General features: G+C 71.7%; 52 protein-coding genes, 2 tRNA genes, 1 other RNA gene and 1 riboswitch (2 of these 56 running past the window's edge). Of the genes, 24 read left to right on the forward strand and 31 right to left on the reverse strand.

Annotated elements, in window-relative coordinates; translation table 11 throughout:
• Positions 1–575 carry the 3' end of a glycoside hydrolase family 65 protein gene (locus BJ975_RS15395; protein ID WP_179427499.1) on the forward strand. It extends 1,930 nt beyond the left edge of the window, so the window shows 575 of its 2,505 coding nt (coding positions 1,931–2,505); the start codon falls outside the window, past its left edge; the stop codon is at positions 573–575.
• 3 nt (positions 576–578) lie between these two features.
• Here BJ975_RS15395 and BJ975_RS15400 read toward each other — a convergent pair whose 3' ends face one another.
• Positions 579–2,189, reverse strand: coding sequence for a YegS/Rv2252/BmrU family lipid kinase (locus tag BJ975_RS15400; protein WP_179427501.1), 1,611 nt, complete (start codon positions 2,187–2,189; stop codon positions 579–581).
• An 85-nt stretch (positions 2,190–2,274) separates the two neighbouring features.
• Between BJ975_RS15400 and serS the strand changes: the two genes are divergently transcribed.
• The 4 genes from serS (at position 2,275) to BJ975_RS15420 (ending at position 6,955) form a co-directional block, all read left to right on the forward strand.
• Entirely contained in the window at positions 2,275–3,558 is a 1,284-nt protein-coding gene (serS, locus tag BJ975_RS15405) for a serine--tRNA ligase (RefSeq protein WP_179427503.1), read from the forward strand.
• Positions 3,555–4,340: an HAD family hydrolase gene (locus BJ975_RS15410; RefSeq protein WP_179427505.1), complete on the forward strand. Its 786-nt coding sequence runs from the start codon at positions 3,555–3,557 to the stop codon at positions 4,338–4,340. The genes serS and BJ975_RS15410 overlap by 4 nt, the downstream gene beginning before the upstream one ends.
• A gap of 148 nt (positions 4,341–4,488) precedes the next feature.
• The gene (acs, locus tag BJ975_RS15415) at positions 4,489–6,465 is read left to right on the forward strand and encodes an acetate--CoA ligase (protein ID WP_179427507.1); all 1,977 of its coding nucleotides are present in this window, start codon (positions 4,489–4,491) and stop codon (positions 6,463–6,465) included.
• Between the two features lie 64 nt (positions 6,466–6,529).
• Complete coding sequence (locus BJ975_RS15420; protein WP_179427509.1) at positions 6,530–6,955, forward strand: phage holin family protein; 426 nt, start codon at positions 6,530–6,532, stop codon at positions 6,953–6,955.
• Here BJ975_RS15420 and BJ975_RS15425 read toward each other — a convergent pair.
• From BJ975_RS15425 to nth, 4 genes are all read right to left on the reverse strand, one after another.
• Positions 6,933–7,739: a hypothetical protein gene (locus BJ975_RS15425; protein ID WP_179427511.1), complete on the reverse strand. Its 807-nt coding sequence runs from the start codon at positions 7,737–7,739 to the stop codon at positions 6,933–6,935. The two genes, BJ975_RS15420 and BJ975_RS15425, sit on opposite strands and share 23 nt — an antisense overlap.
• Positions 7,739–8,905 carry a MarP family serine protease gene (locus BJ975_RS15430; protein ID WP_179427513.1) on the reverse strand — a complete coding sequence of 389 codons (1,167 nt, stop codon included), beginning with the start codon at positions 8,903–8,905 and terminating at the stop codon, positions 7,739–7,741. The genes BJ975_RS15425 and BJ975_RS15430 overlap by 1 nt, the downstream gene beginning before the upstream one ends.
• A gap of 2 nt (positions 8,906–8,907) precedes the next feature.
• A complete protein-coding gene (locus tag BJ975_RS15435) occupies positions 8,908–9,549 on the reverse strand; it encodes an NUDIX hydrolase (protein ID WP_179427515.1) in 642 nt (213 codons plus the stop codon).
• Positions 9,550–9,625: 76 nt separating this feature from the next.
• Positions 9,626–10,357: an endonuclease III gene (gene nth, locus BJ975_RS15440; RefSeq protein ID WP_179427517.1), complete on the reverse strand. Its 732-nt coding sequence runs from the start codon at positions 10,355–10,357 to the stop codon at positions 9,626–9,628.
• Positions 10,358–10,438: 81 nt separating this feature from the next.
• Here nth and BJ975_RS15445 point away from each other — a divergent pair, with 81 nt between their 5' ends.
• Together BJ975_RS15445 and BJ975_RS15450 are read left to right on the forward strand one after the other, a co-directional pair.
• Positions 10,439–11,116 (forward strand): Crp/Fnr family transcriptional regulator, encoded by a 678-nt coding sequence (locus BJ975_RS15445; protein ID WP_269304316.1) that lies wholly within the window; start codon positions 10,439–10,441, stop codon positions 11,114–11,116.
• A gap of 4 nt (positions 11,117–11,120) precedes the next feature.
• The gene (locus BJ975_RS15450) at positions 11,121–11,756 is read left to right on the forward strand and encodes a maleylpyruvate isomerase family mycothiol-dependent enzyme (protein WP_218845973.1); all 636 of its coding nucleotides are present in this window, start codon (positions 11,121–11,123) and stop codon (positions 11,754–11,756) included.
• Positions 11,757–11,778: 22 nt separating this feature from the next.
• Here the strand turns inward: BJ975_RS15450 and BJ975_RS15455 are convergent, their stop codons facing one another.
• From BJ975_RS15455 to BJ975_RS15470, 4 genes are all read right to left on the reverse strand, one after another.
• On the reverse strand, positions 11,779–12,546 hold the full coding sequence (locus BJ975_RS15455; protein ID WP_269304313.1) for an MBL fold metallo-hydrolase: 768 nt from the start codon (positions 12,544–12,546) through the stop codon (positions 11,779–11,781).
• A gap of 76 nt (positions 12,547–12,622) precedes the next feature.
• Entirely contained in the window at positions 12,623–13,435 is an 813-nt protein-coding gene (locus tag BJ975_RS15460) for an NUDIX hydrolase (protein WP_179427523.1), read from the reverse strand.
• A gap of 1 nt (position 13,436) precedes the next feature.
• The gene (locus BJ975_RS15465) at positions 13,437–13,895 is read right to left on the reverse strand and encodes a RidA family protein (RefSeq protein WP_179427525.1); all 459 of its coding nucleotides are present in this window, start codon (positions 13,893–13,895) and stop codon (positions 13,437–13,439) included.
• A 1-nt stretch (position 13,896) separates the two neighbouring features.
• Positions 13,897–14,052 (reverse strand): DUF4177 domain-containing protein, encoded by a 156-nt coding sequence (locus BJ975_RS15470; RefSeq protein WP_153302903.1) that lies wholly within the window; start codon positions 14,050–14,052, stop codon positions 13,897–13,899.
• Positions 14,053–14,129: 77 nt separating this feature from the next.
• Between BJ975_RS15470 and BJ975_RS15475 the strand changes: the two genes are divergently transcribed.
• Positions 14,130–15,110 (forward strand): ArsA-related P-loop ATPase, encoded by a 981-nt coding sequence (locus BJ975_RS15475; protein WP_179427527.1) that lies wholly within the window; start codon positions 14,130–14,132, stop codon positions 15,108–15,110.
• The gene (locus BJ975_RS15480; protein ID WP_179427529.1) at positions 15,107–16,306 is read left to right on the forward strand and encodes an ArsA family ATPase; all 1,200 of its coding nucleotides are present in this window, start codon (positions 15,107–15,109) and stop codon (positions 16,304–16,306) included. Before BJ975_RS15475 ends, BJ975_RS15480 begins: the two co-directional genes overlap by 4 nt.
• Before the next feature lie 7 nt (positions 16,307–16,313).
• Here the strand turns inward: BJ975_RS15480 and BJ975_RS15485 are convergent, their stop codons facing one another.
• On the reverse strand, positions 16,314–16,571 hold the full coding sequence (locus BJ975_RS15485) for a WhiB family transcriptional regulator (RefSeq protein WP_179427531.1): 258 nt from the start codon (positions 16,569–16,571) through the stop codon (positions 16,314–16,316).
• Positions 16,572–16,780: 209 nt separating this feature from the next.
• Between BJ975_RS15485 and BJ975_RS15490 the strand changes: the two genes are divergently transcribed.
• Complete coding sequence (locus tag BJ975_RS15490; protein WP_179427533.1) at positions 16,781–18,964, forward strand: transglycosylase domain-containing protein; 2,184 nt, start codon at positions 16,781–16,783, stop codon at positions 18,962–18,964.
• Positions 18,965–18,973: 9 nt separating this feature from the next.
• On the opposite strand, the gene BJ975_RS15495 is transcribed toward BJ975_RS15490, so the two are convergent.
• Genes BJ975_RS15495 through BJ975_RS15505 form a run of 3 tightly spaced genes read right to left on the reverse strand, consistent with a single transcriptional unit; the run spans position 18,974 to position 21,177 of the window.
• A complete protein-coding gene (locus tag BJ975_RS15495) occupies positions 18,974–19,435 on the reverse strand; it encodes a GatB/YqeY domain-containing protein (RefSeq protein ID WP_179427535.1) in 462 nt (153 codons plus the stop codon).
• A gap of 36 nt (positions 19,436–19,471) precedes the next feature.
• A complete protein-coding gene (locus BJ975_RS15500; protein WP_179427537.1) occupies positions 19,472–20,236 on the reverse strand; it encodes a hypothetical protein in 765 nt (254 codons plus the stop codon).
• On the reverse strand, positions 20,233–21,177 hold the full coding sequence (locus BJ975_RS15505) for an ABC transporter ATP-binding protein (RefSeq protein ID WP_218845975.1): 945 nt from the start codon (positions 21,175–21,177) through the stop codon (positions 20,233–20,235). Before BJ975_RS15505 ends, BJ975_RS15500 begins: the two co-directional genes overlap by 4 nt.
• A gap of 98 nt (positions 21,178–21,275) precedes the next feature.
• On the opposite strand from BJ975_RS15505, the gene BJ975_RS17190 reads away from it, so the two are divergent.
• The 5 genes from BJ975_RS17190 to BJ975_RS15530 all read left to right on the forward strand — a co-directional run bounded on the left by BJ975_RS17190 (position 21,276) and on the right by BJ975_RS15530 (position 26,332).
• Positions 21,276–22,400: a sensor histidine kinase gene (locus BJ975_RS17190; RefSeq protein WP_179427541.1), complete on the forward strand. Its 1,125-nt coding sequence runs from the start codon at positions 21,276–21,278 to the stop codon at positions 22,398–22,400.
• Positions 22,397–22,993 (forward strand): response regulator transcription factor, encoded by a 597-nt coding sequence (locus BJ975_RS17195; protein WP_179427544.1) that lies wholly within the window; start codon positions 22,397–22,399, stop codon positions 22,991–22,993. Before BJ975_RS17190 ends, BJ975_RS17195 begins: the two co-directional genes overlap by 4 nt.
• 32 nt (positions 22,994–23,025) lie before the next feature.
• Positions 23,026–23,928, forward strand: a complete 903-nt coding sequence (locus BJ975_RS15520; RefSeq protein ID WP_179427546.1) for a metallophosphoesterase — start codon at positions 23,026–23,028, stop codon at positions 23,926–23,928.
• 18 nt (positions 23,929–23,946) lie between these two features.
• Positions 23,947–24,020 (forward strand) — tRNA-Pro (locus BJ975_RS15525).
• A gap of 362 nt (positions 24,021–24,382) precedes the next feature.
• A complete protein-coding gene (locus tag BJ975_RS15530) occupies positions 24,383–26,332 on the forward strand; it encodes an acetoacetate--CoA ligase (RefSeq protein WP_179427548.1) in 1,950 nt (649 codons plus the stop codon).
• 77 nt (positions 26,333–26,409) lie between these two features.
• Here BJ975_RS15530 and BJ975_RS15535 read toward each other — a convergent pair whose 3' ends face one another.
• The 4 genes from BJ975_RS15535 to BJ975_RS15550 all read right to left on the reverse strand — a co-directional run bounded on the left by BJ975_RS15535 (position 26,410) and on the right by BJ975_RS15550 (position 29,946).
• Entirely contained in the window at positions 26,410–27,444 is a 1,035-nt protein-coding gene (locus BJ975_RS15535; protein WP_179427558.1) for an aspartate-semialdehyde dehydrogenase, read from the reverse strand.
• Between the two features lie 79 nt (positions 27,445–27,523).
• On the reverse strand, positions 27,524–28,813 hold the full coding sequence (locus tag BJ975_RS15540; RefSeq protein ID WP_179427560.1) for an aspartate kinase: 1,290 nt from the start codon (positions 28,811–28,813) through the stop codon (positions 27,524–27,526).
• Positions 28,814–28,962: 149 nt separating this feature from the next.
• Positions 28,963–29,559: a recombination mediator RecR gene (recR, locus tag BJ975_RS15545; protein WP_179427562.1), complete on the reverse strand. Its 597-nt coding sequence runs from the start codon at positions 29,557–29,559 to the stop codon at positions 28,963–28,965.
• 72 nt (positions 29,560–29,631) lie between these two features.
• Positions 29,632–29,946 carry a DMT family transporter gene (locus BJ975_RS15550; RefSeq protein ID WP_179427564.1) on the reverse strand — a complete coding sequence of 105 codons (315 nt, stop codon included), beginning with the start codon at positions 29,944–29,946 and terminating at the stop codon, positions 29,632–29,634.
• A gap of 10 nt (positions 29,947–29,956) precedes the next feature.
• Positions 29,957–30,024: riboswitch (guanidine-III (ykkC-III) riboswitch) on the reverse strand.
• A gap of 93 nt (positions 30,025–30,117) precedes the next feature.
• Here BJ975_RS15550 and adhP point away from each other — a divergent pair.
• Entirely contained in the window at positions 30,118–31,149 is a 1,032-nt protein-coding gene (gene adhP, locus BJ975_RS15555; RefSeq protein ID WP_223302979.1) for an alcohol dehydrogenase AdhP, read from the forward strand.
• Here the strand turns inward: adhP and BJ975_RS15560 are convergent.
• Genes BJ975_RS15560 through BJ975_RS15575 form a run of 4 tightly spaced genes read right to left on the reverse strand, consistent with a single transcriptional unit; the run spans position 31,136 to position 37,375 of the window.
• Complete coding sequence (locus tag BJ975_RS15560; RefSeq protein ID WP_179427566.1) at positions 31,136–33,757, reverse strand: aminodeoxychorismate synthase component I; 2,622 nt, start codon at positions 33,755–33,757, stop codon at positions 31,136–31,138. The two genes, adhP and BJ975_RS15560, sit on opposite strands and share 14 nt — an antisense overlap.
• 13 nt (positions 33,758–33,770) lie before the next feature.
• Positions 33,771–35,768 carry a DNA polymerase III subunit gamma and tau gene (locus BJ975_RS15565; protein WP_218846849.1) on the reverse strand — a complete coding sequence of 666 codons (1,998 nt, stop codon included), beginning with the start codon at positions 35,766–35,768 and terminating at the stop codon, positions 33,771–33,773.
• A gap of 21 nt (positions 35,769–35,789) precedes the next feature.
• Positions 35,790–36,401: an HAD family hydrolase gene (locus BJ975_RS15570; protein ID WP_317628245.1), complete on the reverse strand. Its 612-nt coding sequence runs from the start codon at positions 36,399–36,401 to the stop codon at positions 35,790–35,792.
• On the reverse strand, positions 36,398–37,375 hold the full coding sequence (locus tag BJ975_RS15575) for an alpha/beta hydrolase (RefSeq protein ID WP_179427570.1): 978 nt from the start codon (positions 37,373–37,375) through the stop codon (positions 36,398–36,400). Before BJ975_RS15575 ends, BJ975_RS15570 begins: the two co-directional genes overlap by 4 nt.
• Positions 37,376–37,475: 100 nt before the next feature.
• Here BJ975_RS15575 and BJ975_RS15580 point away from each other — a divergent pair, with 100 nt between their 5' ends.
• The 3 genes from BJ975_RS15580 to BJ975_RS15590 all read left to right on the forward strand — a co-directional run bounded on the left by BJ975_RS15580 (position 37,476) and on the right by BJ975_RS15590 (position 41,069).
• Positions 37,476–38,783 (forward strand): threonine/serine exporter family protein, encoded by a 1,308-nt coding sequence (locus BJ975_RS15580; RefSeq protein ID WP_179427572.1) that lies wholly within the window; start codon positions 37,476–37,478, stop codon positions 38,781–38,783.
• Positions 38,784–38,854: 71 nt separating this feature from the next.
• Positions 38,855–39,970, forward strand: coding sequence for an acyl-CoA dehydrogenase family protein (locus BJ975_RS15585; protein ID WP_179427574.1), 1,116 nt, complete (start codon positions 38,855–38,857; stop codon positions 39,968–39,970).
• 1 nt (position 39,971) lies between these two features.
• A complete protein-coding gene (locus BJ975_RS15590; protein WP_179427576.1) occupies positions 39,972–41,069 on the forward strand; it encodes an acyl-CoA dehydrogenase family protein in 1,098 nt (365 codons plus the stop codon).
• 105 nt (positions 41,070–41,174) lie between these two features.
• On the opposite strand, the gene BJ975_RS15595 is transcribed toward BJ975_RS15590, so the two are convergent.
• The 5 genes from BJ975_RS15595 to BJ975_RS15615 form a co-directional block, all read right to left on the reverse strand.
• On the reverse strand, positions 41,175–42,224 hold the full coding sequence (locus BJ975_RS15595) for a lipoate--protein ligase family protein (RefSeq protein WP_179427578.1): 1,050 nt from the start codon (positions 42,222–42,224) through the stop codon (positions 41,175–41,177).
• Between the two features lie 67 nt (positions 42,225–42,291).
• Positions 42,292–42,504 carry a DUF6458 family protein gene (locus BJ975_RS15600; RefSeq protein WP_179427580.1) on the reverse strand — a complete coding sequence of 71 codons (213 nt, stop codon included), beginning with the start codon at positions 42,502–42,504 and terminating at the stop codon, positions 42,292–42,294.
• Positions 42,505–42,672: 168 nt separating this feature from the next.
• A tRNA-Ser gene (locus tag BJ975_RS15605) sits at positions 42,673–42,760 on the reverse strand.
• A 51-nt stretch (positions 42,761–42,811) separates the two neighbouring features.
• Positions 42,812–45,367 (reverse strand): DUF4153 domain-containing protein, encoded by a 2,556-nt coding sequence (locus BJ975_RS15610; protein ID WP_179427582.1) that lies wholly within the window; start codon positions 45,365–45,367, stop codon positions 42,812–42,814.
• Positions 45,364–46,053 (reverse strand): response regulator transcription factor, encoded by a 690-nt coding sequence (locus tag BJ975_RS15615; protein ID WP_179427584.1) that lies wholly within the window; start codon positions 46,051–46,053, stop codon positions 45,364–45,366. Before BJ975_RS15615 ends, BJ975_RS15610 begins: the two co-directional genes overlap by 4 nt.
• A 126-nt stretch (positions 46,054–46,179) precedes the next feature.
• On the opposite strand from BJ975_RS15615, the gene ffs reads away from it, so the two are divergent.
• Positions 46,180–46,270: signal recognition particle sRNA small type (gene ffs, locus BJ975_RS15620), an RNA gene on the forward strand.
• Positions 46,271–46,276: 6 nt separating this feature from the next.
• On the opposite strand, the gene BJ975_RS15625 is transcribed toward ffs, so the two are convergent.
• Complete coding sequence (locus BJ975_RS15625) at positions 46,277–47,041, reverse strand: M14 family zinc carboxypeptidase (RefSeq protein WP_179427586.1); 765 nt, start codon at positions 47,039–47,041, stop codon at positions 46,277–46,279.
• Between the two features lie 4 nt (positions 47,042–47,045).
• On the reverse strand, positions 47,046–48,788 hold the full coding sequence (locus tag BJ975_RS15630; protein ID WP_179427588.1) for a helicase HerA-like domain-containing protein: 1,743 nt from the start codon (positions 48,786–48,788) through the stop codon (positions 47,046–47,048).
• Between the two features lie 115 nt (positions 48,789–48,903).
• On the opposite strand from BJ975_RS15630, the gene BJ975_RS15635 reads away from it, so the two are divergent.
• A complete protein-coding gene (locus tag BJ975_RS15635) occupies positions 48,904–49,206 on the forward strand; it encodes a type II toxin-antitoxin system VapB family antitoxin (RefSeq protein ID WP_179427590.1) in 303 nt (100 codons plus the stop codon).
• Complete coding sequence (locus BJ975_RS15640; RefSeq protein WP_179427592.1) at positions 49,203–49,715, forward strand: LytR C-terminal domain-containing protein; 513 nt, start codon at positions 49,203–49,205, stop codon at positions 49,713–49,715. Before BJ975_RS15635 ends, BJ975_RS15640 begins: the two co-directional genes overlap by 4 nt.
• Here BJ975_RS15640 and BJ975_RS15645 read toward each other — a convergent pair whose 3' ends face one another.
• A complete protein-coding gene (locus BJ975_RS15645; RefSeq protein ID WP_179427594.1) occupies positions 49,716–51,218 on the reverse strand; it encodes a potassium/proton antiporter in 1,503 nt (500 codons plus the stop codon).
• 33 nt (positions 51,219–51,251) lie between these two features.
• A complete protein-coding gene (aroQ, locus tag BJ975_RS15650; protein WP_179427597.1) occupies positions 51,252–51,698 on the reverse strand; it encodes a type II 3-dehydroquinate dehydratase in 447 nt (148 codons plus the stop codon).
• A 63-nt stretch (positions 51,699–51,761) separates the two neighbouring features.
• Between aroQ and BJ975_RS15655 the strand changes: the two genes are divergently transcribed.
• Together BJ975_RS15655 and BJ975_RS15660 are read left to right on the forward strand one after the other, a co-directional pair.
• Positions 51,762–52,286: a flavodoxin domain-containing protein gene (locus BJ975_RS15655; protein ID WP_179427599.1), complete on the forward strand. Its 525-nt coding sequence runs from the start codon at positions 51,762–51,764 to the stop codon at positions 52,284–52,286.
• A gap of 3 nt (positions 52,287–52,289) precedes the next feature.
• Positions 52,290–53,159 carry an LLM class F420-dependent oxidoreductase gene (locus BJ975_RS15660; RefSeq protein WP_179427601.1) on the forward strand — a complete coding sequence of 290 codons (870 nt, stop codon included), beginning with the start codon at positions 52,290–52,292 and terminating at the stop codon, positions 53,157–53,159.
• Positions 53,160–53,323: 164 nt separating this feature from the next.
• Here the strand turns inward: BJ975_RS15660 and BJ975_RS15665 are convergent, their stop codons facing one another.
• Positions 53,324–56,551: the 3' portion of a LamG-like jellyroll fold domain-containing protein gene (locus BJ975_RS15665; RefSeq protein ID WP_179427603.1), read on the reverse strand. The gene runs 1,107 nt beyond the window's last position; 3,228 of the gene's 4,335 nt are visible here — the last part of the coding sequence; its start codon lies off the right edge, out of view; its stop codon occupies positions 53,324–53,326.

Here is a 56,551-nt window from a genome sequence, read left to right on the forward strand (position 1 = left end):
AGCAGAAGCGCGCGAACTTCGAGTACTACGACCCGATCACGACGGGCGACTCCACGCTCTCGGCCGTGGTCCAGTCGATCATCGCGGCCGAGGTGGGCTACCGCGACCTCGCGTACCGCTACTTCCTCGGCGCGCTGTTCGTCGACCTCGCCGACCGGCACAAGAACGCCACCGACGGCGTCCACGTCGCCTCGACCGGCGGTGTCTGGAGCGTGCTGGCCGGAGGCTTCGGCGGGTTCCGCGACCACCAGGGCGAGTTCACGATCGACCCGCGGCTGCCCGACGACTGGGACGAGCTGGTCTACCGCGTCACGGTGCACGGCACCCGCGTGCGCGTCACGGTGCGCCGCGACCAGCTCGAGCTCGTCGTCGAGGACCAGCTGCCCGACGCCCGCGGCCGGGTGGTCGACCCGCAGTTCTTCGTCCGCAAGCGCACGGTGACCGTGCGGCCGGGCGAGCCCGTCGTGGTGCCGCTCGAGGGTCAGGGACCGCAGATCGAGGGCACGCCGCCGTCGGTCTCGGGACGCCGCCGGGCCGACGGCACGGTCATCACCGCCATCGTCCCCGGCAGCTGAGCGTCACTCGGCGGGCGCCAGCGTCGCCGGCACGCGCACGAGCACCACGCCGGGGTGCACCTCGGCGGTGATCTCGCGGCCCTCGCCGGCCGGGTCGCCGTCGAGCTGCATCGGCACGGGCTTCTCGGCCTTCACGTGCACGCGCTGCGCGCACAGCCGGGTGAGGCGGGCGTCGTTGGTCTTGCGGCGCGTGATGACGCGGGCCACGATCGACAGCCAGCCGATGAAGCGCTTCGGCGCGACGATGACCACGTCGAGCAGGCCGTCGTCGATCTGCGCGTCGGGCAGCAGCGGGATGCCGCCCTGCAGGAAGCCCACGTTGCCGATGACGACGGTGCGCGCGCGGAAGTGGCGCGGCTCCTCGTCGTCGAGGGTGATCTCGACCTTGGTGCGCGGGAAGGTGATGGCCTTGACGCCCGAGACGAAGTACGCGAGGTAGCCGACGCGCTTCTTCAGGTCCTCGTTGACGCCGGTCATGATCATCGCGTCCATGCCCAGGCCCGCCATCACCAGGAAGGACGTCTCGGTGCCGCCGTCGGTCGTGAAGGTGGCGAGGTCGATCGCGCGGTCCTGGCCGCCGAACACCACGTCGAGCGCGTCGCGGGTGTTCACGGGGATGTCGAGGTTGCGCGCCAGCAGGTTGCCGGTGCCGTGGGGCAGCACGCCGACGGCGACACCCGAGCGGGTGGCCTCCTCGCACACCGCGCGCACCGTGCCGTCGCCGCCCGCGGCGATGACCAGGTCGACGTCGGCGTCCAGCGCCGCGCGGGTCTGACCGTGGCCCGGGTCCTCGATCGTGGTCTCGAACCACTGCGGCTCGTCCCAGCCGTGCGAGGCGCCGACCTGGCGCACCTTGGCCTTGAAGTCCTCGATGTCGCCGACCTTGACGGGATTGAGCACGACCGCGGCGCGACGTCGACCCGAGCCCGTGACCACGGCGAGGTCGGACGGCAGGCGGCCGCTGCCGCGCACCATGACGTGCCACAGGATCAGCGTGACGGCGCTGCCGAAGCACACGCCCGCGGTGACGTCGCTGAGGAAGTGCACACCGAGGAACACGCGGTCGGCGGCCACCAGCAGCGTGAGGACGACCCACAGGGTCAGCAGCAGCCGGCGCCGCAGGCCGCGGCCGGTGGCCACGATCGTCAGCAGCGCCATGACGGTGAAGAACAGGCCCGCGCCGGCCGAGTGGCCGCTCGGGAACGACCAGCCGCCGATCTCGTGCAGCGGAAGGTCCCACACCGGCCGCTCGCGGCGGACGGCCAGCTTGATCAGGGCGTTCCCGCCCAGCACCACGACGCCGGACGCGACGACCCACAGCGCGAGGATGCGCTCCTGGCGCCACCACAGCAGCCCGGCCAGCACCGCCAGGACGATCCCGACCGACCAGTTGCTGGTCACGATCGCGGTGATGTCGAGCAGGCTGACGAGCCACGCACGCGGCTCGGACACGTCGTACGCCCACTCCGCGACCGACTGGTCGAGGTCCATCAGGGGCTGCCAGCGCATCGACACGAGCACGGCCAGGGTGAGGAACAGGACGCACTCGACCGCCAGGAGAGCGTTCGGGATGAGCGGCCGGTCACCGTCGGCACGGCGCAGGTCGATCGTCACAACAGTCCTCTCGTCCGGAATGGGGCTGCCCCAGCGTAACCGCGCCGCGACACGTCGGCCGGTCACGCCTCGCTAGGCTGGCGGGGTGATCGATCCTCGACTGTTGCGTGACGAACCCGACCTGCTGCGTGCCGCTCAGGAGCGCCGCGGCGAGTCGCCCGAGGTCGTCGACGAGCTGATCGCGGCCGACGAGGCCCGTCGCGCCGCCATCGTGCGGTTCGAGGCGGTGCGCGCGGAGCAGAAGCAGCTCGGCAAGCAGATCCCGAAGGCGCAGGGCGAGGAGAAGCAGGCGCTGCTCGCCCGCACGAAGGACCTCAGCGCCGAGGTCAAGACCTCCGAGGCGGCGCAGGGCGCCACCGCCCAGGCGTTCGAGGAGCTCCTCAAGACCCTCCCGAACCCCACGGTCGACGCGCCTCCCGGCGGCGAGGACGACTTCGTCGTGCTCGAGGAGGTCGGCACGCCGCGCGACTTCGCGGCCGAGGGCTTCGAGCCGCGCGACCACCTCGAGCTCGGCGAGATGCTCGGCGCCATCGACATGGAGCGGGGGGCGAAGGTCAGCGGCTCGCGCTTCTACTACCTCACCGGCGTGGGCGCCCAGCTCGAGCTCGCGCTCGTGCAGCTGGCGATGTCGACCGCCGCCGAGTGGGGCTTCACGCCGATGATCCCGCCCGCGCTGGTCAAGCCGCAGGCGATGGACGGCACCGGCTTCCTCGGTCAGGCGGCCGACGACGTCTACCACCTGGAGAAGGACGACCTGTACCTCGTCGGCACGTCCGAGGTGCCCCTCGCGGCCTACCACGGTGGCGAGATCCTCCCCACCGAGTCGCTGCCGCGCCGCTACGCCGCCTTCAGCCCGTGCTTCCGCCGCGAGGCCGGCTCGTACGGCAAGGACACCCGCGGCATCTTCCGCGTGCACTGGTTCGACAAGGTCGAGATGTTCGTCTACACGACGCTCGACCAGGCCGCCGCCGAGCACGAGCGCCTGCTGGGCTGGGAGAAGGCCTGGCTGCAGAAGCTGGAGCTGCCGTTCCGCGTCATCGACGTGGCCGCGGGCGACCTCGGCCTCTCGGCCGTGCGCAAGTTCGACTGCGAGGCGTGGATCCCCACGCAGGGCAAGTACCGCGAGCTCTCGTCGGCCTCGAACTGCACCGAGTTCCAGGCCCGCCGCCTCGACGTCCGCACGCGCGGCGCCGCGGACGACGGCACCAGCCACGTCGCCACCCTCAACGGCACGCTCTGCGCCATGACGCGCACGATCGTCGCGCTGCTCGAGAACGGCCAGCAGGAGGACGGCTCGGTGCGTCTGCCCGCCGCGCTGCACCCGTACCTCGGTGAGGTGCTGCGACCCCTCGGTCAGGCGTCCGCGTGAGCTGGCGTCCCCGGCTCGTCGCCCTCGACGTCGACGGCACGATCGTCGACCACCGCAACACGCTGAGCCCTGCCGTGCGCGACGCCGTGCTGGGCCTGCGCGAGCAGGGGATCCCCGTCGTCATCGCCACGGGCCGCGCCGTGCCGGGCGTGTACGACGTGCTGGAGAAGCTCGGCTTCCGCGAGGGGCTCGGCGTGGCCAGCAACGGCTCGGTCGTCTTCAACGTCGACCCGTTCGAGGTCGTCCACACCACCACGTTCGACGCCAGCGAGGCGGTCAAGCGCGTGCTCGAGCGGGTGCCCGAGGCACTCGTGGCGGTGGAGGAGGTCGGGGTCGGCTACCGCGTGAACCGTGCGTTCCCCAAGGGCGAGATCACCGGCGAGATCATCCTCGACGAGGTCAACCGGATGGTCTCGCAGCCCGTCACCCGTGTCGTGGTCCGCGCGCCCGACCACGACCGCGACGAGTTCTCCGCGCTCGTGGAGGACCTCGGCCTCGACGGCACGAACTACTACATCGGCTACACCGCATGGCTCGACCTCGCGCCCGAGGGCGTCTCGAAGGCCTCGGGCCTCGAGGTCGTGTGCGCGTCGATGGGCGTCACGGCGGCCGACGTGCTCGCCGTCGGCGACGGCAGCAACGACGTCGAGATGGTCCGCTGGGCGGGCCGCGGCGTCGCCATGGGCCAGGCGCCCGACGAGCTCAAGCAGGTCGCCGACCACGTCACCGGCTCCGTCGAGGACGACGGCCTCGCGGCCGAGCTCACCCGCTGGCTCGACTGACCGGGGAATCGGTCACCCTCGCGCCGTTCGTCGCAGCGCACCCGCCGCTCGTCGGTGTGCGCTGGCGCACACCCGAGTCGGTGGGGCACCGTAAAGTCGTCACCAGTTGTGACCTGCGACACCCCCGAACCCGCCAGGAGGCCCACCCGTGACTCAGACCGGCATCGACAACCTCGCGAACGAGGACCGCAGCTTCGAGCCGCCGTCCGACCTGGCGGCGCACGCCAACGTCACCGCCGAGGCCTACGACCGCGCCGCCTCCGACCGGCTCGGCTTCTGGGCGGAGCAGGCCGAGCGCCTGACCTGGGACACCCCCTTCACCGAGGTGCTCGACTGGTCCAACCCGCCGTTCGCGAAGTGGTTCGTCGGCGGCAGGCTCAACGTCGCCTACAACTGCGTGGACCGCCACGTGGAGGAGGGCCGCGGCGACAAGGTGGCCTTCCACTTCGTCGGCGAGCCCGGCGACACCCGCGACATCACCTACTCCCAGCTCAAGGACGAGGTCAGCAAGGCCGCCAACGCGATCACCGAGCTCGGCATCGAGGCCGGCGACCGCGTCGCGATCTACCTGCCGATGATCCCCGAGGCGGTCATCGCGATGCTGGCCTGCGCGCGCCTGGGCGCCCCGCACACCGTCGTCTTCGGCGGCTTCAGCTCCGACGCCCTCGCCAGCCGCGTGGAGGATTGCGAGGCCAAGCTCGTCATCACCGCCGACGGCGGCTACCGCCGCGGCAACCCGTCGGCGCTCAAGCCCGCCGTCGACGAGGCCCTCGTCAAGCTCGGCGACCGGAGCCCCGTGGAGCACGTGCTGGTCGTGCGCCGCACGGAGCAGGACACCGAGGTCACCGAGGGCCGCGACGTCTGGTGGCACGACGTCGTCGACAGCGCCTCGCCCGAGCACACGCCCGAGGCGTTCGACGCCGAGCACCCGCTCTACGTCATGTACACGTCCGGCACCACGGGCAAGCCCAAGGGCATCCTGCACACCAGCGGTGGCTACCTCACGCAGTGCGCCTACACGTTCAACGCCGTCTTCGACCACAAGCGCGACACCGACGTCTTCTGGTGCACGGCCGACGTCGGCTGGGTCACCGGCCACTCGTACATCGTCTACGGGCCCACGGCCGAGGGCGCCACGCAGGTGCTCTACGAGGGCACGCCCGACAGCCCGCACAAGGGCCGCTGGTGGGAGATCATCCAGGACAAGAAGGTCACGCTCTTCTACACCGCGCCCACCGCGATCCGCACGTTCATGAAGTGGGGCGACGACATCCCCGCGCAGTACGACCTGTCCACGCTGCGCATCCTCGGTTCGGTCGGCGAGTCCATCAACCCCGAGGCCTACGTCTGGTACCGCACGAACATCGGCGGCGACCGCACCCCGATCGTCGACACCTGGTGGCAGACCGAGACCGGCGCGCACATGCTCAGCCCGCTGCCGGGCGTCACCACCGCGAAGCCGGGCTCCGCCATGGGCCCGCTGCCGGGCATCAGCGCCGAGGTCGTGAACGACGAGGGCCAGCCGGTGGGCAACGGCGAGGGCGGCTACCTGGTCCTCACCGAGCCGTGGCCGTCGATGCTGCGCACGATCTGGGGCGACGACCAGCGCTTCAAGGACACGTACTGGTCGCGCTTCAAGGACATGTACTTCGCCGGTGACGGCGCCAAGAAGGACTCCGACGGCGCGATCTGGCTGCTCGGCCGCGTGGACGACGTCATGAACGTCTCGGGCCACCGCCTGTCCACCACCGAGATCGAGTCCGCGCTGGTCTCGCACCCCACCGTCGCCGAGGCGGCCGTGGTCGGCGCCGCCGACGACACCACCGGCCAGGCGGTCGTGGCGTTCGTGATCCTGCGCGAGTCGGCGGGTGAGGCGGGCGGCACCGAGGAGGCGATCGTCGCGCTGCGCAACCACGTCGCGAAGGAGATCGGCCCGATCGCCAAGCCGCGCCAGATCATGGTCGTGCCCGAGCTGCCCAAGACGCGCTCCGGCAAGATCATGCGTCGCCTGCTGCGCGACGTGGCCGAGAACCGCGAGGTCGGCGACGCGACCACGCTGGCCGACTCGTCGGTGATGGACCTCATCACGGCGGGCCTGAAGAAGCCCGCGGCCGACCAGGAGTGACCCCGGGTCGGGGGTGCGGCGGTCACGACGGGCTGCCGCGCCCCGACTTGGGTACGCTCGCACCATGACGAAGCCCACGGACGACCCCACGATCGGACGACTCGTCGCAGATGTGACCCGCGATCTCTCCTCGATCGTCCAGCACGAGATCGCGCTGGCGAAGTCGGAGCTGCGCGTCAGCGTGAAGGCGGGTGGCCTGGGCATCGCGCTCGTGGCCGTCGCCGCGTTCCTGCTGCTGCTGGTGCTCATCCTCGGGTCGGTCACGATCGCGTACTTCCTGACGATGACCGGTCTGCACCCCGCGTGGGCGTTCCTGATCGTGACGGGCTTCTACCTGCTGCTCGCCGTGGTGCTCGTGCTGATCGCCTGGAGCCGCTTCAAGAAGGTGCGCGCCCCCGAGAAGTCGATCGGCACCGCCCGTCAGATCCCGTCGGCGCTCAAGCCCGGCGGCCCCGCCGGCACCCGCGTCAAGACCGTCGCGCGGAGCTGACCAGCCCCACCGCGGCGATCACCGCTCCGGCGACCGCCACCCACAGCAGGGTGGTGTCGAGCGACTCCACGATGCGTGCCGTCAGCACGTGGTTGAGCTCGCGGCCGGAAGCCGTCCCGGTCGACTGCTGCTCGACGACGCGCGGCACGCCCTCCCGCCCGATGACCCACCACGCGGCGGCCGCCAGCACCACGCCGACGCCCAGGGCGGCGAGCGTGATGGAGCGGCGCCGCGACACGACGAGGGCGAGCAGCGCGGCGCCCAGCGCCACGGCGGCGGCGACCACCGCGAGCCCGGGCGAGCGCTCGGCCGCGGCCACGAGATCGCTCGGGTCCTCCTCGCTGAGGGTGACCACGAGCTCTTCCGGGCCGGTCAGGGGGATCGGCAGGTCGACCTCGCCCAGGGCGAGGCGCACCAGCGGCGAGACGTCGGCGCGGACGGACGTGGGGGTCGGCTCGGCGAAGAGCTCCTGATGAGCGCTGCGCGTCGTCTCGCGCCACGCCTCGCTCCAGTCGGGCGACTCGGTGAGGCGCACGATGGCGTCGCTGACGCCCGCTGCGATGCGGTCGTGCAGGGCGATGGGCAGGCCGGTCTGGTCGGCGAACGCCTCGCCCGCGAGGTCGGCCGCCCGCTCCTGCACCTCGCGGTCGTCGCCCACCCGGGACGTGAGGTCGACGAACCCGTCCTCGCTCTGCAGGTGCGTGGCGCTCCAGCCGGCGCCGATCGCGACGAAGGTGGCCACGGTGGCGACGCACCACAGCAGCGCGGCGGCCAGCGCGCGCATCAGGCGCAGCCTCCCGTGGAGACGGTGCGGTTCGCGCGCAGGGCCGCGGTGGCGACCGGCACGGTCTCGGCGGCCGTGACCGCGTAGCCGGTCTCGGCGTCGGACACCGAGGCCGCGAAGATGACGCCGATGACGTCGCCGTCGGCCGAGATCAGCGGGCCACCGGAGTTGCCCGAGCGCACCAGCGAGCGGATCGAGAAGACGTCGCGCGAGACGCGCCCCTGGCCGTAGATGTCGGGGCCGCGCAGGTCGAGCCGGCCACGCACGCGCGCCGCGCGGGCGTCGAAGGGACCGTTCTCGGGGAAGCCGAGGACGGCCGCCGGATCGCCCTGCTGCGCCCCGGTGTCGAAGCGGAGCGGGTCGCCGTCGAGACCCGGCACGTCGACGACGGCCAGGTCGAGCTCGGCGTCGAACCACACGGGACGGGCGTCGAGGCGGCGGTCGCCCAGCGTGACGGTGGGACGGGAGACGCCGGCGATCACGTGCGCGTTCGTCATGACCCGCTCGGGCGCGATGACGAAGCCCGAGCCCTCGATCGTGCGGCGGCACTCGGCCTCGCCGAGGACCCGCACGACGCTGCCGCGGGCGTCGCGGACCGACTTCAGCGCGAGCGTGTCCTGGTCCGGCGGATCCGTCTGCGGGATGATCTCGGTCTCGAACGGGTCCAGGTACCGCGGGAACACGTCGCCGGTGAGGGTGTCGGTGAACGACCGCAGCGCCGCGCCGGCCCGCTCGGGCATGAGCGTGTCGACCCGCGCCAGCACGGTGGAGTCGCGCACGGCCGAGCTGACGTAGGGCAGCGTGGACGCGCTCACCGCGTAGCCGAGCGCCCACGAGGCCGCCATCACGACGACGGTGCCGAACGCCGCACCGAACACGGCGTCGATCGCCCGCCCGGGCCCGCGACCGATCCGCAGCGACCGCCCGATCAACGTCCCCAGGAAGTTGCCGATCCCCGCGATGACGAAGACGAAGACGATCGACATGACGGCCTTGAGTGGGTCGCCCTCGCCCTGGGCGAAGAACTTCGGCGCGAGCGCGATGCCGAGCAGGAAGCCCAGCAGCAGGCCGCCGCCGGAGAACACGTTGGAGACGAAGCCGTGCACCCACCCCGCGTAGGCGTAGACGATGAACGTCACGACCAGGACGATGTCGAGCCAGTTCATGCTCACTCCGGGATGGGTCGGGTCCGGGAGGCGTCCCACGGGCGCTCCCACCCGAGGCGCTCGAACAGTCGGGCGATGATGCCGGCGGTGAAGCCCCACAGCGGGACGTTCGTGCCGATGTCGAAGGCGGGCCCGGTCCAGCCCGAGGGGTGCACGACGCTGAAGCGGCGCTCGGGGTCGAGCAGCAGGTCGAGCGGGGTCGGCAGGACGCGCTCGACCTCGTCGGGGCTGTGCGCGTGCAGGGTGCGCGGGCTCGTCCAGTAGCCCAGTACCGGGGTCACGGCGTGGTTGCTCGGCGGCAGCCACAGCGTGGGCAGGCTGCCGAACACGATCACCTCGCGGGGGTCGAGCCCGACCTCTTCCTCGGCCTCTCGCAGCGCGGTGTGGACCGCGTCGCGGTCGGTCGCGTCCTGGCGGCCGCCGGGGAACGAGATCTGTCGCGCATGGCTGCGCAGGGTGGCGGCGCGCTCGGTGAGCAGCAGCTCGCGGCCGTTCTCGCCGTCGGAGAAGAGCATCAGCACGGCCGCCGGGCGGGCCTCGGCCGGCGGGTGCGGGAAGCGAGGTGCGAGGTGCTCGGCCTCGACCGAGTCCAGCATCTCGGCCAGCGGGTGCAGCCACTCGGGCAGTGCGGCGACGTCGGTCATGCCGGCACCGCCTTCGGAAGGGCACAGTCTGGCAGTGCCGGCATTCCCCACCTCATCGCCGCTCGCTGGCGCTCGCTCATGCCGGCCCCTGCGTGGTGACGAGGGCCTCGGCGACCTCGGGGTCGGTGGGCCCGAGGCCGTACGAGGGGCACCACTGCGCCACGGGGCAGGCGCCGCACGCGGGCGTGCGCGCGTGGCAGCGACGGCGGCCGTGCCAGATCACGTGGTGGCACAGCATGGTCCAGTCGCTCTTCGGGAACAGGGCGCCGACGGCGTGCTCGGTCTTGACGGGGTCCTTCGCGGTGGCCTCGTCCACCCACTCCCAGCGCTTCACGAGGCGGGCGAAGTGGGTGTCGACGGTGATGCCGGGGACGTCGAACGCGTTGCCCAGGACGACGTTGGCGGTCTTGCGGCCGACGCCGGGCAGGCTCACGAGGTCCTTCAGCCGGCCCGGCACCTCGCCGCCGAAGTCCTCGACGAGGGCGGCCGAGAGGCGCAGCACGCTGTCGGTCTTGGCGCGGAAGAAGCCGGTGGGCCGGATGATCTCCTCGACCGCCGTGCGGTCGGCGGCGGCCAGGGCCGCGGCGTCGGGATAGGCGGCGAAGAGGGTGGGCGTGATCGCGTTGACGCGACGGTCCGTGGTCTGCGCGGAGAGCACCGTGGCGACGAGCAGCTGGAACGGATCGGCGAAGTCGAGCTCGCACCGGGCGTCGGGGTACGTCTGCGCGAGCACCCGGTTGATCTTGCGTGCGCGCCGCACGAGGGACGTCGCCGGACGTGTCGTCGGGGGCGTCGAATCGGCTGGCACGTTAACACCGTATCCGGACTCTTCACACACGCACGGGCCCAAGGTGGGTGTGATCTGGGTTGCATGTGGGAAACTAGCGCTGTGACCGATGATGTTCTGCGCCAAGCCCCTCTGTTCAACGGCCTCGACGACGACGCCTCCGGCGCGCTCGAGTCCTCCATGTCCACGGTGACGCTGCGCCGTGGCGAGGTCCTGTTCGCCGAGGGTGACGAGGGCGACCAGCTCTACGTCGTCATCGAGGGCAAGATCAAGCTCGGTCGTCGTTCGGTCGACGGCCGCGAGAACCTCATCGCGATCCTGGGCCCGGGCCAGATGTTCGGCGAGCTGTCGTTCTTCGATCCCGGCCCGCGTTCGGCCACGGCCACGGCCGTCACCGACACCGAGCTGCGCAGCCTCGGCCACGGCGCGCTCAACCCGGTCCTGCAGTCGCACCCCGACGTGGCCTACGCCCTGCTGAACCAGCTGGCGGGCCGCCTGCGCCGCACCAACGAGGTCGTCGGCGACCTCGTCTTCTCCGACGTCCCGGGCCGCGTCTCCAAGGCGCTGCTCGACCTCGCCGCCCGCTTCGGCCGCGAGGCCGACGACGGCATCCACGTCAACCACGACCTCACGCAGGAGGAGCTGGCGCAGCTCGTCGGCGCCTCCCGCGAGACCGTGAACAAGGCGCTCGCCGACTTCGCCTCGCGCGGCTGGCTGCGCCTCGAGCCCCGCTCGGTCATCATCCTCGACCTCGAGCGCCTCAAGCGCCGCTCGCGCTGAGTTGGTGGACGCCGCAGCGGTCCAGGAGCTCACCCACGGGGAACGCCGCCGGCTGGTCGAGATCCTCGACCGGCTGACCCCCGAGCAGTGGGAGGCGACCTCGGCGTGCCCCCGCTGGTCCGTCGAGGGCGTCGTCGCCCACCTGAGCGCCGCCGCCAGCACCACCACGCGGCAGTGGATCGTCAGCATCGTCCGCTCGCGGTTCGATCCGGACCGGCACAACGACCGCCTCATCGCCCGTCATCGCGGCGCCACGCCGGGCGAGACGCTGGAGACCTTCCGCGGACTCGTCGCCAGCCGCACCGCCGCCGCCGGCGCCCACGTCGCCATGCTCGGCGAGGTCGTGGTGCACGCGCAGGACATCGTGCGGCCCCTCGGCCTCGAGCTCGTGCCGGATCAGACCGCGGTTCTCGAGGTCGCCCGCTTCTTCGCGACGAAGGACTTCGCGGTCAACAGCCGCACGCTCGTCCGCGGCCTTTCGCTCAAGGCGGACGACGCGCCCTTCGACGTGGGCTCGGGTCCCCTCGTCACCGGCGAGCTGCTGACGCTCACCCTGGCGATGGCCGGGCGCGCGGACGCGGCCGCCGAGCTGGCCGGCCCCGGTGCGGAGGAGCTGCTCCACCGCATCGAGATCGCCTGACCCGCGTCGCGCCGCCCGCGGGTCAGGTCGTCTCGAGGTACTCCAGCTGGGCGCGGACCGAGAGCTCGGCGGCGTCCCACAGGACCGGGTCGACGTCGGCGTAGACCAGCTCGACGACCTCGCGCGCCGTGGTGGCGCCGCGCTCGACGGCGGCGCGCACCTGCTCGAGCCGCTCCTCTCGGTGGGCCAGGTAGTAGTCCAGGACGGCCGCCGGGTCCTCCACGACCGGACCGTGGGCGGGCAGGATCGTGGTGGCGCGGCCCTCCTCGACGATCGCCCGGAACTTCCGGATCGAGTCGAGGTAGGGCCCGAGGGCGCCGTCGGGGTGTGCCACCACGGTGGTGCCGCGGCCCAGCACCATGTCGCCGCTGAGCAGCGCCCGGTCCTGAGGCAGCAGGAACGCCACCGAGTCGCGCGTGTGCCCCGGCGCGGCCACGACGTCGATCTGCAGGCCGTCGACCTCGATCCGCTCGCCGTCGACCAGCGGGTCGGCCTCGCGGGTGTAGTCCGGCGAGATCGCGCGCGTGGGCGCGCCCGTGGCCTTCACGAACGACGCGAGCGCGTCGGTGTGGTCCCAGTGGTGGTGCGTGAACAGCACGAGCGCCACCTCGCCCGCCGCCGCGGCGACCGCCTCGACGTGCTCGGCGATGTCGGGACCGGGGTCGACCACGACCGAGCGCGCGGCGCCCGGCTCGCGCAGGATCCAGGTGTTGGTGCCGTCGAGCGTCATGATCCCGGGGTTGTCCGCCAGGATGAACGACGCGCGGTCGGTGATCCGCTGGTCACTCACGCCGACCTCCCCGAGATGAGTCGACGGTACGGGGAAGCCGGCGTGACATCCCCTCGGTTCGCTCGCTGGCGCTCGCTCACAGGTGCTCCTCACGCTCGGTCTCGAGCCACCACTCGCCGTCCTTGCGGACGAAGTGCGGCTCGATGGCACGGATGCGGCGCTCGGCCGCGGCGTCCAGCACCTCGGTGGCCGCCAGGGTCGAGAGCTCGCGACACGTGACCGCGGTGGGCGGCATCATCGCGGCCTGCTTCGTGTCGACGAGTGCGAGCACCTCCGACAGTGGCGCCCACAGCGACTTGTCGGCCTCGGTGCTCACGGTGCCGATGCGCTGGCCCTCGGGGAGCGCGGCGACGAAGAACCGCGTGTCGTAGCGCCGCGGCTCGAGGGCCGGGGTGATCCAGTGCGCCCACGCACCGAGCAGGTCGGCACGCAGCACCAGGCCCTGGTCGGCCAGGAAGCGCGCGAACGACATCTTCTTCGCCTCGAGGTCCTCGCGCGCCCACGCCAGGTCGGTGGTGTCGCCGACGACGGAGTGCTCGTCGGGCCCGGCCAGCAGCACGCCGGTCTCCTCGAACGTCTCGCGCACGGCAGCCACGACGAGCCGGGCCGCGCGGTCGGGTTCGCAGTGGAAGCGCTCGGCCCAGACCTCGGGGGCGGGGCCCACCCAGGTCATCGGCTCGCCGTCGTCGTCCTGCACGCCGCCGCCGGGGAACACGTACATGCCCGCGGCGAACGCCATGGCGGAGTGACGGCGCATGAGGAACGCCTCGATGCCGTCCTCGCCGTCGCGGACGACGGCGATCGTGGCCGCGTCCTTCGGGGTGACGGCCGTCTCGGGGTCGAAGTCCTTCAGCCGCTCCTGCATCCGGGCCGGGACCGGGACCAGCACGTCAGCGGACCTCGACGACCGCGTCGATCTCGACGGGCGTGTCGAGGGGCAGCACGGCGACGCCGACGGCGCTGCGGGCGTGCGATCCGGCGGCGCCGAACGCGGCGGCCATGAGGTCGCTCGCGCCGTTGGCCACGGCGGGCTGGCCCGTGAACGACGGGTCGCTCGCGACGAACACGGTCAGCTTCACGACACGGACGACCGAGTCGAGGTCGACCACCGAGCTGATCGCGGCGATGACGTTGAGCGCGCACAGCCGCGCGTACTCCTGCGCGTCCTCGGGCGTGACCTCGGCGCCGACCTTGCCGGTGCCGGGCAGGACGCCGTCGACGAACGGCAGCTGGCCGGACGTGAACACGTGCGAGCCGCTGCGCAGGGCCGGGACGTAGGACGCGACGGGCGCCGCGACCTCGGGGACCGTGAGCCCCATCGAGGCCAAGCGGTCGACGACGGCGCCCATGTCAGGCCACCGGGCGCTTGAAGTAGGCGACGAGGTTCTCGGGGTTCATGCCGGGCACGATCTGGACCAGCTCCCAGCCGTCGCGCCCGAAGTTGTCGAGGATCTGCTTGGTCGCGTGGACGAGCACGGGGGCCGTCAGGTATTCCCACTTGGTCATGGCCCCGACTGTATCCCCGCGCGGGCGGGTGCGGTTCTCGCCCGACGTTCCGGCCCGACCCTCGGTAGTCTCGACGCGTGGCCAACTCGACTCCACTGCACGTCGTGACGGGCAAGGGCGGCACCGGCAAGACCACGGTGGCGGCCGCGCTCGCACTGGCGCTCGCCGGCAAGGGACTGAAGGTCCTGCTGTGCGAGGTCGAGGGCCGCCAGGGCATCGCCCAGCTCTTCGACGTCCCGCCGCTGCCGTACGAGGAGCGCAGGATCGCCACGAGCGACGCCGGGGGCCACGTGCACGCGCTCGCGATCGATCCCGAGGCCGCGCTGCTGGAGTACCTGCAGATGTACTACCGCCTCGGTCGGGCCGGCCGGGCCCTCGACAAGTTCGGCGTCATCGACTTCGCCACGACGATCGCGCCGGGCGTCCGCGACGTGCTGCTCACCGGCAAGGTCTACGAGGCCGCCCGCCGCCGCACGGGCGACAAGTCCTCGCGGTTCGTCTACGACGCGGTCGTGGTGGACGCACCGCCCACGGGCCGGATCGCGCGGTTCCTGGGCGTCAACGACGACGTGGCGGGTCTGGCGAAGGTCGGCCCGATCAAGACGCAGTCCGAGTCGATCATGAGCATGATGCGCAGCCCGCAGACAGCGGTGCACCTGGTCACCGTGCTGGAGGAGATGCCCGTGCAGGAGACCCTCGACGGCATCGACGAGCTCAGCCGCGAGGGGCTGCCGGTGGGGCACGTCGTGGTGAACCTCGTGCGGCCGTCCCTGCTGTCCGACGACACCGTCGAGGCGCTCGAGGCGGGTCGCCTCGACGCGAAGGCCGTCGCGCCGGTACTGGAGAAGGCCGGGCTGCCGCGCGACGCCGCCGCCACGCTGGTCGCCGACGGGTTCGGGCACATCGAGCGCCAGCAGCTGCAGAACGAGCAGCGCACGATCATCGAGGAGTGCGGTCGGCCGCACGTCACGCTCCCGCTGCTGACGGGCGGGATCGACCTGGGCGCGCTGCAGGACCTCGCCGCCGAGCTCGCGCCGCTCGTGGAGGACGCCCGATGACCGCCCGCGTGACCACCACCCCGCGCGAGCGCCGTCCCCGCACCGAGCGCCGGCTCTCCGCCACCGAGCAGCCGGCGCGGATCGACGTCGACGGCCTGATCGCCGACCCGACCACCCGCATCGTCGTGTGCTGCGGCTCCGGAGGCGTCGGCAAGACCACCACCGCCGCGGCGCTCGCCCTGCGCGCGGCCGAGCAGGGTCGCACGGTGTGCGTGCTGACGATCGACCCGGCGCGACGCCTGGCCCAGTCGCTCGGCCTGCTCGAGCTCGACAACACCCCGCGTCCGGTCAAGGGCATCGACACCGAGCTCGGCGGCTCGCTCGACGCGATGATGCTCGACATGAAGACGACCTTCGACGAGGTCGTCGAGGCGCACGCCTCGCCCGAGAAGGCCGCCGAGATCCTCGCCAACCCCTTCTACGTCGCGCTGTCGAGCTCGTTCGCGGGAACGCAGGAGTACATGGCGATGGAGAAGCTGGGCCAGCTGCACGCCGAGGACCGGTGGGACCTCATCGTCGTGGACACGCCGCCGTCACGGTCGGCGCTGGACTTCCTCGATGCTCCCGAGCGGCTCTCGTCGCTGCTCGACGGCCGGTTCATCCGGCTCATGCTGGCGCCGGCGCGCGGCCCGGCCAAGCTGCTGTCGGCGGGCCTGGGCATCGTGACGGGCGCGCTCAACAAGGTGCTGGGCGCGCAGGTCCTCACCGACATGCAGACGTTCATCGCCGCGTTCGACACGCTCTTCGGCGGGTTCCGCCAGCGGGCCGAGGCGACGTTCTCGCTGCTGCAGGCCGACGGCACGGCGTTCCTGGTGATCGCGGCGCCCGAGGCGGCGGCGATGCGCGAGGCGGCCTACTTCGTGGAGCGGCTGGCGGCCGACGACATGCCGCTGGCGGGCCTCGTGGTGAATCGCGTCCACGACGAGTCGGCGGCCGGCGTCACGGCGGCCGACGCCGAGTCGGCCTCGCCCCGCCTGGCGGACGGGCGGGCCGCGGAGCGCCGGACCGCGGAGCTGCTCGACGTCCATGCCGAGCGGATGCGGCTGGCGGAGCGCGAGAACCGCCTGCGCGAGCGGTTCAGTGCGGCACACCGCAACGTGGAGGTGGTGCCCGTGCCGGCACTGGACACGGACGTCCACGACCTCGGTGGCCTGAGGGTGATCGGTGATCACCTCGGCGCCCCGCAGGGCGCCTGAGGTCAGGTCAGCTGGCGGGAACGAGCAGCTCGCGCCACTTGCGGACGTGGGGCTTGCGACGCAGCAGGGCGCGGCGCTCACGCTCGGTCATGCCACCCCAGACGCCCCACTCGATCCGGTTGTCGAGCGCCTCGGCGAGGCACTCGGCGCGGACGCCGCAGCCGTTGCAGACGAGCTTGGCGCGGTTCTGCTCCGCGCCCTTCACGAAGAGATCATCGGACTTGCCGAGGCAAGCCGCGTTCTGAGACCAGTTGTCGTTCCACATGCGCAGAGACCCTTTCCCGAGATCCTCCGGGTCCCCGTGACCGAGAGGTGAACTTGTTTCTGCTGAGAACGAGCCTAGGGATTTCCGCGGTAACCGGACAGATTCCTCCGGGTAGTTGATACATAGTCCCAAATAGTCATGTCGCTCCCGGGCCGCGCTGGTCTCGCCGGTGCCGGGGCGGGTTGCCGATCTCCCGTATCCTCGTGCCCATGGCGTGGCAGGACATGGGTGACTCGATCAAGAAGGTCGCCGAGAGCGAACCGCGGCCGACGTCGAAGCTGGGGGCGATCGGCTCGATCGCGTGGCTCTCGGTGCTGGCCGGAGTGATCGTCGCGGCGATCTTCGTGCCCGGCACGGCCTTCCTGGCCAGCACGTCGAACAAGGTCAGCAAGGACGTCGTCGACCTGCCGCTCGCGCTGCAGGACCTGCCGAATCCGCAGACCACCCGCCTGATCGCCTCCAACGGCAAGCGCGTCGCGTACTTCTACCAGGAGAACCGCCAGGACGTGCCGCTGAAGAAGATCGCGCCGGTCATGCAGACCGCGATCATCTCGATCGAGGACTACCGCTTCTACGAGCACGGCGCCCTCGACCTCAAGGGCACGCTGCGCGCCCTGATGAACAACGCCTCCGACGGCAACACGCAGGGTGGCTCGTCGATCACCCAGCAGCTCGTCAAGCTCACGCTCGTGCAGCAGGCCACGACCAAGGAGCAGCGCGCCGCCGCCACCGAGGTGTCCACGGCCCGCAAGATCCGCGAGCTCAAGCTGGCGATCAACTACGAGAAGAAGTACTCCAAGGACGAGATCCTGGAGCACTACCTCAACATCGCCTACTTCGGCGACGGCGCGTACGGCATCCGCGCCGCGGCCTACCACTACTTCTCGGTCAGCCCCGACAAGCTGTCCACCGCGCAGGCCGCCACGCTGGCCGGCCTCGTGCAGAACCCCGAGCAGTTCAACCCGCGCATCTACCCCGAGCGCGCGCTCCAGCGCCGCAACACGGTGCTCGGCGTCATGGCCCGCCTCGGCAAGATCCCCGAGGCCGAGGCCGAGGAGCTCAGCGCCACCCCGATCGGCCTGAAGATCACGTCGTTCCCCAACGGCTGCGTCGACTCCGAGGCCGCGTTCTCGTGCGACTACATCCGCCGCTACCTGCTGCAGGAGCCGGCGCTGGGCGAGACCGTCAAGGAGCGTCAGGCGATGCTCGAGCGCGGCGGCCTCACCATCAAGACCAACATCGACCTGTCGATGCAGAAGGCCGTCAACAAGGCGGTCACGAAGTACGTCGGCGACACCGACAAGGCGATCGGCTCGCTGGCCCTCGTCGAGCCCGGCACCGGCAAGGTGCGCGCCATCGGCCAGTCGCGCTCGATGGGCAAGGGCAAGGGCGAGACGTACATCAACTTCTCGGTGCCCCGCCGGTACGGCGACTCGAACGGCTTCCAGGCCGGCTCGACCTTCAAGATGTTCACCGCGGCCGCGGCCCTCGAGGACGGCATCCCCGCGAGCAAGTCCTACAACTCGCCGCAGACGATGAGGATCCCCACGGGCACCTACTTCGACTGCGACGGCAACGGCACCGGCCAGTGGGAGGTCAAGAACTCCACGGGTGCGGGCGGCTTCAACATGGTCACCGGCCTGCGTCGCTCGGTGAACACCTACTTCGCCCAGCTCGAGCGCGACGCCGGCCTGTGCGAGACGGTGAAGATGGCCAAGCGGATGGGCATCCCCACCGCTGAGCCCGACATCGACAAGGGCAGCCCCGGCAGCTACATCCCGTCGTTCACGCTGGGCCCGATCGACGTCAGCCCGCTCGACATGGCCGCCGCCTACGCCACCCCCGCCGCCGGGGGCATGTACTGCGAGCCCGCCCCGGTCGCCGAGATCCTCGACCGCAGCGGCAAGACGATCAAGAAGTACAAGCCCGAGTGCAAGCGCGCCATGAGCAAGAAGACCGCCGCCACGATCAACGCGATCCTCGTCGGCCTGCAGCAGCCCGGCGGCTTCGGCTACAGCAACGGCACCGGCCTGAGCATCCCGTCGGCCGCCAAGACCGGTACCACCAACGACAGCAAGGCCGTCTGGTACACCGGCTACACCCCCGAGATCTCGGCGGCGTCGATGATCGCGGGCATCAACAAGAAGGGCCAGCCGGCCGGCCTCGTCGGCACCACGCTGCGCGGCACCCCGGTGTCGTTCTCCCAGGCCGGCGGCTCCTCGCTGGCGGGTCCGCAGTGGAAGGCGGCCATGGGCGAGATCGAGAAGTCGCTCACCCCGGCCAAGTTCGACTCGGTGACGCTGCCGTCGGCGCCCCGCGCCACGAAGAAGAGCGGCGGGGGCGACGACGATCGCCCGGGCCGCGGACGCGGCCGCGGCGGGGACGACGACTGAGCGAGGGGCTCAGGCGCCCAGCTGGCGCCTGACCTCGGCGGCCACGTCGCCGCCGTCGGCACGGCCCTTGGTCTGTGCCGAGACGGCGCCCATGACCTTGCCCATCGCCTTCATGCCCTCGCCGGCGGCGCCGGTCCGGTCGATGACGTCCGAGACGATCGCGGCGATCTCCTCGTCGCTGAGGGGCTCGGGCAGGTAGTCGGCCAGGATGGCGGCCTCGGCGCGCTCCTTCTCGGCGAGCTCGGGGCGGTTGCCCTCGTCGAACGCGGTGGCCGACTCGCGGCGCTTCTTGGCCTCCGACGACAGCACGGTGAGGACGTCGTCGTCGGTCAGCTCGCGCGCCTCCTTGCCGGCGACCTCCGCGTTGGTGATCGCGGCGAGCGCCATGCGGATCACGGAGGTGCGCAGGGCGTCACGGGACTTCAGGGCGGTGTTGAGGTCGTCGCGCAGGCGGTCCTTGAGAGCTGACATGTCGCCATTCTCCCACCGCCTGCGCGACGAGCGATCTCAGTGCCGCGGCTCCCAGCGGAACAGGCGCTTGGACAGGTCGTACCCGAAGTACGTCCACAGGGCGAGGCCCGCGACGGCCACGACGACGTTGCCGTAGACGTCCATCTCGTAGGCGGCGCGCACCAGTGTCACGAGCGCGCCGCCGGGCGTGAGGTCGAGCCAGCGGTTCTCGGTCATCGGCGAGGCGATGAGGGTGCCGAGCGCGAGAGCGACGTAGGGCATGCTCGAGATCTGCGCGGCGCTGGCGTTGGGGGTCAGCGCGGCGGTCGCGGTGGCGGCGGTGACCGACGAGGCCAGCAGGCCGACGAGCGCCGCCAGGAGCCACCACCAGGCACCCGGCATCCCGTTGCCCAGCGCCACCATGGCGACGAGGACCAGGAGGGTCTGGCCCAGGCACAGCAGGACCGGCGGCACGAGCAGGCCCGTCAAGATCACGAGGTCGGAGGACTCACCCGAGCGCAGCCGCTTGAGGAACAGGTCCTGGCGCCGGGTCACGAGGGTCGTCGTGGCGGTGATGTAGACGGTGAACATCACGAAGAACATGACGACCATCGAGACCATGCCGACCGATGCGGTGGTGTCGTCGGACGCCTCGACGGCGGTCTCGCGCTGGACGAACAGGAACGCGGCGAACATCAGCGGCAGCGCGGTGGCGCTGAAGAGCACGGCCTTCGAGCGTGCGATGAGCCGGAACTCCGAGCCCGCGATCGCGCGGACGCGAGCGAGTGCGGTCGGCGAGGTGGGCGTGGTCGTGGTGCTCATGAGGCATCCTCCAGACGGTTGCTGCTGTGGCTGACGCGGGTGAAGATCTCGGACAGGCTGGCCTCCGAGGCGTTGAGCCGCTCGAGACGGTGGCCGTGCTGGTCGGCCCAGCGCAGCAGGCGGCCCAGCGAGGACTGCAGGTCGGCGACGTCGAGGCGGACGCGGTCCGCCGTGATGCGCAGCGAGACGGGGTCGACGACGGTGCGCAGCTCGCGGTCGAGGTCGGCGCCGGCCAGGCCGACGGTGGTGAACTCGATCGCGGCGGGCGCGGTGCCCACGACGTCCGAGACGCTCCCCTCGGTGGCGACGCGGCCCTCGTGCATGATCGCGACGTGGTCGGCCAGCGCCTCGGCCTCCTCCAGGTAGTGCGTGGTCAGCACGACCGTGGTGCCGCCGGCCTTCAGGTCGGCGACGAAGCGCCAGGCGGCCTCGCGGGACTCGGGGTCCAGCCCGGCCGACGGCTCGTCGAGGAACAGCACCTCGGGGTTGTTGAGCGTCGCGAGGATGAGGTCGAGTCGGCGGCGCTGACCGCCGGACAGCTGGACCACGCGGGTCCCGGCGCGGTCGGCCAGGCCGAGCCGCTCCAGCGCGTCGTCGGTGCGGCGGGGGTTGGTCGTGAGCGAGGCCCACAGGTCCACGGTCTCGCGCACCGTGAGGTCGCCGGCGAATCCCGACTCCTGCAGCATGATGCCGAGCCGGGGCCGCAGTCGCGCGCGGTCGGCGACCGGGTCCATCCCCAGGACGCGGACCCTCCCAGCGTCCGCGGCCCGATGTCCCTCCAGGGTCTCCATCGTGGTGGTCTTTCCCGCGCCGTTCGTGCCCAGCAGGGCGAACAGCTCGCCGCGCCGGACCGTCAGGTCGAGGTCGCGCACGGCGGTGAAGTCACCGTACGTGCAGGTCAGGCCGCGAACGTCGATCACGGCGTTGTCGGTGGTCTCCATGTCTCCACCCTCGCGGCCGGGGACCGGTGCCCACCAGCGCGTGGAGTCACCAGATCCGATGACATCTGTCATGCGCCTCCTCGGCTACGGTCGGGACCGTGAGCTCGAACCCCGACGGCTTCGTCGCGACCTGGCGCTACACCGCCTCGAGCCTGTGGATCTACGTCGTGTTCGGGACGATCGGCCCGGCGGCGCGGGCGACGGGCGACCTGGTCCAGGGCACCGCGGTCGTGCGCAGCGTCCTGCTGCTCGTGGTGATCGCCGCCGTCGTGTGGCTCTCCTGCCGGCCCCTCATCGCCGCGGCGCGCCACGGACTGGGGCACGAGCAGATCGCGTGGTCGCAGCGGGCGAAGTACCTCGCGCCGGCCCTGCTGGTCTACCCGCTGGCCTGGCTGCCGCCGACGTTCCCGCCGGGGATCGTCCTGGTCCCGTGGCTCGTCGTCTCGCTGCTGGCGATCGACGTGTCACCACGGCGCCGCAACACCCTGCTGGTGCTGGCGGTGCCGGTGCTGCTCGGCCTCTACGCCGTCGCGGGCTGGGACCAGCTGCTCGACCTGGACTTCCAGGGCGCCTACGTCATCGGCTTCATGGCGCTCTTCCTGCCGGCCGTCTCGGTGTTCCAGGTCTGGCTGTGGCAGCTCATGCTCCAGGTGCGGTCCGCGGGCGAGGCCGAGGCCGACCTCGCGGCGGTGCGCGAGCGGCTGCGCCTCGCGGCCGACCTGCACGACGTCCAGGGCCACCACCTGCAGGTGATCGCGCTCAAGGCCGAGCTCGCCGAGCGCCAGCTCGACCGCGATCCCGCCGCCGCGAGGGCGTCGATGGGCGAGGTCCAGCAGATCGCGCGCGATGCGATGACCGAGACCAAGGAGATCGTGCGCGGCTACCGGCGCACGAGCCTGCGCGAGGAGATGGCCAACGCGGCCGCCGTCCTCGAGGCGGCCGGCGCCGACGTCACCGTGGAGTGCGACGAGGGCCTCGACCAGCCGCTGTTCGCGCTGGCGCTGCGCGAGGCGACGACGAACATCCTGCGCCACAGCGCCGCGACCACCGTGCGGATCGAGGCGTCACCGGAGCGCCTGGCCATCACGAACGACGGCGCCCGCGAGGCCACGGGGTCGCCCGGCTCGGGCCTGGCGTCGCTGACCGAGCGGGTCGCGGCGGGCGGCGGCCGCTTGGCGGTCCGGCGCGAGGACGACCGCTTCACCGTCGAGGTGGTCCTGTGATCCGGGTCGTGGTCGTCGACGACGAGGAGATGATCCGCAGCGCGATCGTGGCCCTGCTCGCCCTGGAGGAGGACCTCGAGGTCGTGGGCGAGGCCGGCAACGGCGCCGACGGGCTCGACCTGGTGCGGACGCACGCGCCCGACGTCGTGCTGCTCGACCTGGAGATGCCGCCGACGGACGGGATCGAGGTCGCGACCCAGATCGACGGTCTCGCGCGGTCGGTCCTCATGACCCGCCACGCCCGCCCGGGCGTGCTCCGGCGCGCCATGGCCGCCGGGATCGCGGGCTTCGTGCCCAAGTCGAGCCCCGTGTCGGCCCTCGCGCAGGTCATCCGCGAGGTCGCGGCGGGCCGGCGCTACGTCGACTCCGAGGTCGCCGCAGCCGCACTGAACGCGGAGGCCTCGCCGCTCTCGGACCGCGAGCTGGACGCGCTGCGGCTGACCCGGCGCCATCTCTCGGTGGCCGAGATCGCGGGCACCCTGCACCTCGCCGAGGGCACGGTCCGCAACTACCTGTCGAGCGCGATGACCAAGACCGACACGTCCTCGCGGTACGAGGCAGCCGAGCACGCGTACGAGCACGGCTGGATCTGACGGCGGTCGGTGGCGGCCACTAGGCTTCCCGCATGCGACTGACGCGGCTGCTGGGAGCGACCACGGCGCTCGGACTGGGCACGCTCGCGTACTCCTACGTCGAGGCCACGCGCCGCTTCGCGGTGCGCGAGTTCACGGCGCCGGTGCTGCCCGCGGGGCACGAGCCGATCCGCGTGCTGCACCTGTCGGACATCCACCTCACGCCGGGCCAGCACGCGAAGCAGGAGTGGCTCGAGTCCCTCGCCGGGCTGCGGCCGGACCTCGTCGTGGACACGGGCGACAACCTCGCCCACCGCGACTCGGTCGTGCCTCTCGTGACCGCCCTCTCCGACCTCCTGCAGGTGCCCGGCGTCTTCGTCTTCGGGTCCAACGACTACTACTCGCCGAAGCTCAAGAACCCGGCCACCTACCTCACCGGCGGCACGGGCGTCGACACCGGCGGCGACTGGGAGCGCCCTCGCGACCTGCCGTACGAGGAGCTGCGCGCCGTTCTCTCCCACCAGGGGTGGCGCGACCTCAACAACCGGCGGGACGAGCTCACGGTCAAGGGCACCCGCATCGCCTTCACCGGCGTCGACGACCCGCACCTGCGGTTCGACCGGCTCGACCACCAGCCCGCCGACGCCACCGCCGACCTGCGCATCGGCGTCGCGCACGCGCCCTACCTGCGCGTGCTCGACTCGTTCAACGCCGCGGGCAACGAGCTGATCCTCGCGGGGCACACGCACGGCGGTCAGCTGCAGGTTCCGGGGTTCGGCGCGCTGGTCACGAACTGCGACATCGATCGGGCCCGCGCGAACGGCCTCCACACGCACCGGACCCCGGGTCACGACCGCTCGTGGCTGCACGTCTCGGCGGGCTGCGGGACCTCGCCGTTCACCCCGTTCCGGTTCTGTTGCCGCCCCGAGGCGACAGTCCTCACCCTGACCGGGTAGAATTTCTGAGGTTGCACACGGGGTGTGGCGCAGCTTGGTAGCGCGCGTCGTTCGGGACGACGAGGCCGCAGGTTCAAATCCTGTCACCCCGACCCACTCACGAAGCCCGGACTCCCTCGGAGTCCGGGCTTCGTGCCGTTCTGGGGTGCATCGGCCCACGCCCTCCCGATTGGCGCGTAACTCGCAGTTAGGGCACACTGACCGGGTGCCCGGATCGGTCCGGGCGCTCGGCAGCTCCGGTGAGCGGGTTCTCCCGCGTGTGTGCACCGGGGCGGGAAGGCCGAGGAGCCGCCCCGCAGGTGTTCCACCGTGCGGGGTGCGCCGGCGTGCTGGGGGGCATGCCGGCGCGAGCGAGGCGGTCGTCGGTCTGGTGGGGAAGCCACGGCCGGCGGCCGCCTTGCGACCTGCCCGGTCCCGACTCTCGTGCGTCGTGCGTCACACCTAGACTGCCGACATGCCTGCCGACGTCCTCTGGGAGCCCGCCCTCTCCGGCACCTCCGCGATCGAGCGCTTCGCCGCCTGGGTCGCCCGCACGAAGGGAGTGGACGTCCCCGACTACGACGCGCTGTGGCAGTGGTCGGTGGACGATCTCGACGGGTTCTGGGGCGCCTGGGTGGAGTACCTCGACCTGCCGCACGACGGCACCGCCGAGCCCGTGCTCGCCGATGCCTCGATGCCCGGAGCGCGCTGGTTCCCCGAGCTGCGGCTCAACTACGCCGAGGCGATGCTGCGCATCCCGGGGCGCGCCGACGACGACGTCGTGGTGATCGCGCGGTCGCAGAGCCGCGACGAGGTCACGCTGACCGCCGCCGGGCTGCGCGAGCAGGTGGCGCGGGCACGACAGGGACTTCTCGCGGCCGGCGTCAGCCCCGGCGACCGGGTGGCGGCCTACGCGCCGAACATCCCCGAGACGCTCGTGCTGCTGCTGGCGTCGGCCAGCCTCGGCGCGATCTTCTCCTCGTGCGCGCCCGAGTTCGGCACGCAGAGCGTCATCGACCGGTGGCAGCAGATCGAGCCCGTGGTTCTGCTCGCCGTCGACGGCTACCGCTACGGCGACAAGGGGATCGACCGGCGCGACCAGGTGGCCACGATCACCGAGTCGCTGCCGTCACTGCGCCAGGTCGTCTGGTTGCCGTACCTGGACCCCGAGGCGCCCGCTCCCGAAGGCGCCACGACCTGGCGGGAGTTCACCGCCACCACCGGCCCGCTCGAGTTCGCGCGGCTGCCGTTCGACGCACCGCTCTACGTCTTGTTCTCCTCGGGCACCACGGGCCTGCCGAAACCGATCGTGCACGGACACGGCGGCATCACGATCGAGCACCTCAAGGCGCTCAGCCTGCAGAGCGACCTCGGCCCCGAGGACCGCTTCTTCTGGTTCTCCACCACCGGCTGGATGATGTGGAACTACCTCGTCTCCGGCATCGGCGCGGGCACCACCGTGGTGATGTTCGACGGCAACCCGGCTCATCCGGGCCTCGAGGCGCTCTGGGAGATGGCCGCCGAGGTCGGGGTGACGTACTTCGGCACCAGCGCGCCGTTCCTGCTCCAGTGCCGCAAGGAGGAGCTGCACCCCGCGCGCGTCGCCGACCTCTCGGCGCTGCGCGCGCTCGGCTCCACCGGCGCCCCGCTGCCCGAGGCAGGATTCCGCTGGGTCTACGACGAGTTCGACCCGCAGGTGCAGCTCGCCTCGGTCTCGGGCGGCACGGACACCTGTGCGGCGTTCGTCGGGGCGGCGCCCACGGTGCCGGTCTACGCGGGCGAGATCTCGTGCCGGTCGCTGGGTTGCGACGTGGACTCGTTCGACGAGCAGGGCCGGCCGGTGCGCGACCAGCTGGGTGAGCTCGTCATCAAGCAGCCGATGCCGTCGATGCCCGTCGGCTTCTGGGGCGACGACGACGGCTCGCGCTACCGCGCCGCCTACTTCGAGGACTTCCCGGGCGTCTGGCGCCACGGCGACTGGATCGACCTGACCTCGTACGGCTCGTGCACGATCACCGGCCGCAGCGACGCCACGCTCAACCGCGGTGGCGTGAGGCTGGGCACCTCGGAGTTCTACTCGGTCGTCGAGTCGATGCCCGAGGTCGCCGACAGCATCGTGGTGCACCTCGAGGACTCCGAGGGCGGCGCCGGGCGCCTGCTGCTGTTCGTGGCGCTCGTCGAGGGCGCGGTGCTCGACGACGACCTCACGAAGCGGATCGCCACCGAGCTGCGCTCGAAGCTGTCGCCTCGCCACGTGCCCGACGAGGTGCACCAGGTGCGCGGCATGCCGCGCACGCTCTCGGGCAAGAAGCTCGAGGTACCCGTCAAGAAGATCCTGCGCGGCACGCCCGTGGACGAGGCGGCGGCCAAGGGCGCGCTGCAGAACCCCGAGGTCCTCGACGACTTCCTCGCCTTCCGCCCCTGACGAGATGTGCTCCCATTTCTACCTTTCAATCCCTCTGAAAGGTAGAAATGGGAGCACATCTTGGGCGGGCTGGCAGATCAGACCAGCAGCTCGGCGATCTGGATCGTGTTGAGCGCGGCACCCTTGCGCAGGTTGTCGCCCGACACGAACAGCACGAGGCCCTTGTTGCCCTCGAGCGACTGGTCCTGGCGGATGCGGCCGACGAGGCTCTCGTCGCGCCCGGCCGCCTCGAGCGGGGTGGGCACGTCGGTGAGCGTCACGCCGGGCGCCGAGCCGAGGATCTCCTCGGCCTGCTCGGGCGTGATGTCGTTCGCGAACTCGGCGTGGATCGACAGCGAGTGGCCCGTGAACACCGGGACGCGCACGCACGTGCCCGCGACCCGCAGGTCGGGCAGGCCGAGGATCTTGCGCGACTCGTTGCGGAGCTTCTGCTCCTCGTCGGTCTCGTGCGAGCCGTCGTCGACGATCGCGCCCGCCAGCGCGATCACGTTGAACGCGATCGGCGCGACGTACTTGACCGGCTCGGGGAACTCGAGCGCGCGACCGTCGTGGGTGAGCGCGTCGGCCTTCTCGACCGTGGCGAGGGCCTGCGAGTGCAGCTCCTCGACGCCGGCCAAGCCCGAGCCCGAGACCGCCTGGTAGCTGCTGACGGTGAGCCGGACGAGACCGGCGGCGTCGTGCAGCGGCTTGAGCACCGGCATCGCGGCCATGGTGGTGCAGTTCGGGTTCGCGATGATGCCGCGGCCGCGGGGGCCGTCGCCTGCGGGGATGTCGCCGGGGTTCACCTCGCTGACGACCAGCGGGATGCTCGGGTCCTTGCGCCACGCCGACGAGTTGTCGATGACGGTCACGCCGGCCTCGGCGAAGCGCGGGGCCTGGACCTTGCTCATCGTGGCGCCGGCGCTGAACAGCGCGATGTCGAGGTCGGAGACGTCCGCCGTGGCGGTGTCCTCGACGGCGATCTCCTCGCCGCGGAACGGCAGGGTCTTGCCCGCCGAGCGGGCCGAGGCGAAGAAGCGCACCGACTCCGCGGGGAAGTTCCGGTCCTCGAGCAGCTGACGCATGACGGCGCCGACCTGGCCGGTCGCGCCGACGACTCCGATCTTGGTCATCGCGCCACCGCCTCGGAAAGGGCACGGTAGGTCGGTGCCGCGATTCCACGTGCTGAATTGATCACTCGCTGGCGCTCGTTCATCGCCCGGTCCCTCCGTACACGACGGCCTCGGTGTCCTCGTTGCCCAGGCCGAAGGCCTCGTGGGCGGCGTTGACGGCGGCGTCGACCTCGTTCTCGCCCACGACGACCGAGATGCGGATCTCGGAGGTGGAGATCATGCCGATGTTGACGCCGGCCGCGGCCAGCGCCTCGAAGAACGTGGCGGTGATGCCGGGCTGCGAGCGCATGCCGGCGCCGACGATCGAGACCTTGCCGACGCTGTCGTCGTACTGCAGGCGCTCGAAGCCGATCTGGTCCTTGAGGCGGGCCAGCGCAGTCATCGCAGTCTGGCCGTCGTCGCGCGGCAGCGTGAAGGAGATGTCGGTGAGCGCCGTCGCGGCGGCCGACACGTTCTGGACGATCATGTCGATGTTGATCCGGGCCTCGGCCAGGGCGCGCAGGACGGCGGCGGCGTAGCCCACCTTGTCGGGCACCCCGACGACGGTGATCTTGGCCTCGCTGCGGTCGTGGGCGACCCCGGAGATGATGGCGTGCTCCATCGCCTGTCCTTCTTCCGTGTACTTGCTGACGTCTTCGGCGGCCACGACCCACGTGCCCGTCTTGTCGCTGAACGACGACCGCACGTGGATGGGCATGGTGTTGCGGCGGGCGTACTCGACGCACCGCAGGTGCAGGATCTTCGCGCCGCTGGCGGCCATCTCGAGCGTCTCCTCGTAGGAGATCGCGGGGATGCGCGTGGCCGTGCGGACGATGCGCGGGTCGGCGGTGAAGATGCCGTCGACGTCGGTGTAGATCTCGCACACGTCGGCCTTGAGCGCCGACGCCAGCGCGACGGCGGTGGTGTCCGAGCCGCCGCGGCCGAGCGTGGTGATGTCCTTGGTGGTCTGCGAGACGCCCTGGAAGCCCGCCACGATGACGATCGCGCCGTCGGCGATCGCCGACTGGAGGCGGCCGGGCGTGACGTCGATGATCTTGGCCTTGCCGTGGACGTCGTCGGTGAGGACGCCGGCCTGCGAGCCGGTGAAGCTGCGCGCCTCCTGGCCCAGGGTCTCGATCGCCATCGCCAGCAGCGCCATCGAGATGCGCTCACCTGCGGTGAGGAGCATGTCGAGCTCGCGGCCCGGCGGGAGGGGAGAGACCTGGTTGGCCAGGTCGATCAGCTCGTCGGTCGTGTCACCCATCGCGGACACGACGACGACCACGTCGTGACCGGCCTTCTTGGTCGCCACGATGCGTTGGGCGACTCGCTTGATGCTGGTGGCGTCCGCCACCGACGAGCCGCCGTACTTCTGCACGACGATGCCCATGGACATTTCCTTGCTCTGGGGGTTGCTGGCACAGGGAGATGACGCCACGTTGCGCCTCGGCCAGTCTAGCCCCTGCGCTTCCAGCCTCCGGCCCGCCGTCCGGGCGCTGGACGAGAGCGAAGTTTTCCCCGGTTGACCGGGTTCGGCCATCAGCCGACGGCGGTGCGGCCCTCGAACGCGCGCCCGAGGGTGACCTCGTCGGCGTACTCGAGGTCGCCGCCCACGGGCAGGCCGCTGGCGAGCTTGGTGACCTTCAGGCCGATCGGCACGAGCATCCGCATGAGGTACGTGGCCGTAGCCTCGCCCTCGAGGTTCGGGTCGGTGGCGATGATGACCTCGGTGACGGCGCCGTCCTGCAGGCGGCCGAGCAGCTCCTTGATGCGCAGCTGGTCGGGACCGATGCCCGCGATGGGGCTGATCGCGCCGCCCAGCACGTGGTAGCGGCCGCGGAACTCACGGGTGCGCTCGATCGCGATGACGTCCTTGCTCTCCTCGACCACGCACAGCACCGAGTCGTCGCGGCGCGGGTCGGAGCAGATGCGGCACGTGGTGTCGACCGTGACGTTGCCGCAGACCGAGCAGAACAGGACCTTGGTCTTGGCGTCGACGAGGGTCTGCGCGAAGCGCTTGACGTCCTCGGGGTCGGCGTCGAGGAGGTGGAACGCGATCCGCTGGGCGCTCTTCGGGCCGATGCCCGGCAGTCGACCGAGCTCGTCGATGAGGTCCTGGATCACGCTTTCGTACACACCGACAGCGTAGTCGGCCGCGGCCAGCCGAACCGCCTCCGACGAGGCGAGTCCGGCGGCCGCGTGCGCGACTCAGTGCGCGAGCTTGAGACCGACGACGCAGCCGATCAGCCCGCCGATGAGCAGGAACTTGGTGATCGAGATCGGCTCGGTGCCGGTGTACATGGCCCAGCCGACCGTGGCGGCGGCGCCGATGCCGACCCACACGGCGTAGGCGGTGCCGATCGGCAGGTCCCGCATCGCCCACGCGAGGCCGGCCATCGAGATGGCGCAGGCGACGACGAAGACGATCGAGGGGACGAGCTTGCTGAAGCCCTCGCTGCGGCCCAGGGCGGTGGCCCACACGGCCTCGAACAGACCCGAGACGACCAGAACGATCCACGACATGACGCGCTCCTTCGTGGCCGTCTTGTCGCGCTCCGGGTACGACTCCACTCGTCCGGTGGCCGGGGATCCCGGCTCGGATTCCAGCCTTTCACGTCCGGGGTCGGGGGCCAAATCGGATGCAACGTCGGTGACACCTTCGCGGACTAGCGTCCGTGGTGGAGAGGACGAACCATGACCGACATCCCGCGCACGATGCGCGCCGCCGTCAGCGCCGAGGCCGGCGCCCCCCTGACCATCGACGAGGTGCCGGTGCCGACGCCCGGCCCGGGCCAGGCGCTCGTCCGGCTGATCACCTCGGGCGTCTGCCACACCGACCTGCACGCCGTGAACGGCGACTGGCCGGTGCCGCCGAAGCGCCCGCTCATCCCCGGCCACGAGGGCTTCGGCGAGGTGGTCGCGCTCGGCGAGGGCGTCACGCAGCTCGCGGTCGGCGACCGGGTCGGCAACGCCTGGCTGTGGTCGGCGTGCGGCGCCTGCGAGTACTGCCGCCAGGGCTGGGAGACGCTGTGCGAGCAGCAGCAGAACGGCGGCTACGGCGTCGACGGCTCGTTCGGCGAGTACATGCTCGTGGACGAGCGCTTCGCCGCACGCGTGCCCGACGGGGTCGACGACGTCGAGGTCGCGCCGATCCTGTGCGCGGGCGTCACGGTCTACAAGGGCCTCAAGGTCGCGAACACGCACCCGGGGCAGTGGATGGTCATCAGCGGCATCGGCGGCCTCGGCCACATCGCGGTCCAGTACGCGGTGGCGATGGGCATGCGCGTGATCGGCGTGGACGTCGACGACGCGAAGCTCGAGCTGGCGCGCAAGCACGGCGCCGAGCACGTCGTGAACGCGGCCAAGGACGACCCGGTCGCCTTCGTGCAGGAGACGGTGGGAGGGGCGCACGGCGTCCTGGTCACGGCCGTGCACCGCGAGGCGTTCGGCCAGGCCACCGGCATGACCCGCCGCGGCGGCACGATCGTGTTCGTCGGGCTGCCGCCGGGTGACTTCCCGGCCAACATCTTCGACATCGTGCTGCGCGGGCTGACCGTGCGCGGCTCGATCGTGGGCACCCGTCAGGACATGGTCGAGGCGCTCGAGTTCTTCGCGGCGGGCCGGATCCACCCGACCGTGTCGACGAGGTCGCTGGACGAGATCAACGACATCTTCGACGAGATGGAGCACGGCCGGATCGACGGCCGCGTGGTCATGCGGTACTGAGTCCCAGGAAGCGCGCCAGCAGGTCGTGCCCGCGAGCGGTGAGGATGGACTCGGGGTGCACCTGGATGCCCTCGATCGGCAGCTCGCGGTGGCGCAGGGCCATGACGATGCCCGAGCCGGTGCGGGCCGTGACCTCGAGGACCGGCGGGACGTCCTCGACGACGAGCGAGTGGTAGCGCGCGCAGACCAGCGGTGAGGGAAGGCCGGCGAACACGCCCGCCCCGTCGTGGTGGACGAGCGAGGACTTGCCGTGCACCACGCGGTCGGCGCGGACGACGCGCGCGCCGAAGACCTCGCCGATCACCTGGTGGCCGAGGCAGACGCCGAGGACGGGCGTGTGGGCGCCGAAGCGGCGGACGACCTCGGCGCTGATGCCGGCGTCGGCGGGCGTGCCGGGCCCGGGCGAGACGATCACGTGGGTGAAGTCGCCACCGAGCAGCTCGTCGACCCTCGCGGCGTCGTGGCGCACGACCTCGGTGCTGCCGCCGAGCTCGCCCACGTACTGCGCGAGGTTGAACACGAACGAGTCGTAATTGTCGATGAACAGCACCCGCGGCCGCCCGGTGGTGGACGGATCCTTCGACCTTCGGGTCGCTGGGGCGGCCGGGAGGTCGAGAGCTCCGGCTCCCCACAAGGCCCGGTGGGCCTCGGCGAGGCGGGCGGTGAGGGGTCCCGGCCCCCACGCGCCGACGCCCTCGCACGAGGTGACCGGGACGATGCCGCGCAGCGCGTTGGTGACGAAGACCTCGGTGGCGGCCGCGAGGTCGGCGGTGGTGAGCCGGTGCTGGAACACGGGGATGCCGAGGCCGAGCGCCAGCTCGACCACGCGCGCACGGGTGGTGCCGGGCAGGAGGCGACCGTCGAGGGCGGGCGTGTGGAGGCCGTCGTCGAGGACCGCGAAGACGTTGGCGCGCTCGGTCTCCAGAACCGATCCGTCGGCGTCGAGCAGCAGCGGCTCGGCGGCGGCGGGCGCGACCCGCGAGCGGTCGGCCCACTTGTGCTCGCCGAGACCGCCCGGGAGCACCTGCGGCACGAGCGCCCACGCGGCCGGGGCGGTATCGAGCGGTGACGTGGTCATCGAGACCCGGACGTCGTCGCCGCGCGGGACCGCGTCGAGCCGCAGCCGTTGCCGGCCGTGCAGACCCGCGATGCGCCGGTGCACCGCCTCCTCGAGCCCGGCCCTGACGGTGGTGCCGTAGACGGACCGGACGCTGGCGTCGAGTCGCGCGAGGTGGGCGTCGAGGTCGTCGGCGTGGCCGTCCACGACGAGGACGGTCTCGAAGATCCCGCGGGACGCGTCGACGGCGCGGCCGGCGTCGCCGACGGGCAAGGCCGTTGCCTCCGACACACCCGCCGGCGAGGCCTCGAGGTCGAGCCGTCCGCCGATCGCGCGGATCAGCGGCCGGGCCTTCACGAGGCACTCCGCGTACTCGTCGTCGGGGTCGGAGTCGGCCACGATGCCGCCGCCGACGCCCAGCCAGACCCGCTGCCGTCCCTCGGCGTCACGCGCGAACTCGAACGTGCGGATGACGACGTTGAGCTCCATCCCGGCGGTGGCGCTCACGTGTCCGATCGCGCCCGTGTAGGCCTCGCGGCCGGTGGTCTCGAGCTCGGCGATGATCTCCATCGCTCGCACCTTCGGGGCGCCCGTGACCGAGCCGGGCGGGAACGTGGCGCGCAGCAGGTCGCCATCGCCGACCTCGGCGGGCAGGTGTCCCACGACGTCGGAGACCAGGTGCCACACGCTGTGCCGCTCGAGCCGGTTGAGCGCCGGGACCCGCACCGATCCGGGCAGCGCCACGCGACCGAGGTCGTTGCGCATGAGGTCGACGATCATGACGTTCTCGGCGCGGTTCTTCGCCGAGGCCTCGAGCTCGCGGGGGTCGGCGGTCAGCGGCGCCGTGCCCTTGATGGGCGAGGTGAGCACCTCGTCGCCGGTGCGGCGCAGGAACAGCTCGGGCGAGAGGCTGGCCAGCGCTCCCTCGGGCGACGAGACGTAGGCCGCGTAGGCGGGGCGCAGTGACTCGACGCCCCTGCAGAACGCGTCGAGCGGGTCGCCCTCGAACGCCGCCTCGAGCCGTGCGCACAGGTTGACCTGGAAGATGTCGCCCGCCTCGATGTGGTCGAGGGCTCGTCGCACGGCCGCGCGGTGGGCGTCGGCACCGGGCGTCAGCTCGAACGTGCCCGCGGTGAACGGCTGGGCCGGCGCGGGCGTCACGACGGCCTCGAGGAGCGAGTCGACGCGGGCCGGATCGGGCTCACCGAGGGACTCGAGCCACCACGTGCCGCGGACCCGGCGCAGCACGAGGTCGTAGAGGCCGACCCGGTGGTCGGGCTGAGGAATCGGTCGCGGCGGGCCGTCGGGGAGCTGCTCCACGTGGCGGCCGAGGCGGTAGCCCCACGCGCCGATCCAGCCACCGCCGAAGCCGTCGTCGTCCTGGCGGGGCAGGTCGACGTCGTCCCACGCCTCCAGCAGGCGTACGGGCTCGCAGGCGATGAGCGCCTCGCCCTGGTGCCACGCGCCGACGAGGGCGACCAGCCGGTCGCGGCCGCGCAGGCGCCGCAGGACCTCGGTGGGCGACGCGTCGAGGTCGAGTCGCCGCCGCACCGGCGGGGCAGGGTCAGCCGTGGGTGGTCTCGTCAATGATCTCGGCTCCGAGGTGCTCGGCCAGCAGTGCCTCGGCGTCCTGCGTGCCGTCGTCGACGACCGGGTCGTCGGGGTCGACGCCCGCGTCGGGATCGAGCCGCTCGATGGGCACGGGACCCTGGCGGAGGGCATCGCGGACCGACTCGGGAACGCGCGACTCCTGCGGCGCGGGCGGGGACGGCGCACTCACGGCGGGGGCCGGCGCGGTGCCGGTGGGCGTGGCCGAGGGGTCGACGATCGCCTCGATGCGCCACTGCACCGCCATGACGTCGGACAGCGCCTGCTGGACGATCTGGTCGGAGCCGCTCTTGACGAACGAGTCGCGGGCGCCGGTGTTGACCAGCGCGAGGGTGAGGGTGGAGCCGTCGAGCGCCGCCACCTGGGCGTTCTGGCTGAGCATGACCCACGTGAAGCGGCGCAGCTGCTGCACCCGCTCGAGGACCTGCGGCCACATCCGGCGGACGTCGGCCGTGGTCAGCTGACCGGGTGCCGCGGGGGCCGGCTGCGAGATCTCGGGCTCGGGTGCCGAGGGCGGCTGCACCCGGGGCGCCACCGGGGCGGGCTGGGGCGCGGGCTCCGGGGCCGGCTGGGGCGTCGGCGTCCGGGGTTCGGGAGCCTGGGGCTCGGGGGACTGCGGCTCGTGAGCCTGCTGTGCGGGAGTCGGGGACTCGGTCTCCCACGTGGGATCCGGCGCAGCGACGGGCGCGGGCGCGGGTGCCGCGGCGGTCGGGGGCGGCGGGGCGTCGGCGGCCGCAGGAACGGGAGCCGGCGCGGCACCGGAGAGCCGCCGCTCGAGCCGGTCGAGACGTGCGTGGAAGCCCTCGACCGAGTTGTCGGCGCCGGGCACGAGGATCCGCGCGCACATCAGCTCGAGCATGAGGCGCGGGGCGGTGGCGCCGCGGAACTCGGTGAGCGCCTCGCTGACCAGGTCGGCCGCGCGGGTGAGCTCGGTGGGCTCGAAGCCCGCCACCTGGCGCTGGAGCACGGCGGTGCGGTCGGCGGGCGTCTCGAGCAGCCCGTTCTCGACGGCGGTGGGCACGGCCTTGAGGATCACGAGGTCGCGGAACCGCTGGAGCAGGTCCTCGGCGAACCGGCGCGGGTCCTGACCGGACTCGATCACCTTGTCGACGACCCCGAAGACGGTGGCGGCGTCGTCGGCCGCGAACGCCTCGACGGCCTCGTCGAGCAGCGAGTCGGGCGTGTAGCCCAGCAGCTGGACGGCGAGGTCGTAGGTGATGCCGTCGGGGCCCGAGCCGGCGAGCAGCTGGTCGAGCACGCTGAGGGAGTCACGGACCGAGCCGCCGCCGGCGCGCACGACGAGCGGCAGGGCGGTGGGCTCGAGGCCGACGCCCTCGCTCCGGCACAGCTGGAGCATGTAGTCGCTGAGCAGCTTCGGCGGGACGAGCCGGAACGGGTAGTGGTGCGTGCGCGAGCGGATCGTGCCGATGACCTTGTCGGGCTCGGTCGTGGCGAAGATGAACTTCAGGTGCGGCGGCGGCTCCTCGACGAGCTTGAGCAGCGCGTTGAAGCCCTGCGGCGAGACCATGTGGGCCTCGTCGATGATGTACACCTTGTAGCGGCTGCTGACGGGCGCGAAGAACGCGCGCTCGCGCAGGTCGCGGGCGTCGTCGACGCCGCCGTGGCTGGCCGCGTCGATCTCGATGACGTCGATGCTGCCGGGCCCGCCGCGCGCGAGGTCGCGGCAGCTCTGGCACTCGCCGCACGGGTCGGAGATCGGTGCGCGCTCGCAGTTGAGCGCGCGCGCCAGGATCCGGGCGCTGGTGGTCTTGCCGCAGCCGCGCGGTCCGCTGAACAGGTAGGCGTGGTTGACTCGGTTGTTCGACAGGGCGTGGCGCAGCGGCTGGGTGACGTGATCCTGGCCGATGACCTCGGCGAACGTCTCGGGCCGATAGCGGCGGTAAAGCGCCAGGGGTGCGTCCACGGAGACCACCCTAGACGCCTGCCCCGACAGCGGTCACCGTCGCCGCACAGCTCACGGGCGAGGGCTCGCGCCGGCTCGTAGCAGCGGCACGAAGGCCGTCAGGTCGTCCGCCACGTGGGCGGCGCCGGCCGCCACCAGCTCCTCGGCCGAGCAGGGCCCGGTGGTCACGGCGAGGCCCCTCACCTCGGCGATCCGCGCCGCGTCCATGTCGTGCACGTGGTCGCCGACGTAGGTGTCGGCGGACTCGCGGACGAGGACCTCGGCCTTCTGCTCGCGCCAGGCGTCGCCCACCACCGCGTCGTGGGGCAGCCCGAGGTGCTCGAGGTGCAGGACGGCGTTCGGTCCGGCCTTCGCGGTGATGACGATGGCGCGGCCGAGCTCGCGCGCGGCGGCGAGCGCCTCGTCCGCGCCGGGCATCGCGAGCACGCGGGGGATCGCGATCTCGGGGTACATCGCGCGGTACCGCGCGAACATCTCGGGCACGGCCTCGGCGGGGAACCAGTGCTCGAGCTCCCACGTGAGCGGCGGCCCGAGCCGCGACACCGCCAGCTCGGCGTCGATCGGCACGCCCGTCTGGCGCGACAGCTCCTCGTAGACCGCGCGGATCCCCGGGCGCGAGTCGATCAGCGTCATGTCCAGGTCGAACCCGATCGTGCGCGTCACGGGATCCAGCGGTCGAGCCACTCGCCGGTGAGCCGGTAGGCCTCGGCGCGCGGGTCGTCGTTCGACAGGTAGACGTCGTGGCGGGCGTTCCGCACCTGCAGCGAGGTGACGTCGCCGCCGAGGCAGCCCGACCACCGCGCGATCTGGCGGACGTCGAGCACGGCGTCGGACGTGTCGGTCTTCTCGTGGTGCTTGAAGCTGAACCACGACCGGTGCGACCGGAGCACGAGCGAGGGCACGCCGACGTCGAGGCCTCGGTGCAGGACCGCGTGGCCGCGCCGGACCGCCGTGAGCCAGCCGTAGGTCACGGGGAACCCGGCGAGCGGCTTCCAGGCGAGGTCGTAGTCCCACAGGCCGCCGTGCTCGCGGTAGAGGCTGACGCCGTAGGCCTCGGCGAGAGGCAGCCGCATGCGGTCCTTGGGGCGGACCTTCGCGAACGCGCGGATCGCCTGCGTGCCGATCGAGCGCATCCACGGCGCGCCCTGCAGGTCGAACCACGGGCTGTTGAGCACCAGGCCGGCGATGCCGCGCCCGCGCGCGCCGCCGGGCTCGAGGTTGAGCCGGTCGAGCCACAGCGGCAGCACGAGGCCGCCCGTGGAGTGCGCCGAGAGCACGATCGGCACGTCGGGCACCTCGGCGCGCACGGTGCGCAGGGTCTCGTCGAGCTCGCGGTCGTACAGCGCGAGGTCCGAGACGTAGTGCGGGGTGTGGCCCTGGCCCAGCGACCGGCCGCACTTGCGCAGGTCGAGGGAGTAGAAGGCGAAGCCGCGGTCGGCGTAGAACTCGGCGAGCTCGGTCTGGAAGAAGTAGTCGCTGAAGCCGTGCACGTAGACCAGTGCGCCGCGCGGCTCGCCCTCGAACCGGCGCCGGACGAGGGTCGCGGTGATCTCGCCCTCGCCGTCGGGATCGGTGCCCAGGTCGATCGTCCGTCGCTCGTACGGGTCGCCCAGCATGTCCTCGGTCCAGCCGGTCATCGGTCCTCCTCGCGCTGCTCGGACCCCCACCCTAGGCCCAGGCGACGGCTCGGTCCGGGGGTACGCGGCATCCTCCCGGGCCATCAGGAAAGGTGGAGTCATGAGCACCTCGGCGCCGGAGACTCTCCGCATCATGGACCTCGCCCTGCGCGCGGGGGAGATGCTGCTGTCCAACGGCGCGGGCACGGCCGACGTGTCGGCGACGATGTCGTCGATCGCCCGCCATCTCGGCCTGCGCGGGACCTACGTCGACGTCACGCACATCATGCTGACGATGGTCCACGACCAGCAGCTCGACGAGCCGCCGCTGATCCTGCGTCGGAACGTGGTCCGGCGCGAGACCGACTTCGAGGACGTCACCGCGATCGACCGCCTCGTGAGCGACCTGCTGAACGACGAGCTCGGCCTCGACGAGGCCCGCTCGCGGCTGGCCGCGATCGCCACGAGCGGCCACGCGCGTCCTCGCTGGGTCGTGATCGCGGCGGCGGGCGCGGTCGGCGCGGGCGTCGCCCTCATGCTCGGCGGCGGCGTGCTGGTCACGGCGATCGCGTTCCTGGCCGCCGTCGTGATCGAGGTGGTCCGGCGGCCGCTCGAGGTACGGCGGCTCCCCGACTTCTACATCCAGGTGGTGGGCGGACTGTGCGCCTCGCTGATCGCCGTGTCCGCCGCCGCGCTGCAGGTGCCGTCGCCGCCCTCGCTCGTCATCGCCGCCAACATCGTCGTGCTGCTCGCCGGTCTGGGCCTCATGGGCGCGATCCAGGACGCGCTCACCGGCTACCAGCTGACCGCCGTGGCGCGGCTGCTCGAGGTCGTGCTCGCCACGGGCGGCATCGTCGCCGGCGTCTCGGGCGGCCTCATGGTCGGTCGGATGCTCGGCGTCGACCTCGGCTCGGGCACGAGCTGGCCCGACCTGTCGCACCTGCCGTTCGTCACGATCGGCGCGGCCGTCGCGGCCGCTGGCTTCGCGGTGCAGTCGTACGCGCCGTGGACCTCGGTGCCGGTCATCGCGGCGATCGGCGCGGGCGCCGGCGCGTTCTCGTCCGCCATGTTCCAGAACGGGCTCGACCGGCCCTGGGCCGCCGGGATGGCCGCCTTCCTCATCGGTGTCGTCAGCTACCCGGCCTCGCGCGGCCTGCGCATCCCGGCGCTGGTCATGGTGGTGCCCGCGATCGTCCCGCTGCTGCCCGGCCTGACGATCTACCGCTCGCTCGCGCAGCTGGCAGAGGAGAGCCTCTCGGGCATCTTCGCGGGCATCACCGCGATGGCGGTGGCGGTGGCGCTGGCCGCAGGTGTCATCCTCGGTGAGTATGCTGCTCAACCGCTCGGACGCGAGACCAAGCGGCTCGAGCGCCGGCTGTCCGGACCACGTCTGGTGGGCCCCTTCCGAGCCAAGTCGAAGCGGAAGTGACTCACTGGTGTCAACGGCAGTTGCACAGTATTCTGGATGCTAAGCAAGCGCTTAGTGCGAAGGGGCACTTCATGAGACTTCAGTTGTCAGCCGAGGACCAGGCATTCCGCGAGGAGATGCGTGAGTTCTTCACCACCCAGGTTCCGCAGGACATCCGCGACGCCGTGATCAACCGCGGCGAGCTCACGCGCGACCAGATCGTGCGCTCGCAGCAGGCGCTCAACGCCGGCGGACTGGCCGTTCCCGGGTGGCCCGTCGAGTGGGGCGGCAAGGACTGGACCCAGCTCCAGCGCCACATCTGGCACGAGGAGATGCAGCTGGCCGGCGTCATGCCGCCGCTGGCTTTCAACGCCTCGATGGTCGGCCCGGTCATCGCGACCTTCGGCTCGCAGGAGCTCAAGGAGCGCTTCCTGCCCGCCACCGCCAACCTCGACATCTGGTGGAGCCAGGGCTTCTCCGAGCCCGACGCCGGCTCCGACCTCGCGGGCCTGCGCACCACCGCCGTGCGCGACGGTGACGAGTACGTCGTCAACGGCCAGAAGACGTGGACCACGCTCGGCCAGTACGGCGACTGGATCTTCACCCTGGTTCGCACCGATCCCGATGCGCCCAAGAAGCAGATGGGCATCAGCTTCCTGCTGATCGACATGAAGTCCGAGGGGCTCACGGTCCGCCCGATCGAGCTGATCGACGGCGGCCACGAGGTCAACGAGGTCTTCTTCGACAACGTGCGCGTCCCCGCCGAGAACCTCGTCGGCGAGGAGAACAAGGGCTGGACCTACGCCAAGTTCCTGCTCGGCAACGAGCGCGTGGGCATCGCCCGCGTGGGCGACAGCCAGCTGCACCTCGCCTCGGCCAAGAAGAAGGCCAAGGAGCAGGGCGTGTTCGAGCAGTACGCCTCGCGCATCGCCGACATCGAGAACCAGCTCACCGCGCTCGAGCTCACCGCCCTGCGCGTGGCCGCCGGCTCGTCCGGCGACAAGCCGCACCCGGCCTCGAGCGTGCTCAAGATCAAGGGCTCGCAGCTGACGCAGGCCGTCTCGGACCTGCTCGTCGACCTCGAGGGTCCCGCGGCCATCACCAGCCGCGACACCCGCGTCTTCCTCAACAACCGCAAGGTGTCGATCTACGGCGGATCCAACGAGATCCAGCGCCAGATCATCGCCGGCACGATCCTGGGACTGTGACATGGACTTCACCATCGATTCGGAGCAGAAGGCTCTCGTCAAGGCCGTCCGTGGCCTGATCACCAACGTCTACGAGTCCTCCGAGGCCCGTCGTGAGGTCACCAAGACCGAGCCCGGCTTCGCCGCGTGGGACAAGCTCGCCGAGATGGGCGTGCTGAGCCTGCCGTTCGAGGCCTCGCCCGTCGAGGTCTCGCTGGCCGCCGAGGAGCTCGGCAAGGTCATCGCCCCCGACCCGTTCGTCGAGGCGATCGTGCTGGCCGGCGGCCTCATCGAGGCGCTCGGCACCGACGAGCAGAAGAAGCAGTACGTCGACGCCATCGCCGGCGGCGAGGTCCTGCCGATCCTGGCGTGGCTCGAGCCCGGCAAGCGCTGGTCGACGCAGGCGTCGGTCACGTTCGCCGACGGCAAGCTCAACGGCGTGAAGGCCCCCGTGGTCCAGGCCGAGCGTGCCGACCTGCTGCTGGTCACGGCCGCGCTGCCCGAGGGCGGCACCGGCGTGTTCCTCGTCGAGGGCGCCACGGCGGTCGAGACGGCCGTCACCAACGACGGCAGCCGCGCCGCCACCGTCACGTTCGGCGACACCCCCGCGGTGCAGCTGGGCGAGGGTGGCGACCAGACCGCCGCGCTCGAGGTCGCCCTCGACCGCGCCCGCATCGCCTACGCCCACGAGGCGCTCGGTGCGATGGAGACGGCACTGACCACCACGGTCGGCTACCTCAAGACGCGCAAGCAGTTCGGCGTCACGCTCAACACGTTCCAGGCGCTCAACCACCGCGCCGCGGACATGTACGTCGCGCTCGAGCTCGCGCGCAGCACGATCACGTGGGCCACGATCGTCGCGGCCGACGAGGACACCACGCCCGAGCAGCTGGCCACGGCCGCCTCGCACGCGGCGCTGCAGGTCAGCGTGGCCGGTCGCCACATCGGTCTCGACGCGATCCAGCTGCACGGCGGCATCGGCATGACCGCCGAGTACTCGGTCGGCCACTACGCCAGCCGGCTGCTCGCGATCGAGCACCTGGTCGGCGACGGCGAGTTCCACCGGGCGCGACTGGCCGCCACGGTCGGCGACCACGACGTGTTCGACCCGATCGGCTGATCCAGCCTCACCCACGACGAGACCCGCCGAGCGCTGCTCGGCGGGTCTCGTCGTCTGCGTGGTCGCCGCTCCACAAGTGGAGCGGGGGCGGGGCCACCCCGCGGCTCAGGGCACGCGGTGGGTCCACTCGCGCGTCGAGAACTTCTCGTCGACGAGGCGCTTGGCCTCGCTGAGCTCGGCCTCGGTGTACTCCGAGTCGCGCGTGGCGTACCGGCGGCGGAACGTCTCGAGGAAGCTGTCGAGGATCGCCTCGCGCGTGAGGCCGGTCTGCGAGCGCATCGGGTCGACGCGCTTGTTGGCCGAGCGGGTCCCCTTGTCGCTCATCTTCTCGCGACCGATGCGCAGCACCTCGGTCATCTTGTCGGCGTCGATGTCGTAGGCCATCGTCACGTGGTGCAGCACCGAGCCGCCGGCGAAGCGCCTCTGGGCGGCGCCGCCGATCTTCCCTGCGTCGCTGGCGATGTCGTTGAGCGGCACGAACCGCGCGTTCACGCCGACCTCGGCGAGCGCCTCGATCACCCAGTCGTCGAGGAACGAGTAGGAGCGCTCGAAGCTCAGCCCCTCGACCAGTGAGCCGGGGACGACGAGCGAGTAGGTGATGCAGTTGCCCGGCTCCATGAACATCGCCCCGCCGCCGGAGACGCGTCGCACGACGTCGATGCCGTGCTTCGCGGCGCCCTCGGCGTCGATCTCGTTGACGTAGCTCTGGAAGGAGCCGATCACGACGAGCGGGCTGTCCCAGTCCCAGATGCGGAACGTGGGCGGGCGAGTGCCGTCGGCGACCTCACGGCCGATGATCTCGTCGAGGGCGACGTGCATGGCCGGGTCCATCGTGACGGGACCGATCACGTCGAAGGTGTGGTCATGCCAGCCGGTGGCCTTGCCGAGCGCCCGGCGGACGGCGATGCCGACGGCCTCGGGCGTGAAGCCGATGAAGGCGGTCTCGGGGCCGACGGCCCCGGTGATGGAGGAGGTGAGCTGGTCGACGGACGCGTCGACCGAGAGGCCGGTCAGCGCCGCGTTGACGTCGAGGAGGGCCTCCTCGGGCTCGAGGAAGAAGTCCCCCGAGACACTGACGTCGACGAGCCGGTCGTTCTGGACTTCGAGGTCGACCGCGACGAGCTTGCCGCCCGGGACCTTGTATTCACCGCGCATGTCCGGTTCAACACCCCCTGGCGGCAGATGCTTCCGCCAGATGAACCGGACGTGCGAGGCGGGTGACTCAGCGCGCCGGCGGCAGGTCGTCGCGACGGGTGTCGCGCACGGCGTGGTCGCGGCGGCTGTTGACGATCAGGCTCAGCACGATGCCCAGGGCACCGGCCGCCATGCAGATGTAGCCGACCATGGTCAGGTCGATGCCGTTGATGGCATCGGTCACCGCGAACGCGAGGATCGCGCCGATGGCGATCAGGGCGATGGATCCACCGAAGTACATGTCAGGTCCCTTCCCTCGATGACGGCCGGAGCGGGTGCACCGACCGTTTCGGTCTGCAAAACGGTGGCACGGATCGCGGGTGTCCGCATTCTGAGCAGGCGAGAGGGTCCGGGAACCAGCGAAGCCGGCCCTCGGGATCTCGGTGAGATTCCCTGAGCCGGCTTCGAGTGGCGGAGGATAGGGGATTCGAACCCCTGAGAGCTTTCACTCAACCCGCTTTCCAAGCGAGCGCACTAGGCCACTATGCGAATCCTCCGCCGAGGAGTCTACGTGGACCCGGCCGCGCGGAGCGAATCGGGCCCGTCGCTCAGTCGTCGGTCTGTCCCGGGCAGGCGGTCGCGTAGTCCGGGAGAGTGTCCGTCTCGACCCCGAGGGCCTCGGCGCGGCTGCGGCCGAGGTTCCACTCGAGCCACGACGCGTCGTCGCGGCGGTCGGTCGTCAGGGCGCACTCGCTCTCGCTCCCGAGCCGCGACTCCATCGTGGGCACGGCGTCGTCCGAGAGCTGTGACAGGAAGTACCAGTCGACCTTGCCGGTGGTCTCGTAGCGGTCGAGGTTGTGGTCGGCGATCCAGGCGTCAGGGTTGATCGCGGCGATGCCCAGCAGCAGCACCGCGCCGCTGATCAGGCCGAACCGCGGCAGCCAGGTGCCGCGCAGTCGCCAGCCGGCGGCGATCGTGGCGAGCACCAGCAGGCCGAGCCAGCCCTCGAAGACGTCGACCAGCAGTCGCAGCTGGGTGAAGCCGTAGGCCTCCTGGTAGAGCGCCATCCGGTTGAGCGCCGACGCCACCACGAGCAGCGTCATGACGCACAACAGGCCGAGCGCGACGCGCAGCCACGTCCGGTCCGCGACGGTCTCGCGGGAGGCCTTGCGGGACGCGGCCCAGACCACGAACAGCGTCAGCGCCGTGGCGACCGTCAGCTGGCCGAAGCCCTGGTGCACGTACTCCGCGTAGGTCAGCCCGGTCGTGCGCTCGAAGTAGTCGCGCCCGCCGAAGATGGCCGCGGCCTGGGCCACGAGGAAGGCGACGAACACCGCGTCCACGACCAGCGCGGGCACGAGCCACTCGAACCGCTTCGCCACCGGAGAGGACTCCCAGCGGACCGTGTCCACCTCCGGCGGGTTGAGCGCCAGGTAGGTGCCCGCCAGCGCGATGCCGCCGACGGCGATGGCGACGAACACCTGGACCGCGAAGTCGGCGGAGCCGAAGTCGGGCACGAGGCCGCTGAACCACTCGGCGAACAGCGCGTCGGCCGACATGAACAGGAAGGCGAAGATCGTCAGGCCGAGGACCGACCAGAGCACGGTGCGCACCACGGCGATGCCGTGACCGGTGCCCGTGAGCATCCGCACCGTGCGGCCGAGCCACGGGATGCCGCGCAGGCCCGCGAGCGGCCACGAGATCGCCGAGATCACGAAGCCCGGCACGTTCCTCGCGTCCGTGAGCGCCATGGTGGCGATCGCACCGCCGGCCATGAGGCACAGGATCACGATCCACTCGGCGTCGCGGATCAGCGCCGTGGAGGCCAGGAGGGTGCACAGGACGGCGCACGCGATGGTGAACGGCCGGCGCCGGCGCGGGCTGGCCGCGAACAGCAGCAGGCCCGCCGCCATCAGCACGAGGAACGTGCCGAGGCCGAGGTCGTGGAACGGCAGCGCCATGCCGGCGAGCACGCCGACCCCGACCGCCCAGGCGAGCAGGCGCGGTCGTCCGGGCTCGCCCCGGTCGGGCCACAGGCCGCCGAACAGCGAGTCCGTCATGGACGGGAGCGGTGGCGGGGTCGCCGAGGGCGGGGTCGGTGCGGAGGTGTCGGGCACGGGGATCTCCTTCGGTGCGGCCACGGGGGCGCGGTCACGGGTCGGGGGCGCGGTGAGCGGCAGGACGGCGTGGACGCGCGCGCCGGCGTGGCCGGCCTCGGGGTCGACGAAGCGGATCGTCCCGCCATGCAGGTCGGTGACCCAGCGTGCGATGGCCAGGCCCAGGCCCGTGCCGCCCCCGCCCTCGGTCTCGGCGAGGGTGCCGAAGCGCTCGAACGCGCGGGCACGCGAGTCCGGCGCGACGCCGGGACCCTCGTCGGCGACCTCGAGCAGCCAGCCGTCGTCGACGCGTCGCGCCCGGATCGACACCGTCCCGCCCGCCGGCGAGTGCCGGGTGGCGTTGTCGACGAGGTTCGCCACGAGCTGGCGCAGCCGGGCCGCGTCAGCCTCGACGGTGAGGTCGGCGGGCTCGACGGCCACCGTGACCTCGACGTCGCGGTCGCCGTACTGGAACTCGTCGGCGGCGGACGCGAGCAGCTCGCCGACGACGACCGGCTCCACGTGCAGGGGCACGGCGCCGGCGTCCACGCGGGACAGGTCCAGGAGGTCGGCCACGAGGTCCGAGAGCCGCTCGGCCTGCGCCAGCGCGCTGCGCAGGGTGGCCGGGTCGGGCTCGCTCACGCCGTCGGCGAGGTTCTCCAGCAGGGCGCACATGGCGGTGAGGGGCGTGCGCAGCTCGTGGCTGACGTTCGCGATGAGGTCGCGACGCTGGCGGTCGACCTGCTCGAGGTCGGCGGCCATGCGGTTGAAGGCACGGGCCAGCTCGCCGATCTCGTCGCGCGAGGTGTCGGTGATGCGGGTGCTGTGGTCGCCGCGCGCCATCCGTGCCGCCGCCGCCGTCATCTGGCGCAGCGGCGAGGTCATGCCCGACGCCAGCAGCTGGGTCACCGCGAGGGCCAGCGCGATCGTCACGGGGATGCTCAGCCAGATCGGCACGCCGCCCGCGGCGCCCACGGTAGCCACGATCGAGGCCACCAGGACGCTCGCCGCGACCAGCAGGCCGAGCTTGACCTTCACCGACCCGACGGGGTCCAGAGGCCGCGTCATGGGGTGACCTCGAGCGCGTAGCCGACACCGTGCACGGTGCGGATCCGGTCGGCGCCGATCTTGGCGCGCAGGCCCTTCACGTGGCTGTCGACGGTGCGGGTGCCTGAGGCCTCGGCCCAGCCCCAGACCTCGGCCAGCAGTCGCTCGCGCGAGAGCACGTCGCCGGGCGCGGCGGCGAGGCACACGAGCAGGTCGAACTCTGTGGGCGTCAGGTGGATCTCCTCGTCCGCGACCCAGACGCGCCGGGCGCCGACGTCGAGCCGCAGGTCGCCCCACTCGCGCACCGAGCCCTGGGCGGAGGCCGCGAGCTGGGCGGCCCGGTCGACCCGCCGGAGCAGGGCGGACACCCGCGCCACCAGCTCACGCATGCGGAACGGCTTGGTCAGGTAGTCGTCGGCGCCGACGGCGAGGCCCACCAGGACGTCGGCCTCGTCGTCGCGCGCCGTGAGCATGAGGACCGGGACGGGCCGCACGGCCTGGATGCGGCGGCACACCTCGTGGCCGTCGAAGCCCGGGAGCATCACGTCCAGCACCACGAGATCGGGGTCGTGCTGCTCGAACGCCGCCACCGCGCCGGGCCCGTCCCACGCCCGCACGACCTCGTGACCGTGGGCGGTCAGCCGGTCGGTCACGGCGGTGCCGATGGTGGGCTCGTCCTCGACGAGCAGAATGCGGCGAGCGGTCATGCCTCCAACCTAGGAGCCCGGGTCGCCGGATCGTGGGGACGAATCGTGAAGATCCTGTGCAGATCGCCCCGGCGAGTTCGGGCTCCCGCTTCGGACGCCCACGTCCGGCCTCGTATAGTGGTGACCAGCCCCTCGCGTGGCGGCACATCACCCAACTCCCCCAGGGCAGGAATGCAGCAAGGGTCAGTGGTCCCTGCCGGGTACGCGAGGGGTCCTTGCGTTCCTAGGGGTGCACGCGCGCCGCGCGCATGATCGCGCGGCTGGCCCCCTTCACGTAGCCCGAGGACGGCTTCGCCCCGTACTCCACCGTGATCGCCGTGCCGTGCTTCGCGAGGTAGCGGTTGTACCAGCCGGTGAGCGTGGGCGAGGTGCCCTTGCCCTGCGCGACGCCGAAGTGCTTGCGCTTGAGCTTCAGCTCCTTCGCGAGCCGCTTCTCGAAGGCCACGTCCTTCCCGGACGTGCCGACGCCGTGCAGCGGCTGGTGCAGCGACACGATGTAGTCGGGCCGCTGGCTCTTGAGGAACTTCATCATCGTGCGTGTCTCGCGCTCACTGGCCTTCTTCGGGCCTCCGTAGGTGCGGGAGCCCTTGGTGCCGCGGATCCAGCCGCTCGTCGGCCAGTTGCGGTTGAGGTCCACCCCGCGCGCGTTCGTGCGCGTCTTGCGGGCGGCGCCGTCGGGGTTCATCGTCGGGATGATCCACAGGCCCGTGCCCGCCTTCGGCTTCACGCGCTTGACCGCGTGCTGGGCGGTCTTGCGGCCGGCCGGCTCGTCACCGTGCATCTGCCCGAGGATCAGCAGGACCCGCTTCGGCTTCTTCGCGCCGCGGTAGAAGGCCACGATGCTGCGGCCCTGGTGGCTCGTGCCGATGACGACCTTGCGCGTCGTGTAGTCCGAGTCCGCCGCCTGCGCCGGCACGCTGACCAGCGCCGGGGCGACGAGCCCCATCGACAGGACGACTCCCGCTGCTGCCTTCACTGCCCCCGACATGGGATCACCGCTTCTTCTTGAAGATCGCCTTGATGAGTTCGCGGGCGGCGGTGCGACTCGCCTCCCCGATCGCCCGGTCCATGGGCGACATCCGGTTCGAGCCGCGGCTGCGGCTCTTCGTGCGCGTGCCCGTCGGGCGCTCGCGGGCCAGGTCCTTCTCGAGTCTCTCGGCCTCCTCGGCCGCGCGCTTGCGCTCGGCCTCGGCGGTGGCGGCCTCCGTGGCCGCGCGGGTGCGCTCGGCCATCGCCTCGGCCGCGCCCCCGGTGGAGGCGACGGCCGCGTACTTCGCGGCGAGGGGCGAGGCGGCCACGGCGGCGGTCATCGCGGCGGCGTCGGTGGGCTCCATCGACCCCTGAGGGGCGCGGACGCGCGTCCACGCGACGGGCGACGGCGCGCCCTTCTCGTTCATGACGGTCACGATCGCCTCGCCCGTCGCCAGCTGGGTCAGGACCTCCTCGAGGTCGTAGCCCGAGTGCGGGTAGGTCGAGACGGTCGCCTTGAGCGCCTTCGCGTCCTGCGGCGTGTGGGCGCGCAGCTGGTGCTGGACGCGCGAGCCCAGCTGGGCCAGCACGTCGTCGGGCACGTCCTTCGGCGTCTGGGTGACGAAGAAGATGCCGACGCCCTTCGACCGGATGAGCCGCACGGTCTGGACGACGATCTCGAGGAAGTCCTTCGACGCGCCCTTGAACAGCAGGTGGGCCTCGTCGAAGAAGAAGACGAGCTTCGGGCGGTCGGTGTCGCCGACCTCGGGGAGCGTCGAGAACAGCTCGCGCAGCAGGTACATGAGGAAGGTCGAGAACAGCTGCGGCTGGTCCTGCACGCCCGGGACCTCGAGCAGCGAGACGATGCCGCGGCCGTCGGCATCGGTGCGCAGCACGTCGGCGACCTCGAACGCGGGCTCGCCGAAGAACACGTCGGCGCCGGAGTCGGCGAACGTGACCAGCTCGCGCAGGATCACGCCGACCGTGGCGCTCGAGAGCCCGCCGATCGCCTTGAGCTCGGGCTTGCCCTCGGCGCTGTCGAGGAACGCCACGACGGCACGCAGGTCCTCCAGGGTCACGAGGCGCAGCCCGGCCTTGCGCGCGTAGTGGAAGACCAGTGAGAGCGAGGACTCCTGCGTGGTGTTGAGGTCGAGGACCTTCGACAGCAGGATCGGCCCGAACGCCTCGACCGTGGCGCGGATCGGCACGCCGGTGCCCTTCGCGCCGAGGGCGTAGAACTCGGTGGGGAAGGCCGTGGCCTGCCAGTCCTGGCCGATGCTCGCGGTGCGCGCGAGCAGCTTCTCGTTCGAGGCACCGGGGGTCGCGATGCCCGAGAGGTCGCCCTTGATGTCGGCCGCGAAGACCGGGACGCCGCCGGCCGAGACCTGCTCGGCCAGCACCTGCAGGGTCTTCGTCTTGCCGGTGCCCGTGGCGCCCGCGACGAGGCCGTGGCGGTTGAGCATGCCGAAGGGGATGCGCACCGGGACGTCGGCGCGCGGCTCGCCGCTCTCGACCAGCGCGCCGATCTCCAGCGCCGGGCCCTCGAACGCGTAGCCGGCGCGGATCTGAGCCACCTGCTCGCTGTCCGCGGCCGGAGCCTCGGCCGCGGGGGCCTCCGTCCGATCGGCGGCCCTCGCCTGCGCCGCCTCGGCCGCGGCGGCCAGCTCGTCGGCGCGGCGCTGGGCCTCCTCGGCGGCGGCCTTGGCCTCGGCGGCGGCTCGGGCGGCCGCGGCGACCTCGTCGGCGGAGGGATCGGTCTCGGTCATGTGCTCAGGCTAGTTCCCCCCGGCCGTCGCGCCAGGGGCTCCGCGTCGTTCGGGGAGGCACACCATGGATCCCGTGGTCATCGAGCGGCTGTGAGCCGCCCCTTAGACTGATCGGGTGATCTTTCGCCGCGTGGGGGACGGGCGGCCGTACCCCGACCATGGACTGACCCAGAGTGACTGGGCTGCCATCGCGCCGACCCAGGTGCGCCTGGACGATCTCACCACCACCAAGACCACCCTCGACCTCGAGACGCTGCTCGACACCGACTCGACGTACTTCGGCGACCTGTTCGCCCACGTCGTCGGCTGGAAGGGCGAGCTGTTCCTCGAGGACGGGCTGCACCGGGCCCTGCGAGCAGCCCTGCAGCAGCGCACCATGGTCCACGCGCGCGTCTTCACGATCGGGAAGCAGTCATGAGCAAGGCCGTGGAGCGTCTCGTCGTCCTGGGCACCGCGGGCGTGTTCGTCGCGGGCACCGCGCTCGGGCTGAACCTCGCGTTCTCCAAGCCCGATCCCGTGGCCGCCGAGCCCACGTGCGAGATCAAGAAGATCGCGAAGGGCGAGGTGCTCAGCAGCAACCTCGTCATGGTGCACGTCTACAACGCCAGCCAGCGTGCCGGCGTCGCCAACCGCGTGAAGATCAACCTCGAGCGCCGTGGCTTCCTCGGCGGCGTCGCCCAGAACAACCCCGGCCAGCTCAAGCCGAAGAACGTCATGGTGCTGAGCCAGGACCCGGCCGACCCCCGCGCGCGGCTCGTCGCCCGGCAGTTCAAGGGCAAGGTCGAGCGCGTCCAGGCCGACTTCGAGACCGAGGACGGCATCTCGGTGCTGATCGGTCCGGACTACCAGGGCCTCAAGAAGGCGGGCACGAAGCTCAAGGCCTCCCAGGACGTCACCGTGTGCGTCCCCACGATCACCCTGCCGTAGTCACGAGTCGCGGCGGCGCGGGTCGAGGTCCCAGCCGGCCAGGCGGCCGTGCCGGGCCACCGACCGCAGCCGCCGCTCCACGCCCTCGCGCAGGTCGCGCGTGGTCACGATGAGCAGCTCGTCGCCCACGCGGATGCGCGTGGTGCGGTGCGGCACGAGCGTCGAGTCGCCGCGGACCACCATCGTCACCGAGGCGCCCTCGGGCAGCCGGAGCTCGCCCACCTCCACGCCGGCCAGGCGCGACGTGGACGGCACGTGGATCTGCAGCAGGTCGGCCGAGATCCGCTCGAGGGGTGCCGCGTCGATCTCGACGTCGCGGCCCCGGTCGCTCTCGACGCCGCACCAGCGCGCGAGGCGGTGCAGCGGCGCGGCCTGCACGATCGTGTAGACGACGACGGCCACGAAGGTGATGTTGAACAGGTCGATGGACTGCGTGACGCCGTTCGCGAGCGGGATCGTCGCCAGCACGATCGGCACCGCGCCGCGCAGGCCGGCCCAGCCGATGAACAGCTGCTCGCGCCAGCCGACGCGGAACCACGCGGCGCAGGCGGCGACGGACGCCGGCCGCGCCACGAAGGTCAGCAGCGCGCCGATCCCAACGCCCGCGCCGATGTGCCAGAGCTGGATGTCGCTCGGGTGCACGAGCAGACCGAGCATCACGAACAGGCCGATCTGGGCGAGCCAGCCGATCCCCTCGACGAACGAGCGGGTGGCCGAGCGGTGCGGCAGCTCGGTGTTGCCCAGCACGACGGCCGCCACGTAGACCGCCGCGAAGCCGCTCGCGTGGATCAGGGCGGCCGAGGCGTATGCCAGCACCGTCACGGCGAAGACGACGAGCGGGTAGAGGCCCGCCGCGGGCAGCGCCGCCCGCCGCAGCAGCCGGGCCCCGCCCCACCCGACCAGCAGGCCCAGCAGGGCGCCGATCACGAGCTCGAAGACGATCAGCGCCAGGAACCCGCCGACGCCGTGGTCGTTGATCTCGCCCACGCTGATCGCCGTGACGAGGACGACGATGGGCGCGTCGTTGAGGCCGGACTCGGTCTCCAGCACGCCCGACACCCGCGACTTCAGCGGCACCGAGCGCAGGACCGAGAAGACCGCGGCGGCGTCGGTGGGCGAGAGGACGGCCGCGATGAGGACGGCCAGCTGCCAGTCGAGGCCGAACAGGTAGTGCGCTCCGGCCGCGACGATGCCCACGCTGATCGACGTGCCCACCGTCGCCAGCAGCACGCCGAGGCCCAGCGCGGGCCGCATCGTCGACCAGTTCGTGGTCAGGCCGCCCTCGGCGAGGATGAGGATCAGCGCCGAGAGGCCCAGGACGAGCGCGATGTTCGCGTCGGCGAACTGGACGCCGGCGCCGTCGTAGCCGATGAGGATGCCCAGCCCGAGGTACATGAGCAGCGAGGGCAGCCCGATGCCCACGGACAGGCGCACGGCCAGGACGGCCAGGATGAGGACTCCGGACCCCGTCAGGAGGATGACGTCGAGGTCGTGGGAGGTCACACCATCCCCTTCCCTCGCGCCGGTGGGGTGATCCTATCGGCCCTCGACGTGGTCGATCAGCCGATCCGTGGCGGCGCGGTAGCCGGGGACGCCCTCGCCGATCACGTGAACGACGGCCACGTCGGCGACGTACGAGTGGTGGCGGAACGGCTCGCGCGCCATGACGTCGGAGATGTGCACCTCGGCCACGGGCAGCGCCACGCCCGAGAGCGCGTCGCGCAGCACGACCGAGGTGTGGGTGAGCCCGCCGGGGTTGATGACGATGCCGGCGCAGTCGTGGCGGGCCTCGTGGATCGCGTCGAGGAGGACGCCCTCGTGGTTGCTCTGCACGGCGCGCACCTCGTAGCCGCGGGCGGCGGCGGCCTCGGCGACGAGCGCCTCGACGTCGGCGAGCGTCTCGGAGCCGTAGATGTCGGGCTCGCGAGTGCCGAGGAGGTTGAGGTTGGGCCCGTTGACGAGCAGCAGCCGGCGGGTGGTCACGCGGCCAACCTACCGTCGCGAGCGCCAGCCCGGGTGACCCCCGCCGCGGCCTAGCCTCGGAGCGTGCCTCTCGTCGTCCACGCCTCCAAGTACGGGTCCGCCGAGCTCTACGCGAGCTGGATCGGGGAGGCGCTCGGCGCGCCCGTGGCCGCCGCCGACGAGGTCACCCCGCAGCAGCTGGCCGCGACAGACGTGGTCGTGCTGTGCGGCGCGATCTACGGCCCGACCCTGCGGGGCAGCAGCCTGCTGCGGAAGGCCATGGAGCTGGGCACGGCGACGCGGTTCGTCCTGGTCACGGTGGGGCTCAGCGACCCCGGGATCACGACGAAGCGCGACGAGCTGGTCGCGTCGAAGCTCCCCGACGAGCTGCGCGAGCGGCTGGAGGTCGTCCACGTGCGCGGCGCGATGGACCGGTCGCGGCTGAGCCTGGTGGAGAGGTCGATGATGTCGACGATCCGCCGCGGGCTCGCGGTGAAGCGGGACCGCACGGCCGAGGAGCAGGCCATGCTCGACGCGCTCACCCCGGACTCGATCGACCTCACCGACCGCGCTGCGGTCGCCACGGTCGTCGAGGCGTGCCTAGGCTGAGCCATGCGCTTCAGCGTCCACGTCTACAACTTCACGATCCCCGGCGAGCCGCAGACGCTCGCCCCGACCCTCGCCGAGACGGCGCGCCGGGCCGAGCAGGCCGGCGCCGATGCCGTCACCCTGATGGACCACTACTTCCAGATGGAGACCGTCGGCCGCTCCGAGGACCCCATGCTGGAGGGCTACACAGCCCTGGGCTACCTCGCCGCCGTCACCGAGCGGGTCAAGCTGGGCCTGCTGGTCACCGGCGTGACCTACCGCCACCCCGGCCTGCTGGCCAAGATCGCCACGACCCTCGACGTGCTGTCGGGTGGTCGCGCGATCCTGGGCCTCGGCGCCGCCTGGTACGAGCGCGAGCACCTCGGCCTCGGCGTTCCGTACCCGTCGATGAAGGAGCGGTTCGAGCGGCTCGAGGAGACGCTGCAGATCGTCCACCAGATGTGGAGCGACGACGACGGCGCCTACGAGGGCAAGCACTACCAGCTGGCCGAGACGATCTGCCATCCCGCGCCGATCCAGCAGCCGCACCCGCCGATCCTGCTCGGCGGCATGGGCGAGAAGAAGACGCTGCGGTTCGTGGCCGAGTACGGCGACGCCTGCAACCTCTTCCCCGCCGGCGTCGACGTCATCCGGCACAAGCTCGAGGTCCTCGACCAGCACTGCGCCGACGTGGGTCGCGACCCCGCCGACATCCTGCGCACCCTGCAGTCGCCCGGCGACGCCGTGAAGGACCCCGAGAAGTTCCTCGAGGACGTCGCGGCCTACGCCGAGCTGGGCATCCAGTCGGTGTCCGTCTCGCCGCACGGTCCCGACCCGGTGGCCTGGGTCAGCGAGTTCGCCGAGAGGACCGCGCCGCGTCTCGCCGAGATCTGACGCGCGGGACCGACCCACTTTTGGATGCGTTGCACCTTTTCGGCGACCGAAAGGGTGCAACGCGTTCCAGAAGTGGCAGATGGCTGAGCGAGCAGGCCGCCATCGTCGCCACCCACGACGAAGGCCCCGGGGATCGCCCGGGGCCTGCGTCGTTCAGGGCCGGCTCAGCGCTTGACCACCCGCAGGGTGACCGCGGTGTTGCGAGCGCCGACCCGGTCGTTGCCGAGGTAGCTGATCACGAGGCGGTGCTTGCCCGCCTTCAGCTTCGGCAGCCGGACGGTGAGCCTGCCGTTCCGCACCGTGCCGTCGGCGACCACGCGGCCCTTGACCTTCACCAGGACCTTGCCGTTGGCCTGGGCCGGAGCGGCGACCCGGACCCGCACCGCTGCGCGCTGCGAGGTCTTGATCCGCTTCTTCGCCAGCGAGGCGCGGACCGTGGCCTTGGCCTTCGCGACGCGCGAGGCCATCGACGTGGCGGTCACCGGCTGGTGCCCGACGGTCGTGGCCGTCACGCGCACGCTGATCGACCGGCCGATGTCGGCCGACGTCACCCGGTAGTCGCCGCCCGTGGCGCCCCGGATCGGCTGACCGTCCCGCAGCCACTGCGCCTGCAGGGTGGCGGCCTCGGTGTTCGACCACGTGCCGATGCTGGCCCGCAGGATCGAGCCGACGCGCATCGCGCCGCTCACCTTCGGGCGGACCGTGTTGACCGGGGCCTTCGCGCCCTTGACCTCGACGACCCGGGTGACCATCGACTGGTTGCCGTTGGCGTCCGCGACCGAGTAGGTCAGCGCGTAGGTGCCGGGCTTGGCCGTGTCGACCTCGCCGAGCACCTGGACCTTCTCGGTGACGTCGCCGTCGACCGCGTCCTGCGCCGAGACGCCGGTCATCGGGTCGAACACCTCCTTGAGCTCGACCGAGCCGTTCTTCGGGACGGTCAGGACCGGCGCGGTCGTGTCCGTCCCGCTGGAGCCCGCCGTGAAGAGCGAGATCTGGCTGACCTCGCCGGGCAGCTCCTCGCCCGAGGCGGCGTCGACGCTCGTGGCGTGCCAGGCGTACGTGCGACCCGCCTCGAGGCCGTTCCAGGTGACCGTGGCCGGCCAGCCCGAGCGCACGGTCTCCTCGCCGATCACGCGGTCGGTCGGATCCACCACGACGAGGCCGTCCGAGCTGAAGCTCGTCTTGCGGGTCGTCAGGTTGATCGGCAGTCGCGTGTCGTCCTCGGTGCCGTTGTAGCGGAAGCGGTCGTCGTACTCGGTGGCGCCGAAGTTCTCCAGCAGCGGCGAGTAGGTGTCGACCGCGACCTCGCCCTGGTCGAGATCGAACTGCAGCAGGCGGAAGAACGACGAGCCGAACTGCAGCGGCGTGTTGCTGTCGTAGCCGACGCCCGTCAGCCCCAGCTCGTCCGAGCTCACCTTGTAGAACTGGTAGTCCGCGAGCAGCTCGACCACGTGGTGACCCTTGCGGGCGACGTCGCGCCGCAGCTCGATGCTGACGCCGTGCTCGTGGCCCGACAGGACGAGGGCGACGTTCGCGTTCTTCTTGATGACGTCGTCCAGCACCTGGCGGCCGTCGTAGGAGAAGCCGCTGCCGCGACCGTCCGGATTGACGCTCGGCGTCAGGTAGGCGTGCGTCAGGACGATCGCGTTGCGGTCGGAGAACTGCTTGAGAACCCCGTCGGCCCAGGCAGCCTCCTCGGCATCGACGCCGAAGCCGAGCGAGACGACGACGAAGTCGAGGTCGCCCTCGCTGAACAGCACGTAGTTGTTGCTGTTGTCGCCCTCCTTCCACGGCGTGAACTCCGCCTTCGCGTCCTGCCAGGCCTGGCTCTGCTCGAGCGTGGCGTAGCGGTCCGGACCGAAGTAGTCGTTGTAGAGGGCGTCCGGGCCGGTGTCCGCGCCGTAGAGGTTGTCATGGTTGCCGGGCAGGACCGTGTTGACCATGCCGGCGTCGTCGAGGACCTTCTGCGCCTCCGACGCCACCTCGAACTCGGCGCGCGCGTTCGGCTCGTCCGAGCCGACGTTGTGCCAGTTCTCGATGATGTCGCCGGTGTGGGCCGTGAACGCGATCTTGCGCTCGTCGGCGTTCGCCGCGATCCACTCGGTGATGCCGCGGTAGGCGCTGCGCCAGACCTCGCGCTCCTGCTCGGTCTCCTGCTCCACCGCGCCCTCGGAGAGGTACTGCGTGTCGGTGACGTGGGCGATCGAGAAGTCGTAGTCGTCCGGGTTCTCGAACGAGTTCTTGACCTCGTTGGGCAGGTCGTCGGCGAACGGATCCTCGCCGGTCACCAGGACCGGGACGGTGCCGTCGTGGCGGTGACGGCTGCGCAGGTCGCCGGTCAGCTGGACCTGTCCCTCGGCGTTGCCGCGCGAGCGGGCGAGCTCCTCCCAGGCGCCGCCGTCCCAGACGCGCAGCACGACCTCGCGCGCAGGATCGACGCGACCGCTCCAGATCACCTGCTGGTCCGACCTCGACGTGACCGGCACGTCGAACTGCTGGAACGGCAGCTCGGACGTCGACGGCGAGTCGAGGAACGTCTCGTCGCCCGGCGCGGCCGCGTCGGCGATCGGCTTCTCGTCGGTGCCCGTGAAGTCGCGCTCCTTCGGGATGCCCGTCAGGACGCCCTGGCGGCCCTGCTTCGCGACGACCACGTCGGCCTCGCGGAACGTTGTGCGCACGCGGTCGCCCGACGGGTTCGTGGCGTTGGCCGAGAGGCGCACGGAGCCGCCGCCCTGCTCGGTCTCGGTGCCGCCCGCGGACGGCACGTTGGCAGTCGTGAAGGTCGTGGTGTGGTCGATCGGCGTGCCGAAGACGTCGTGACCCTCCACCGTGATCTCGTGCTCGCCGGCCTTGAGCCCGGCGCCGATCTCGTCGCCCGGCTCGATCGGGTCGCCGTCGAGTGCGTAGCGGACGTCGCGACCGACGCCCTCGGGGTTCGTGAACTCGACGCCGAAGCGGGTGCGCTTCGTGAGTCGCTCGTCCGCCGCAGGCGTGGTCGAGCTGACCTTGACGTTGTAGTTCGCGGGGCGGCCCGCGAAGGCGTCGCGACCCAGGGCGAGCACGCCCTCGGCGTCGACGGCCTCGCTGAAGACCCGCACGCGGCTGATCGTCGAGGGGGAGAAGAACGCGGGACGGTCGCGTCCGCTCGCGTCTCCTCCGATCACGAGGTTGCGGGCGCCGGCGCTCGGCGAGCTGAGCGTGCCGGTCGCGGGCGTGCTGGCCGCCAGGACGCCGTTGACGTAGAGGCGGACCATCTCGCCGTCGTACGTTCCGACCGCGTGGTACCAGCGCCCGCTCTCGATCTGCGTGCTCGTGTTGCGGTAGGCGCCACCGATGTGGGGGTTGAACGAGAGGCGGTCGCCGTACATGACGACGCCGAAGCCGCCCGCCTC

The organism is Aeromicrobium tamlense, assembly GCF_013408555.1.
GTDB lineage: Bacteria > Actinomycetota > Actinomycetes > Propionibacteriales > Nocardioidaceae > Aeromicrobium > Aeromicrobium tamlense.

Coding starts and splice junctions, on each gene's coding strand:
- BJ975_RS15425 (WP_179427511.1), bottom strand. CDS start 7,739: ATGCGCGCGCTGGCCGCCGCGCTGCTGTGGTGCGTCGCCACCGTGGCC.
- BJ975_RS15480 (WP_179427529.1), top strand. CDS start 15,107: ATGACCGCCCGCGTGACCACCACCCCGCGCGAGCGCCGTCCCCGCACC.
- BJ975_RS15590 (WP_179427576.1), top strand. CDS start 39,972: ATGGACTTCACCATCGATTCGGAGCAGAAGGCTCTCGTCAAGGCCGTC.
- BJ975_RS15505 (WP_218845975.1), bottom strand. CDS start 21,177: ATGGAGACCACCGACAACGCCGTGATCGACGTTCGCGGCCTGACCTGC.
- BJ975_RS15585 (WP_179427574.1), top strand. CDS start 38,855: ATGAGACTTCAGTTGTCAGCCGAGGACCAGGCATTCCGCGAGGAGATG.
- BJ975_RS15615 (WP_179427584.1), bottom strand. CDS start 46,053: ATGACCGCTCGCCGCATTCTGCTCGTCGAGGACGAGCCCACCATCGGC.
- BJ975_RS15600 (WP_179427580.1), bottom strand. CDS start 42,504: ATGTACTTCGGTGGATCCATCGCCCTGATCGCCATCGGCGCGATCCTC.
- BJ975_RS15540 (WP_179427560.1), bottom strand. CDS start 28,813: ATGGGCATCGTCGTGCAGAAGTACGGCGGCTCGTCGGTGGCGGACGCC.
- BJ975_RS15660 (WP_179427601.1), top strand. CDS start 52,290: ATGCGCTTCAGCGTCCACGTCTACAACTTCACGATCCCCGGCGAGCCG.
- BJ975_RS15575 (WP_179427570.1), bottom strand. CDS start 37,375: ATGACCGGCTGGACCGAGGACATGCTGGGCGACCCGTACGAGCGACGG.
- BJ975_RS15640 (WP_179427592.1), top strand. CDS start 49,203: ATGAGCAAGGCCGTGGAGCGTCTCGTCGTCCTGGGCACCGCGGGCGTG.
- BJ975_RS15500 (WP_179427537.1), bottom strand. CDS start 20,236: ATGAGCACCACGACCACGCCCACCTCGCCGACCGCACTCGCTCGCGTC.
- BJ975_RS15580 (WP_179427572.1), top strand. CDS start 37,476: ATGAGCACCTCGGCGCCGGAGACTCTCCGCATCATGGACCTCGCCCTG.
- BJ975_RS15595 (WP_179427578.1), bottom strand. CDS start 42,224: ATGCGCGGTGAATACAAGGTCCCGGGCGGCAAGCTCGTCGCGGTCGAC.
- BJ975_RS15610 (WP_179427582.1), bottom strand. CDS start 45,367: ATGACGCGGCCTCTGGACCCCGTCGGGTCGGTGAAGGTCAAGCTCGGC.
- BJ975_RS15430 (WP_179427513.1), bottom strand. CDS start 8,905: ATGAACTGGCTCGACATCGTCCTGGTCGTGACGTTCATCGTCTACGCC.
- BJ975_RS15490 (WP_179427533.1), top strand. CDS start 16,781: ATGGCGTGGCAGGACATGGGTGACTCGATCAAGAAGGTCGCCGAGAGC.
- BJ975_RS15535 (WP_179427558.1), bottom strand. CDS start 27,444: ATGACCAAGATCGGAGTCGTCGGCGCGACCGGCCAGGTCGGCGCCGTC.
- BJ975_RS15625 (WP_179427586.1), bottom strand. CDS start 47,041: ATGTCGGGGGCAGTGAAGGCAGCAGCGGGAGTCGTCCTGTCGATGGGG.
- BJ975_RS15520 (WP_179427546.1), top strand. CDS start 23,026: ATGCGACTGACGCGGCTGCTGGGAGCGACCACGGCGCTCGGACTGGGC.
- BJ975_RS15550 (WP_179427564.1), bottom strand. CDS start 29,946: ATGTCGTGGATCGTTCTGGTCGTCTCGGGTCTGTTCGAGGCCGTGTGG.
- BJ975_RS15485 (WP_179427531.1), bottom strand. CDS start 16,571: ATGTGGAACGACAACTGGTCTCAGAACGCGGCTTGCCTCGGCAAGTCC.
- BJ975_RS15465 (WP_179427525.1), bottom strand. CDS start 13,895: ATGGGCGCCGTCGTCGACCGCTTGGCCTCGATGGGGCTCACGGTCCCC.
- BJ975_RS15470 (WP_153302903.1), bottom strand. CDS start 14,052: ATGACCAAGTGGGAATACCTGACGGCCCCCGTGCTCGTCCACGCGACC.
- BJ975_RS15435 (WP_179427515.1), bottom strand. CDS start 9,549: ATGACCGACGTCGCCGCACTGCCCGAGTGGCTGCACCCGCTGGCCGAG.
- BJ975_RS15530 (WP_179427548.1), top strand. CDS start 24,383: ATGCCTGCCGACGTCCTCTGGGAGCCCGCCCTCTCCGGCACCTCCGCG.
- BJ975_RS15495 (WP_179427535.1), bottom strand. CDS start 19,435: ATGTCAGCTCTCAAGGACCGCCTGCGCGACGACCTCAACACCGCCCTG.
- BJ975_RS15420 (WP_179427509.1), top strand. CDS start 6,530: ATGACGAAGCCCACGGACGACCCCACGATCGGACGACTCGTCGCAGAT.
- BJ975_RS15630 (WP_179427588.1), bottom strand. CDS start 48,788: ATGACCGAGACCGATCCCTCCGCCGACGAGGTCGCCGCGGCCGCCCGA.
- adhP (WP_223302979.1), top strand. CDS start 30,118: ATGACCGACATCCCGCGCACGATGCGCGCCGCCGTCAGCGCCGAGGCC.